Annotated in this window: 54 protein-coding genes (2 of these 54 cut by a window edge); 53 read left to right on the top strand and 1 reads right to left on the bottom strand. The window is 30.6% G+C overall.

The window, feature by feature from the left end; translation table 11 throughout:
• From rpsD to ctlX, 8 genes are all read left to right on the top strand, one after another.
• A protein-coding gene (gene rpsD, locus IRZ83_RS11025; protein ID WP_029272055.1) for a 30S ribosomal protein S4 crosses the window boundary here: on the top strand, nt 1-509 show its 3' portion. Its footprint begins 97 nt before the window's first position; only the last 509 of its 606 coding nucleotides appear in the window; the start codon falls outside the window, past its left edge; it ends in the stop codon at nt 507-509.
• A 21-nt stretch (nt 510-530) separates the two neighbouring features.
• Nucleotides 531-1,523: a DNA-directed RNA polymerase subunit alpha gene (locus IRZ83_RS11020; protein ID WP_026109818.1), complete on the top strand. Its 993-nt coding sequence runs from the start codon at nt 531-533 to the stop codon at nt 1,521-1,523.
• 36 nt (nt 1,524-1,559) lie between these two features.
• On the top strand, nt 1,560-2,051 hold the full coding sequence (rplQ, locus tag IRZ83_RS11015; protein WP_029272056.1) for a 50S ribosomal protein L17: 492 nt from the start codon (nt 1,560-1,562) through the stop codon (nt 2,049-2,051).
• 250 nt (nt 2,052-2,301) lie between these two features.
• Nucleotides 2,302-3,420, top strand: coding sequence for a glutamine-hydrolyzing carbamoyl-phosphate synthase small subunit (gene carA, locus IRZ83_RS11010; RefSeq protein WP_194568764.1), 1,119 nt, complete (start codon nt 2,302-2,304; stop codon nt 3,418-3,420).
• Between the two features lie 100 nt (nt 3,421-3,520).
• Nucleotides 3,521-4,813, top strand: a complete 1,293-nt coding sequence (gene eno / locus IRZ83_RS11005; RefSeq protein ID WP_029272058.1) for a phosphopyruvate hydratase — start codon at nt 3,521-3,523, stop codon at nt 4,811-4,813.
• A 155-nt stretch (nt 4,814-4,968) separates the two neighbouring features.
• Entirely contained in the window at nt 4,969-6,246 is a 1,278-nt protein-coding gene (locus IRZ83_RS11000) for a citrate synthase (protein ID WP_029272059.1), read from the top strand.
• A 66-nt stretch (nt 6,247-6,312) separates the two neighbouring features.
• Nucleotides 6,313-7,227: a dimethylarginine dimethylaminohydrolase family protein gene (locus IRZ83_RS10995; RefSeq protein WP_194568753.1), complete on the top strand. Its 915-nt coding sequence runs from the start codon at nt 6,313-6,315 to the stop codon at nt 7,225-7,227.
• A gap of 80 nt (nt 7,228-7,307) precedes the next feature.
• Nucleotides 7,308-8,243 carry a citrulline utilization hydrolase CtlX gene (ctlX, locus tag IRZ83_RS10990; RefSeq protein WP_194568751.1) on the top strand — a complete coding sequence of 312 codons (936 nt, stop codon included), beginning with the start codon at nt 7,308-7,310 and terminating at the stop codon, nt 8,241-8,243.
• 74 nt (nt 8,244-8,317) lie between these two features.
• Here the strand turns inward: ctlX and IRZ83_RS10985 are convergent, their stop codons facing one another.
• Nucleotides 8,318-8,947, bottom strand: a complete 630-nt coding sequence (locus IRZ83_RS10985; protein ID WP_194568750.1) for a MarC family NAAT transporter — start codon at nt 8,945-8,947, stop codon at nt 8,318-8,320.
• Nucleotides 8,948-9,098: 151 nt separating this feature from the next.
• Here IRZ83_RS10985 and IRZ83_RS10980 point away from each other — a divergent pair, with 151 nt between their 5' ends.
• From IRZ83_RS10980 to IRZ83_RS10760, 45 genes are all read left to right on the top strand, one after another.
• Nucleotides 9,099-9,464, top strand: a complete 366-nt coding sequence (locus IRZ83_RS10980; protein WP_194568748.1) for a CoA-binding protein — start codon at nt 9,099-9,101, stop codon at nt 9,462-9,464.
• 51 nt (nt 9,465-9,515) lie between these two features.
• Complete coding sequence (gene recR, locus IRZ83_RS10975; RefSeq protein WP_029272065.1) at nt 9,516-10,136, top strand: recombination mediator RecR; 621 nt, start codon at nt 9,516-9,518, stop codon at nt 10,134-10,136.
• 70 nt (nt 10,137-10,206) lie between these two features.
• Nucleotides 10,207-10,992, top strand: a complete 786-nt coding sequence (locus IRZ83_RS10970) for a polysaccharide biosynthesis/export family protein (protein ID WP_029272066.1) — start codon at nt 10,207-10,209, stop codon at nt 10,990-10,992.
• 15 nt (nt 10,993-11,007) lie between these two features.
• Nucleotides 11,008-13,455 carry a polysaccharide biosynthesis tyrosine autokinase gene (locus tag IRZ83_RS10965; RefSeq protein WP_194568746.1) on the top strand — a complete coding sequence of 816 codons (2,448 nt, stop codon included), beginning with the start codon at nt 11,008-11,010 and terminating at the stop codon, nt 13,453-13,455.
• An 8-nt stretch (nt 13,456-13,463) separates the two neighbouring features.
• Nucleotides 13,464-14,447: an SDR family oxidoreductase gene (locus IRZ83_RS10960; protein ID WP_194568744.1), complete on the top strand. Its 984-nt coding sequence runs from the start codon at nt 13,464-13,466 to the stop codon at nt 14,445-14,447.
• A gap of 28 nt (nt 14,448-14,475) precedes the next feature.
• Entirely contained in the window at nt 14,476-15,867 is a 1,392-nt protein-coding gene (locus IRZ83_RS10955; RefSeq protein ID WP_194568742.1) for a UDP-glucose 6-dehydrogenase, read from the top strand.
• 79 nt (nt 15,868-15,946) lie between these two features.
• On the top strand, nt 15,947-16,411 hold the full coding sequence (locus IRZ83_RS10950) for a UpxY family transcription antiterminator (RefSeq protein WP_194568740.1): 465 nt from the start codon (nt 15,947-15,949) through the stop codon (nt 16,409-16,411).
• A gap of 276 nt (nt 16,412-16,687) precedes the next feature.
• Complete coding sequence (locus IRZ83_RS10945; protein ID WP_194568738.1) at nt 16,688-18,001, top strand: nucleotide sugar dehydrogenase; 1,314 nt, start codon at nt 16,688-16,690, stop codon at nt 17,999-18,001.
• A gap of 32 nt (nt 18,002-18,033) precedes the next feature.
• Nucleotides 18,034-19,041, top strand: a complete 1,008-nt coding sequence (locus IRZ83_RS10940) for a mannose-1-phosphate guanylyltransferase (protein WP_194568729.1) — start codon at nt 18,034-18,036, stop codon at nt 19,039-19,041.
• An 11-nt stretch (nt 19,042-19,052) separates the two neighbouring features.
• Nucleotides 19,053-20,099: a dTDP-glucose 4,6-dehydratase gene (rfbB, locus tag IRZ83_RS10935; protein WP_194568727.1), complete on the top strand. Its 1,047-nt coding sequence runs from the start codon at nt 19,053-19,055 to the stop codon at nt 20,097-20,099.
• 50 nt (nt 20,100-20,149) lie between these two features.
• A complete protein-coding gene (locus IRZ83_RS10930) occupies nt 20,150-22,576 on the top strand; it encodes an SLBB domain-containing protein (protein WP_194568725.1) in 2,427 nt (808 codons plus the stop codon).
• A gap of 8 nt (nt 22,577-22,584) precedes the next feature.
• Nucleotides 22,585-23,649 (top strand): Wzz/FepE/Etk N-terminal domain-containing protein, encoded by a 1,065-nt coding sequence (locus tag IRZ83_RS10925; RefSeq protein ID WP_194568723.1) that lies wholly within the window; start codon nt 22,585-22,587, stop codon nt 23,647-23,649.
• A gap of 22 nt (nt 23,650-23,671) precedes the next feature.
• Nucleotides 23,672-24,700 (top strand): ferredoxin--NADP reductase, encoded by a 1,029-nt coding sequence (locus IRZ83_RS10920; RefSeq protein WP_194568721.1) that lies wholly within the window; start codon nt 23,672-23,674, stop codon nt 24,698-24,700.
• Nucleotides 24,701-24,729: 29 nt separating this feature from the next.
• Complete coding sequence (gene rfbF / locus IRZ83_RS10915; RefSeq protein WP_029272077.1) at nt 24,730-25,506, top strand: glucose-1-phosphate cytidylyltransferase; 777 nt, start codon at nt 24,730-24,732, stop codon at nt 25,504-25,506.
• Nucleotides 25,500-26,591 carry a CDP-glucose 4,6-dehydratase gene (rfbG, locus tag IRZ83_RS10910; RefSeq protein ID WP_228520681.1) on the top strand — a complete coding sequence of 364 codons (1,092 nt, stop codon included), beginning with the start codon at nt 25,500-25,502 and terminating at the stop codon, nt 26,589-26,591. Before rfbF ends, rfbG begins: the two co-directional genes overlap by 7 nt.
• A 3-nt stretch (nt 26,592-26,594) precedes the next feature.
• Nucleotides 26,595-27,635, top strand: a complete 1,041-nt coding sequence (locus IRZ83_RS10905) for an NAD-dependent epimerase/dehydratase family protein (protein WP_194568717.1) — start codon at nt 26,595-26,597, stop codon at nt 27,633-27,635.
• A gap of 18 nt (nt 27,636-27,653) precedes the next feature.
• Nucleotides 27,654-28,385, top strand: a complete 732-nt coding sequence (locus IRZ83_RS10900; RefSeq protein ID WP_194568715.1) for an HpcH/HpaI aldolase family protein — start codon at nt 27,654-27,656, stop codon at nt 28,383-28,385.
• The gene (locus IRZ83_RS10895) at nt 28,385-30,172 is read left to right on the top strand and encodes a thiamine pyrophosphate-binding protein (protein WP_194568713.1); all 1,788 of its coding nucleotides are present in this window, start codon (nt 28,385-28,387) and stop codon (nt 30,170-30,172) included. The genes IRZ83_RS10900 and IRZ83_RS10895 overlap by 1 nt, the downstream gene beginning before the upstream one ends.
• Before the next feature lie 3 nt (nt 30,173-30,175).
• Nucleotides 30,176-31,051, top strand: coding sequence for an acetaldehyde dehydrogenase (acetylating) (locus IRZ83_RS10890; RefSeq protein WP_029272082.1), 876 nt, complete (start codon nt 30,176-30,178; stop codon nt 31,049-31,051).
• Between the two features lie 6 nt (nt 31,052-31,057).
• Nucleotides 31,058-32,068, top strand: coding sequence for a 4-hydroxy-2-oxovalerate aldolase (dmpG, locus tag IRZ83_RS10885; RefSeq protein WP_194568711.1), 1,011 nt, complete (start codon nt 31,058-31,060; stop codon nt 32,066-32,068).
• Nucleotides 32,068-33,120 carry an NAD-dependent epimerase/dehydratase family protein gene (locus IRZ83_RS10880; protein WP_194568709.1) on the top strand — a complete coding sequence of 351 codons (1,053 nt, stop codon included), beginning with the start codon at nt 32,068-32,070 and terminating at the stop codon, nt 33,118-33,120. Before dmpG ends, IRZ83_RS10880 begins: the two co-directional genes overlap by 1 nt.
• Before the next feature lie 41 nt (nt 33,121-33,161).
• Nucleotides 33,162-34,466, top strand: a complete 1,305-nt coding sequence (gene rfbH, locus IRZ83_RS10875) for a lipopolysaccharide biosynthesis protein RfbH (RefSeq protein WP_194568708.1) — start codon at nt 33,162-33,164, stop codon at nt 34,464-34,466.
• A gap of 120 nt (nt 34,467-34,586) precedes the next feature.
• Nucleotides 34,587-35,714 carry an acyltransferase family protein gene (locus IRZ83_RS10870; protein WP_194568707.1) on the top strand — a complete coding sequence of 376 codons (1,128 nt, stop codon included), beginning with the start codon at nt 34,587-34,589 and terminating at the stop codon, nt 35,712-35,714.
• Between the two features lie 42 nt (nt 35,715-35,756).
• Nucleotides 35,757-36,776, top strand: a complete 1,020-nt coding sequence (locus IRZ83_RS10865) for a glycosyltransferase (RefSeq protein WP_194568706.1) — start codon at nt 35,757-35,759, stop codon at nt 36,774-36,776.
• A 90-nt stretch (nt 36,777-36,866) separates the two neighbouring features.
• Nucleotides 36,867-38,336 (top strand): oligosaccharide flippase family protein, encoded by a 1,470-nt coding sequence (locus IRZ83_RS10860; protein ID WP_194568705.1) that lies wholly within the window; start codon nt 36,867-36,869, stop codon nt 38,334-38,336.
• A 49-nt stretch (nt 38,337-38,385) separates the two neighbouring features.
• Nucleotides 38,386-39,009, top strand: coding sequence for an acyltransferase (locus tag IRZ83_RS19625; RefSeq protein ID WP_194568703.1), 624 nt, complete (start codon nt 38,386-38,388; stop codon nt 39,007-39,009).
• A 6-nt stretch (nt 39,010-39,015) separates the two neighbouring features.
• The gene (locus IRZ83_RS10850; RefSeq protein ID WP_194568701.1) at nt 39,016-39,933 is read left to right on the top strand and encodes an NAD-dependent epimerase/dehydratase family protein; all 918 of its coding nucleotides are present in this window, start codon (nt 39,016-39,018) and stop codon (nt 39,931-39,933) included.
• Nucleotides 39,926-41,074, top strand: a complete 1,149-nt coding sequence (locus tag IRZ83_RS10845) for a glycosyltransferase family 4 protein (RefSeq protein ID WP_194568699.1) — start codon at nt 39,926-39,928, stop codon at nt 41,072-41,074. Before IRZ83_RS10850 ends, IRZ83_RS10845 begins: the two co-directional genes overlap by 8 nt.
• Before the next feature lie 46 nt (nt 41,075-41,120).
• Nucleotides 41,121-41,954 (top strand): glycosyltransferase, encoded by an 834-nt coding sequence (locus IRZ83_RS10840; RefSeq protein WP_194568697.1) that lies wholly within the window; start codon nt 41,121-41,123, stop codon nt 41,952-41,954.
• Complete coding sequence (locus IRZ83_RS10835; protein ID WP_194568695.1) at nt 41,932-43,179, top strand: O-antigen ligase family protein; 1,248 nt, start codon at nt 41,932-41,934, stop codon at nt 43,177-43,179. Before IRZ83_RS10840 ends, IRZ83_RS10835 begins: the two co-directional genes overlap by 23 nt.
• Before the next feature lie 46 nt (nt 43,180-43,225).
• Nucleotides 43,226-43,933, top strand: coding sequence for a glycosyltransferase family 2 protein (locus IRZ83_RS10830; protein WP_194568693.1), 708 nt, complete (start codon nt 43,226-43,228; stop codon nt 43,931-43,933).
• A gap of 9 nt (nt 43,934-43,942) precedes the next feature.
• Entirely contained in the window at nt 43,943-44,689 is a 747-nt protein-coding gene (locus tag IRZ83_RS10825) for a glycosyltransferase family 2 protein (RefSeq protein ID WP_194568691.1), read from the top strand.
• Between the two features lie 36 nt (nt 44,690-44,725).
• On the top strand, nt 44,726-45,625 hold the full coding sequence (locus tag IRZ83_RS10820) for an NAD-dependent epimerase/dehydratase family protein (RefSeq protein ID WP_194568689.1): 900 nt from the start codon (nt 44,726-44,728) through the stop codon (nt 45,623-45,625).
• Nucleotides 45,626-45,635: 10 nt separating this feature from the next.
• On the top strand, nt 45,636-46,754 hold the full coding sequence (gmd, locus tag IRZ83_RS10815; RefSeq protein ID WP_194568687.1) for a GDP-mannose 4,6-dehydratase: 1,119 nt from the start codon (nt 45,636-45,638) through the stop codon (nt 46,752-46,754).
• A gap of 47 nt (nt 46,755-46,801) precedes the next feature.
• Complete coding sequence (locus IRZ83_RS10810) at nt 46,802-47,734, top strand: GDP-L-fucose synthase family protein (protein WP_194568685.1); 933 nt, start codon at nt 46,802-46,804, stop codon at nt 47,732-47,734.
• Nucleotides 47,735-47,777: 43 nt separating this feature from the next.
• Nucleotides 47,778-48,743 carry an MraY family glycosyltransferase gene (locus tag IRZ83_RS10805; protein WP_194568683.1) on the top strand — a complete coding sequence of 322 codons (966 nt, stop codon included), beginning with the start codon at nt 47,778-47,780 and terminating at the stop codon, nt 48,741-48,743.
• Nucleotides 48,740-49,165: a WxcM-like domain-containing protein gene (locus IRZ83_RS10800; protein WP_029272102.1), complete on the top strand. Its 426-nt coding sequence runs from the start codon at nt 48,740-48,742 to the stop codon at nt 49,163-49,165. Before IRZ83_RS10805 ends, IRZ83_RS10800 begins: the two co-directional genes overlap by 4 nt.
• Nucleotides 49,158-50,294, top strand: coding sequence for a DegT/DnrJ/EryC1/StrS family aminotransferase (locus IRZ83_RS10795; RefSeq protein WP_194568681.1), 1,137 nt, complete (start codon nt 49,158-49,160; stop codon nt 50,292-50,294). Before IRZ83_RS10800 ends, IRZ83_RS10795 begins: the two co-directional genes overlap by 8 nt.
• 12 nt (nt 50,295-50,306) lie before the next feature.
• Nucleotides 50,307-50,855: a dTDP-4-dehydrorhamnose 3,5-epimerase gene (gene rfbC / locus IRZ83_RS10790; protein WP_029272104.1), complete on the top strand. Its 549-nt coding sequence runs from the start codon at nt 50,307-50,309 to the stop codon at nt 50,853-50,855.
• Entirely contained in the window at nt 50,855-51,700 is an 846-nt protein-coding gene (gene rfbD / locus IRZ83_RS10785) for a dTDP-4-dehydrorhamnose reductase (protein WP_194568679.1), read from the top strand. The genes rfbC and rfbD overlap by 1 nt, the downstream gene beginning before the upstream one ends.
• Nucleotides 51,701-51,769: 69 nt before the next feature.
• Entirely contained in the window at nt 51,770-52,654 is an 885-nt protein-coding gene (gene rfbA / locus IRZ83_RS10780) for a glucose-1-phosphate thymidylyltransferase RfbA (RefSeq protein WP_029272106.1), read from the top strand.
• Nucleotides 52,655-52,738: 84 nt separating this feature from the next.
• On the top strand, nt 52,739-54,706 hold the full coding sequence (locus IRZ83_RS10775) for a polysaccharide biosynthesis protein (protein ID WP_194568677.1): 1,968 nt from the start codon (nt 52,739-52,741) through the stop codon (nt 54,704-54,706).
• A gap of 218 nt (nt 54,707-54,924) precedes the next feature.
• On the top strand, nt 54,925-55,770 hold the full coding sequence (locus tag IRZ83_RS10770) for an ABC transporter permease (RefSeq protein ID WP_194568675.1): 846 nt from the start codon (nt 54,925-54,927) through the stop codon (nt 55,768-55,770).
• 3 nt (nt 55,771-55,773) lie between these two features.
• Nucleotides 55,774-56,988, top strand: coding sequence for an ABC transporter ATP-binding protein (locus tag IRZ83_RS10765; protein WP_194568673.1), 1,215 nt, complete (start codon nt 55,774-55,776; stop codon nt 56,986-56,988).
• Nucleotides 56,989-57,003: 15 nt separating this feature from the next.
• Nucleotides 57,004-57,671 carry the 5' portion of a DegT/DnrJ/EryC1/StrS family aminotransferase gene (locus tag IRZ83_RS10760; RefSeq protein WP_194568671.1) on the top strand. The gene runs 406 nt beyond the window's last position, so the window shows 668 of its 1,074 coding nt (coding positions 1-668); it begins with the start codon at nt 57,004-57,006; the stop codon falls past the right edge of the window.

The raw sequence follows: 57,671 nt of genomic DNA, 5'->3' as shown, positions 1-57,671 counted from the left end.
CTGGACAACACGGGATGGCTAAAAAAAGAGGAAAAAAATCTGAGTATGCTGTTCAGTTAATGGAAAAGCAAAAAGCTAAATATTCTTATGGAATTTTAGAAAAACAATTCAGAAATTTATTCGAAAAAGCATCAGCAACTAAAGGAGTAACTGGTGAGGTTTTATTACAATTATGTGAAGCAAGATTAGATAATGTTGTTTTTAGAATGGGGATTGCTCCATCTAGAAGAGGTGCTCGTCAAATAGTATCTCACAGACACATTACTGTAAATGGAGAAGTTGTAAATATTCCTTCTTACCACCTTAAGCCTGGTGATAAAGTTGCAGTTCGTGAAAAATCTAAATCTTTAGAAGCTATCGAACGTTCTTTATCAAATTCAAGTCATGTTTATGAATGGATTACTTGGAACAATGATCTTAAAGAAGGAACTTTCGTTTCTGTACCTGCAAGACTTCAAATTCCAGAAAACATTAAAGAACAATTAATCGTAGAGTTGTACAACAAATAATAATTGACTTAGTCGAAATTTATGGCAATATTTAATTTTCAAAAGCCCGATAAAGTTATCATGATCGATTCAACCGATTTTGAAGGTAAATTCGAATTTAGACCTTTAGAACCTGGTTATGGATTGACAGTTGGTAATGCACTTAGAAGAGTTTTGCTTTCAGCATTAGAAGGTTATGCAATTACATCTGTTCGTATCGAAGGTGTAGATCATGAGTTTTCTACTATTTCAGGTGTTGTTGAAGATGTTACCGAAATTATCCTTAATCTAAAACAAGTACGTTTCAAACGTCAAATTGAAGATATCGATAATGAAGCAGTTACTATTTCTGTTTCTGGAAAAGATCAATTAACAGCAGGTGATTTTCAAAAATTTATATCAGGTTTCCAGGTTCTGAATCCAGACCTTGTTATCTGTAATTTAGATTCAAAAATCAAATTGAACTTCGATTTAACAATCGAAAAAGGTAGAGGATACGTTCCTGCTGAGGAGAACAAAAAACAGAATGCTGCAATTGGAACAATTTTTACAGACTCTATTTTTACTCCGGTAAAAAATGTAAAATATGCAATTGAAAACTTCCGTGTAGAACAAAAAACAGATTATGAAAAATTAGTTTTTGAAATTAAAACTGATGGTTCTATTAATCCAAAAGATGCTCTTACTGAGGCTGCTAAAGTTTTAATTCACCATTTCATGTTGTTTTCTGACGAAAGAATTACACTTGAGGCTGACGAAATTGCACAAACAGAATCGTATGATGAAGAGTCATTGCATATGAGACAATTGCTTAAAACTAAGCTTGTTGATATGGATTTATCTGTGAGAGCATTAAATTGCTTGAAAGCGGCTGAAGTTGATACACTTGGTGATTTAGTATCGTTCAATAAAAATGACCTAATGAAATTCCGTAATTTTGGTAAAAAATCTTTAACTGAACTTGATGAACTTGTTGCAGTTAAAAATTTAACTTTCGGAATGGACTTAGCTAAATACAAACTAGATAAAGAATAATTCAATCCCGCTTGCGGGGTTAAATTTAAAATAGCAATGAGACACGGAAAAAAATTCAATCACTTAAGCAGACAGACTGGACATAGAAAAGCTATGTTAGCTAATATGGCTTGTTCTCTTATTGAGCACAAACGTATTAACACTACTGTTGCTAAAGCTAAAGCGCTTAAACAATTCGTTGAGCCTTTAATCACAAAATCAAAAGAAGATACGACTCACAACCGTCGTATTGTTTTTGCTTACTTACGTAGCAAATATGCTGTAACTGACTTGTTCAGAGACGTAGCTGCTAAAGTTGGAGACCGTCCAGGTGGATACACTCGTATCATTAAAGTTGGAAATCGTTTGGGAGATAATGCTGATATGGCAATGATCGAACTTGTAGATTTCAATGAACTTTACAATGGTGGTAAAAAAGAAGTTAAAAAAGCAAAAAGCCGTCGTGGTGGTAAAGCTAAAAAAGCTGAGGAGACTACTCCAGAAGCTCCTGCTGCTGAATCAGAATCGACTACTGAAGCTTCTGAATAATTATGAAAGTAATGATTCTATAGAAATCAAGGATAAACTAATTTTTAGTTTATCCTTTTTTTTTGATTTTTTTTGAAAAAGAAAATTAAAATTTAACTTATTTGAATGTGTAGGTTTTATTTTTATCAATGAAATTTTTAAAAAATCTTGGAAGCACTCTTTTAAAGAAGTAAATTTGCACAATATCTAATTACAATTGAAACGGGCTTTGCCAGTTTTGAATGACGATCAAAAACAATACAATTAAATAATGAAATACACGACACGACAAAGCGCCATTTTATTACTAAGTGATGGAACTATCTTTCACGGAAAATCTATCGGAATTAGCGGTAAAACTTTCGGTGAAGTTTGTTTTAATACTGGAATGACCGGATACCAAGAGATTTTTACAGACCCTTCTTATTTCGGACAAATTATGGTTACTACTAATCCCCATATTGGTAATTATGGTGTAAATGATTTAGAAATTGAATCAGAAAGCGTTAAAATTGCTGGTTTGGTTTGTAAAAACTTTAGTTTTAATTATTCTAGAGAAGATGCTTCTGGAAGCTTAGAAGATTATTTCAAGAAACAAAACCTTATTTGTATTTCAGATGTTGATACAAGAGCACTTGTTAGCTACATTCGTGATAACGGGGCTATGAATGCTGTGATCTGTACAGATGGCACTTCAGTTGAAGATTTAAAGAAAGAACTGGCTAATGTGCCAAATATGGAAGGTTTAGAGTTGGCTTCAAAAGTCTCAACTACTGAGCCTTATTTTTTTGGTAGCGAAAATGCTGCTTATAAAATATCAGCTTTAGATCTTGGAATAAAGAAAAACATCTTAAGAAATCTTGCTAAGAGAGATTGCTATATTAAGGTTTTTCCATATGATTCTACTTATGAAGATTTGGAAGCTTTTAATCCTGACGGCTACTTCTTGTCAAATGGTCCTGGAGATCCAGACCCTCTTTACGGAGCGATAGAAGTTGCGAAAAGAATTATTGCAGATGACAGACCGTTATTTGGAATTTGTTTAGGACATCAAATTATTGCTTTGGCAAATGGGGTTCCAACCTACAAAATGTTTGGTGGGCACAGAGGAATTAATCATCCTGTAAAAAATCTTATAACAGGTAAAGGTGAAATTACTTCTCAAAATCATGGTTTTGCTGTGAAAAGAGAATCTTTAGAAGGACATCCGGAATTAGAGCTTACGCACATACATTTGAATGATGATACTGTTGCAGGTATGCGAATGAAGAATAAGAATTGTTTTTCAGTACAATACCATCCTGAAGCTAGTCCTGGACCTCACGATTCTTCTTATTTATTCGATCAATTTGTTGAGAACATTAAACTAGCTACTGCTAAAACGATATAGTTAATAAATAAAGGCGTTTAATAGCAAGAATGCATTTTTACTATTAAATATTTTTATAATTTCGAAAAAAAATATAATTTATTAATAAAAAACAAAAATAATGAGTATTATAATTAAAGTTCACGCAAGACAAATTCTTGATTCTAGAGGTAATCCTACTATTGAAGTTGATGTAGTAACTGAAAATGGAGTTTTAGGTAGAGCAGCTGTTCCATCTGGAGCATCAACTGGAGAGCACGAAGCTGTTGAATTACGTGATGGAGGTAAAGCTTATCTTGGAAAAGGAGTTTTGAACGCAGTGAATAATGTAAATACTGTTATTGCTGAAGAGTTAGTTGGAACTTCTGTTTTCGAACAAAACACTATCGATCAGTTAATGATTGATTTAGACGGAACTCCAAATAAATCTAAATTAGGAGCTAATGCAATTTTAGGAGTTTCTTTGGCTGCTGCAAAAGCTGCTGCTAATGAACTTGGATTGCCATTGTACAGATATGTTGGTGGAGTTTCTGCTAACACATTGCCTGTTCCGATGATGAATATCATCAATGGTGGTTCTCATTCTGATGCGCCTATTGCATTTCAAGAATTTATGATTTTCCCTGTAAAAGCGACTTCATTTACACACGCTATGCAAATGGGAACTGAAATTTTCCATAGTTTGAAAAAAGTATTACATGACAGAGGTTTAAGTACTGCAGTTGGTGATGAAGGAGGTTTTGCTCCAAACTTAGCTGGAGGTACTGAAGATGCTTTAGATACTATCAAATTAGCAGTTGAAAAAGCTGGATATACTTTCGGTGACGAAATTATGATTGCTCTTGACTGCGCTGCTTCTGAGTTTTATGTAAACGGTAAATACGATTATACTAAATTTGAAGGTGAAACTGGTAAAATCAGAACTTCTGAAGAGCAAGCTGATTATTTAGCTGAACTTGCTGCTAAATATCCAATTATTTCTATCGAAGACGGTATGTACGAAAATGACTGGGATGGATGGAAATACTTAACAGATAAAATTGGTGATAAAGTACAATTAGTAGGTGATGATTTATTTGTTACTAACGTTGAGCGTTTGTCTACTGGGATCGAAAAAGGAATTGCAAATTCAATTTTAGTTAAAGTAAACCAAATTGGAACTTTAACTGAAACTATTGCTGCTGTAAACATGGCTAAAAATGCTGGTTATACTTCAGTAATGTCTCACCGTTCTGGAGAAACTGAAGATACTACAATTGCTGATTTAGCTGTTGCTTTGAACTGTGGTCAAATTAAAACAGGTTCAGCTTCTCGTTCTGATCGTATGGCAAAATACAATCAATTATTAAGAATTGAAGAAGAATTAGGGAGTACTGCTTATTTCCCAGGATTAAACGCTTTCAAAATCAAATAATTGTAAGAGTTATATATTAAATTTAAACCATTCGTTTTTGCGGATGGTTTTTTTTTGGAGTTTTAACAAATTCATAGCAGGATTCTTTTTTTAATTAGTCTTAAATTCCTTAGATTTGATAAATTATTATTTTAAAGATTTATTTCCGATATATTATGTCAAAAATAGCTACATTAGAAGTAGATGGTCAAAAAATTGAACTTCCGGTTATTACGGGGAGCGAAAATGAATCAGCTATCGATATCAACAAATTACGTGATTTAACTGGGATTATTACAATTGATCCAGGATACAAAAATTCTGGTTCTTGCAAAAGTGAAATCACTTTCTTAGACGGAGAATTAGGAATTTTGCGTTACAGAGGGTACTCAATTGAAGATTTAGCTGAAAAAGCTAATTTTTTAGAAGTATCTTATCTTTTAATTTTTGGTGAATTACCAACAGCTCAAGAATTAGAGCAGTTTGAAAATGGTATTAAAAAACATACTTTGGTAAACGAAGAGATGAAAAATATCATTGACGGATTCCCAAAAACAGCACATCCAATGGGCGTTTTATCTGCTTTAACTAGTGCTTTAACAGCATTTAATCCTAAAGCAGTAAATGTTGATAATGAAAAAGAAATGTATGAAGCCATTTGCAAAACAATGGGTAAATTTCTTGTAATTGCAACTTGGACTTATAGAAAATCTATGGGTTATCCACTAAATTATTACGATAACACAACAGGTTACGTTGATAATTTTATGCAATTAATGTTTAAATTGCCTACAGGACCTTACGCAGCAAATCCTGTTGTTGTTGCAGCATTGGATAAATTATTTATTCTTCATGCAGATCATGAGCAAAACTGTTCTACTTCAACTGTAAGAATGGTGGGTTCATCTCATGCTGGTTTATTTGCTTCTATTTCTGCTGGAGTTTCTGCACTTTGGGGACCTCTTCATGGAGGCGCAAATCAGGCAGTACTTGAAATGTTGGAAGAAATCAATAAAGATGGTGGAGACACTGATAAATTTTTAGCGAAAGCAAAAGACAAAAATGATCCTTTCCGTTTAATGGGATTTGGTCATAGAGTTTATAAAAACTTTGATCCAAGAGCAAAGATCATCAAAAAAGCAGCTAAAGAAGTTTTAGAAACTTTAGGTGTTGAAGATCCAATTTTAGAAATTGCTAAAAAATTAGAAGCAGCAGCTCTTGAAGATGATTACTTCAAATCTAGAAACTTATATCCAAACGTTGACTTTTACTCTGGAATTATATACAGAGCTTTGGGAATTCCAACTGATATGTTTACAGTTATGTTTGCTATTGGTAGATTGCCAGGTTGGATTGCGCAATGGAAAGAAATGCGTGAAAACAAAGAGCCAATTGGCAGACCAAGACAAATTTACACTGGTCATCCGCTGAGAGAGTTTAAGTCTAACAAATAAAATAACTTTAAAAGCTTCACTTAACTGTGAAGCTTTTTTTATATTTGCCCAAAATATAATAAAGTTATGTTGCAATTAAATGTTAAGAACGAAACATCAAGATTACGTGCTGTAGTTTTGGGTTCTGCTGTTCATAATGGGCCAACACCATCTTTGGATGAAGCCTATGATCCTAAATCATTGGAACATATAAAAGCAGGAACTTATCCTCTTGAAAAAGACATGGTTCTTGAAATGGATGCTTTTAATGCTGTTTTTCAAAAATATGATGTAAAAGTTTATCGTCCGGAAATGATTGAAAATTACAATCAGATTTTTGCTAGAGATATTGGTTTTGTAATTGATGATGTATTTGTAAAATCTAATATACTGCCAGATAGAGAACGAGAATTGGATGCAATTCAATACGTAATAGATCAAATAAATCCACTGAAAGTAGTTCGTCCTCCAGAAGAAGTTCATATAGAAGGCGGCGATGTTATGCTTTGGAATGATCATATTTTTATTGGAACTTATAAAGGAAGTGATTATAAAGATTATATCACTGCAAGAACCAATATGCAGGGCGTTAATTATATTAAGGAATTATTTCCGAATAAAATTGTCAAAGAATTTGATTTAGTAAAATCTAAATTAGAAGCACGCGACAATGCACTTCACTTAGATTGTTGTTTTCAGCCAGTTGGCAAAAACAAAGGAATTATTTACAAAAGGGGTTTTCGCGAAGAAGCTGATTATTTGTATTTAGTAAATCTTTTTGGGAAAGAAAATTTATTTCATATCGAAAGAAACGAAATGTATCATATGTTTTCGAATGTATTTTCGATTGATGAAAATGTAGTAGTTTCAGAAAAGAACTTTACAAGATTAAATAACTGGCTTCGTTCAAATGGATTTATTGTTGAAGAAATTCCATACGCTGAAATCGCAAAACAAGAAGGGTTACTAAGATGTTCAACCTTACCGTTAATTAGAGATTAAATATTGTTTCAAGTTTAAGGTTTCAAGTCTTTTGCAACGTGAAGCCTGACCTGAAACTTGGAACAAATAAAACATAAAAAATGAAACAAACAACAAATGCAATCGTAATGATTCGGCCAGTTGCATTCAGAATGAATGAACAAACTGCCGTAAATAATTATTACCAAAAAGTATTAGACGGACTTTTACCAAGTACAGTAAATGCTAAAGCACAGCAAGAATTTGATGTTTTTGTTGAAAAACTAAGAGCGGTAGGAGTTGATGTTACAGTTATAGAGGATACGTTAGAAACGGATACTCCAGATAGTATTTTTCCAAATAATTGGGTTTCATTTCATGAAAATGGAGATGTAGCATTGTATCCAATGTTTGCTGAAAATCGTCGTCAAGAACGTCGTGAAGATATTTTAGATACCCTTGAAGAAAAAGGTTTTGAGATTTCTAATATCATGGATTACACATCGGCAGAAGAAGATGGTTTTTTTCTGGAAGGTACAGGAAGTCTGCTTTTAGACAGAGCAAATGCAAAAGCTTACTGTGCTTTGTCACCTCGCGCTGATGAAGAATTATTTATTGAGTTTTGTGAAGATTTTGATTATGCTCCCGTAATTTTTGAAGCTTTTCAAACTGTAGATGGAGAACGTAAGTTGATCTATCATACGAACGTAATGATGTGCTTAGGCGAAACATTTGCTGTTATTTGTGCTGATTGTATTGATGATAAAAAAGAGCGTAAAATGGTTCTTGAAAATCTAAAAGCCGACAAAAAAGAAATTATTTTGATTACTGAAGCGCAGGTAAATAATTTTGCAGGTAATATGTTAGAAGTTAGAGGCACAAATGATAAAAAATATATTGTTATGAGCGCTTCTGCTCATCAGAGCTTAACTCCAAAACAAATTGCTCAATTAGAAAATCATGCTGAAATTTTGAGTTCAAGCCTAGATACAATCGAAGCTTGTGGAGGCGGAAGCGCCAGATGCATGATGGCTGAAGTGTTTTTGCCGAGAAACTAAAGGTATTTTTAAATATAAAAAGAGGGATAGAACAAGATGTTTTATCCCTCTTTTTGGTTTTAAAAGAAAGCAATCTACATTAAATTTCCTTTTATAATATTAATGATAGAACTCACTATGTATTGAATTCCGATAGAAATTACGATAAAACCGACAATTCTAGAGATGGCAACAATTCCTGAAGCACCAAGTATTCTTGCTAAGTAATGTGCGCTTTTTAGAATAGCAAAAATAGCAACTGCAATGGCTAAAATAGCTAATGTCGAAATGATGATTTCTTCCATTCCGTGATGCTCTTGATAAAAAGCGATTAATAGCGAAATTGATCCAGGACCAGCTAACATTGGAATTGCTAATGGAGTTAGTGCGATATCATTTCGTTGTTGTGCTTCATTTTCAATCTTTTTATTGATTCCTCTTGTTTTGTTGAACTTTCCAGAAAGTAATGAAAAACCAGAATTTACGATTACGATTCCGCCAGCAATTCGCAGAGCATCAATACTAATTCCGAAAAAAGTTAAAACATACTGTCCAATAAAATAAGAAACAATCAAAATAATAAAAACGTTTATGGCAGTCCACAATGAAATTCTAGAACGTTCTTTTTGAGAATCATGTTGTGTTAGTCCAACAAAAATAGGAACGGTTCCGATTGGATTTAAAACTGAAAAAAGAGCAGCAAATAGGTAAATGAATAAATCCATATAATTGGGGTTAGTAAAGTAAAAATAGTCAATTTTTAATATTTCAAAGCAAATTCGTGTTAGGATATTGTTTTTATTACTGTTAATTCTAAATAAATTACCTTAATTAAGCTCATTCTTTTTGATTACTTTTGCATTATATTTTAAAATGATGAAAAATAAAAAAACTTTAGTTCTTGGTGCTACTACAAAACCAGAACGTTATGCTTTTAGAGCAATAAATATGTTGGTAGATAAAGGGCACTCTGTTTTGGCAATTGGTCAAAAAGCGGGTGAAGTGGCAGGTGTAAAAATTCACACTAAAGCCATTCCTGTTAAGAATATAGATACTGTTACTTTATATTTGAATCCTACTCGTCAGCGTGATTACTATAATTACATTATAGAAGCACAGCCCAAAAGAGTCGTTTTTAATCCAGGAACTGAAAATCCAGAATTATACCAATTGTTAGAATTGAATAATATCAAGGCTGAAGTTGCTTGTACATTGGTTTTATTGGCTACTAATCAATATTGATTTTAGTGGCTTCAAAGCCTTGTAAATCATTAAAAGTATTACTTTTGTCCCATGGAATTTTCATCAAAATTAATAGAAAAAGCAGTCAACGAAATGTCTCAATTGCCTGGAATTGGCAAAAGAACAGCTTTGCGATTGGTTCTCCATTTATTAAAACAGCCTAAAGAACAGACCGGTTTTTTATCGCAGGCATTATTAAATATGCGTGAGGATATTAAATTTTGCGAAAGCTGTAATAATATTTCAGATACAAAGGTTTGTGAAATTTGTGCAAATCAGGCAAGAAATCATCAGACTATTTGTGTAGTTGAGGATATTAGAGATGTAATGGCAATTGAAAATACAGGTCAATATAAAGGAATTTATCATGTTCTTGGAGGTAAAATTTCTCCAATTGAAGGTGTAGGTCCTAGTCAGTTAAATATTTCAAGTTTAGTTGAGAAAGTTAAATCTGGAAAAGTTATAGAGATTATTTTTGCGCTCAGTTCAACTATGGAGGGTGATACCACAAATTTCTATATTTACAAGCAAATTGCAGAAGCGGAAATTGTGATTTCTACCATAGCAAGAGGAATTTCTGTAGGAGATGAGTTGGAATATGCAGATGAAATTACACTCGGAAGAAGTATTTTGCATCGTGTTCCGTTTGAAAAAACTTTCAAAAACAATTAAATAAACCTAAATAAAGCATAGATTTTCTGAAGATTAAAGGAAAAACTATATTTGCGATAAATTTTCAATAATGACAAAAAAGAGCTTTTATTTATTACTATTGATCAGTACATTTTTTACATCTTGCATTCCAATAAAAGACTTGGTGTATTTGCAGGATAAAAATACTTCTGGAGAACAAAATACAATTGCTGCAGTTGAATCTAAGCCTTATAGATTGCAGGTAAATGATGTATTAAGTGTTTCTATAAAAGCGATTGATCCCAAATTAGTGTCTATTTTTAGCACTACTGGAGGAGGAGCTCCTCAATCAGAATCTGGTTTGTATTTTGATGGTTTTACAGTCGATGATCATGGTAACATCCGTATGCCAATTCTAGGAGAAATTAACGTTATAGGTTTTACCTTGGAAGAGGTAAGAATTAAAATTGAGAAAAAATTACTTGATGAATATTTTAAGAGCGAAGCCAATGTTTTTGTTACAGTTAAATTGGCTGGTTTTAGATATACTATAAATGGAGAGGTTGGAAGCACTGGAACAAAAACATTGTTTCAAGAGCATGTAAACATCATGGAAGCCATTGCAAATTCTGGAGATATTACTACTGTGGGAAATAGAAAAGCTGTAATGGTAATTCGCCAGACTCCTACAGGTGTACAAATGAATGAAATTGATCTTACAGATGTTAATGTAATGAAATCCCCATATTATTATTTACAGCCAAACGACTATATTTACGTAAAACCATTGAGACAGAAAACGTGGGGAACGGGACAAACAGGTATACAATCTATAGGTACCATTATTACGCTATTATCATTGGCAACGACTGTTTATCTGATTATCAAAAATTAAAACTAAATTCAAAAGATGTTAGATATAAAAGATTTTTCGATTTTTGAAAATCATTCAAATTTTGATTTTAAAGGGTTTTTATTAAAAATTCTCAGTTACTGGAAATTATTCTTAATTAGTTTAATAATAGCTTTTTCGATAGCATATCACGTAAATATTCGTAAAGAAAAAATTTATGGAATGCAGACGATGGTCTCTATTAAAGAAGAAAGAAATCCTTTTTTTACATCAAACACTAGTTTAGTTTTTAATTGGGGCGGAATTTCAGATCAAGTAAATGGAATTTCTACAGTATTACAATCTAGATCTCACAATGAGTTGGTTGTAAGTAAATTACAGTTCTATATTGATTATCTTACACAAGGAGAATATAATTTGGTGGACTCCTACGGAGCAGTGCCTTTTTATGTAGATATTGATAAATCAAAAGGCCAGCTTGCAAATACATTAATTCGTATCAAATTTTTAAGTGCAAACGAGTATGAAATTCGTATTCCATTTGAAAGTCCTTCGGTTTCATTAATTACTTATTCTAATAATACTTATTCTAACACTGCTGTTCAGCCTGTCGAATTTGTGAAAAGATTTAAAGTTGGCGAACAGGTTTCTTTGCCCTTTTTAAATTTGAAATTGCAAATAAATGACAATCCAGGTTTGTATACAGGAAATGAGTATTTTATAAGGTTTAATGATTTTGACGGTACTGTGGCTAGCTATAGAGGAATAAGCGTTAACTCTGATGATAAGGGAGGTTCGATATTAACGTTAGGTCTTCAGGGTGCCAATAAAGCCAGAATGGTAGAATATTTGAATGCAACTGTAAATATGTTGATCAAAATTCAGCTTGACGGTAAAAACCAATTTGCAACAAATACAATTGCATTTATTGACAGTACACTTGTTGCAATGGAATCAGAATTAAAACAGACCGGCAATGAGCTGAAATCTTTTACAAAAAATAAAAACATATACGAAATTGAAGGCGGAGGAGCTAAGGTTTCTGATAAAATAATGGACTTTGATCTGGAAAAAGATCAGGTTTCTAGAAAAATTGCTTATTATAATTCCCTAAAAGCCTATTTAAATAATAGTGTAGACTATTCACGATTGCCGGCTCCATCTGTTGCAGGAATTGAAGATCCAAATATAATTGCAAGTATTTCGAAACTTATTGCTCTTTCTACTCAAAGATCAGAAATGGCATATGCTGTAAAAAGTGATAAGATTTTTAAAGATTTTGATAATCAAATTCAGGCTGTCAAAAATGTTTTACAAGAAAATATTGCTTCGGCCAAAGCTTCATTGCTGTATGATTTGTCCATGGTAAACGCTAAGATTGGCCAGGCAGAAAGTACTGTTAAAAGACTTCCCGAAGAACAGCAGGAATTATTAAAAATTAAAAGAAAATACGATTTAAACGATAATATTTATACTGAATTTTTGCAAAAACGAAATGAAGCTGAGATTGTAAAAGCTTCTAACTTGTCAGATATTCATTTTATTGATCCCGCAAAAGATATTGGAGGAGGGCTTATTGGACCTAAGACTTCTGTAAATTATATATTGGCTTTGTTTCTTGGTTTTTTGATTCCATTATTATTTGTTTTTGGAATTTTCTTCATCAATAATTCAATTCAAAATGCAGATGATATCAGTAAGTTGACTCAAATACCTTTAATTGGCGTAATTGGCGTTAATAAAGGCGGGGTTAATTTAGCTGTTTTTGATAAGCCAAAGTCCGCGCTCTCTGAAGCTTTCAGAACCATTCGTTCTTCTCTACAGTTTTTATATAAAAAACAGCAGGTCAGCGGTTCGAAAACTTTAATGATAACTTCTTCAATTAGTGGAGAAGGAAAAACATTTTGTTCTATAAATATTGCGACAGTTTTTGCATTAAGTGAAAAGAAGACAGTAATTATTGGGTTAGATCTTAGAAAACCAAGATTGGCAGATGAATTTAATCTTATAAATCATAAAGGCGTTGTAAATTATTTAATTAAGCAAAATACTTTAGCTGAAATTACAAATTCAACACCAATTCCAAATCTTGATGTTATACTTTCTGGGCCAATACCTCCAAATCCATCTGAATTGATTTTAAGTGATGCAATGAAAGAATTAATAGATGAGTTAAAAGAGAAGTATGATTATATTATTTTAGATACACCTCCGGTTGGTCTAGTTTCTGATGCTTTAGAATTAGCACAATATGCAGATGTAACGCTCTATATTGTCAGACAGAATTATACTAAAAAAGAAATGATAACGTTGCTGAATACAAGAATTAAGCGAGGTGAACTAAGCAATGCGAGTATTGTCTTAAATGGTTACGAGAACAAGGCTAAATACGGATCTGCTTACGGATACGGATATGGTTATGGAGCATATGCAAACGGATATCATGAAGAAGATAAGAAAACAGGATTTTTAGAATCTATTCGTAATAAATTCAATAGAAAATAATTGAAGTAATGAAAACATCAACTCAAAAAACAGTTTTAATTACAGGTGGAGCTGGTTTTATTGGATCTAATTTATGTGAGTATTTTTTAAAAGCTGACTATAAAGTTATTTGTCTCGATAATTTTTCAACAGGTCATCGCCATAATTTGAAAGATTTTATAGAGAATATTAATTTTAAATTAATCGAAGGAGATATCCGAAATATTGCCGATTGTGTTTCAGCAGTTCAAGGAGTTGATTATGTTTTGCATCAAGCCGCTTTAGGATCTGTTCCAAGGTCTATAAATGATCCAATTACGACAAACGATGTTAATGTTTCTGGATTTTTAAACATGCTTACAGCTTCCCGTGATGCAAAAGTAAAACGTTTTATTTATGCGGCTAGTTCTTCAACTTATGGAGATTCAGTAGGATTGCCAAAAGTTGAAGATGTGATTGGAAAGCCATTATCACCATATGCCATTACAAAATATGTAAACGAATTATATGCTGAAATTTTCAGTAAAACATATGGTTTAGAAACTATTGGATTGCGTTATTTTAATGTTTTTGGAAGAAAACAAGATCCAAAAGGAGCGTATGCGGCCGTAATTCCGAAGTTTGTTATGCAATTGATGAATCATGAAAGTCCAGTTATAAATGGAGACGGAAATTATTCTCGCGATTTTACATATATTGATAATGTAATTCAAATGAATGAATTAGCAATGACAAGTCAAAATACAGAGGCGGTAAATACAGTTTACAATACAGCATTTGGCGATCGAAATACACTCAATGATTTGCTTGGATATTTAAAAAAATATTTGTCTGAATTTGATTCGGAAATTGCTAATGTGAAGATCATTTATGGCGAAAATCGTGCAGGTGATATTCCGCATTCATTGGCAAGTATTGACAAAGCGAAAACAATGTTGGGTTATAATCCTAAATATTCATTACAGGAAGGTTTGAAAGAAGCAGTAAGTTGGTATTGGGAAAATTTGAAATAAGTCGAAGATTAAGATAATAGAAAATTAAATGAAAATTACAAAAATTTGTTGCATTGGCGCAGGTTATGTTGGAGGTCCAACAATGGCAGTAATTGCACAAAAATGTCCACATATTCAAGTCACTGTTGTCGATTTGAACGAACAAAGAATTAAAGATTGGAATGATCCCAATACAGATAACATTCCGATTTACGAACCGGGTTTATCAGAGATCGTAGCAGAGGCAAGAGATAGAAATCTTTTCTTTTCAACAGAAGTTGAGAAAGCAATTGATGAAGCTCAAGTAATTTTTATATCAGTAAATACCCCAACCAAAACCTATGGAAAAGGAAAAGGTATGGCGGCTGATTTAAAATATATCGAATTATGTGCAAGGCAAATTGCAAAAGTTGCGAAGCAAAATAAAATAGTTGTTGAAAAATCAACTTTGCCAGTTCGAACTGCTGAAGCAATAAAAAGTATTTTAGATAATACAGGAAATGGAGTTCAGTTTCAAATTTTATCAAATCCTGAATTTTTAGCAGAAGGAACAGCGGTTACAGATTTACTGAATCCGGACCGAATTTTAATTGGTGGAGATACAACTCCTGAAGGGCAAAATGCAATTAATGCGTTGGTCGATGTTTATGCAAACTGGGTCGAAAAAGATAAAATTTTAACTACGAATGTTTGGTCGTCAGAATTGTCTAAGCTTACGGCTAATGCATTTTTGGCACAGCGTATTTCTTCTATAAATGCAATGTCAGAATTGTGTGAAAAAACCGGTGCAGATGTAACTGAAGTAGCAAGAGCAATCGGTATGGATAGCAGAATTGGTTCTAAGTTTCTTAAAGCTTCTGTTGGTTTTGGAGGTTCTTGTTTTCAGAAAGATATTTTAAACTTAGTCTATATTGCAAAATCATATGGATTAAATGAAGTTGCAGATTATTGGGAGCAAGTAATCATAATGAATGATCATCAAAAAAGAAGATTTTCTAATAAAATTGTTCAGACTTTATATAATACAGTTGCAGATAAGAAAATAACATTTTTAGGTTGGGCTTTCAAAAAAGACACAAACGACACACGTGAGTCTGCGGCTATTTATGTTGCAGATGATTTAATAAACGAACAGGCTAAAATCTCAGTTTACGATCCTAAGGTTTCAAGAAATAAAATGTTGAGTGATCTAGATTATTTGCAAACAAGATCAAACGAAGAGAATAGCAATTCATTAGCAATATTCGACAATGCTTATGAAGCTTGCAAAGGATCGCACGCTATTGCTGTTTTAACTGAATGGGATGAATTTACAACTTACGATTGGAAAAAAATCTATGATTCGATGCACAAGCCAGCATTTCTTTTTGACGGCCGAAATATTTTGAATGCAAAAGAAGTTGAAGCAATTGGATTTATTTATAAAGGAATAGGTTCTTAGTTGAAAATAATATTGAAATATATAATATGAAATGAATAGGGAAGAAGTTTAGAAATTTATTTCAATAAAGAGAAAAATTATGACTTGGTATGTTGTGTATACAAAGCCTAAATGGGAGAAAAAAGTTGCGGAGAAGCTTACGCAAAATGGGATTGAGTGCTACTGTCCATTAATAACTCAAGTGAAACAATGGTCAGATAGAAAGAAAAAGATTGAAGTACCGCTTTTCAATTCTTATGTTTTTGTACAATTACCAGATTCAGAACGAAATTCAGTATTTACGGTTCCGGGTGTTGTTCGATATTTATTTTGGCTTGGAAAGCCAGCCATTGTAAGAGATGAGGAAATAAATGTTATCAAAACAAGTCTGAAGAGTTCAAATATTAGTGATATATCAGTAAGATCAATTCAGGTTGGCGATAGAATAAAATTGGATTCAGGAGCATTCAATAACCAAGATGCAATTGTTCAGGAAATTTCTAATACACAGTATATTTTAGTACTGGAATCTTTAGGGTGTGTGTTAAAAATAAAATATAAGTAAAATTTAACTTTAAATTTTTAACTTATTTTTAAATGAAAAAGAAGATAAAATCTCTCTGATTTGAGGTTTTATCTTCTTTTTTTTTAGCTATTCTACTTTTTATATGCTGATAGATAGTAGTTTGATTATTTTTTGTTTTTTTTAACCAGTAGATTTTTGATGTTTACGGGAAACCGTATTGAATAAATTGACTTAATATGTTATATTTGCCGCAAATGATTTTAGAATACCTGTGTCAATTTTTTGTGACTCAGGAGGGCGAAGCCGTGAATTGTAATGAGTGAATTGAATAAAAAAGACTACAAATTGAATCAAAATATTAAAATAGCTGTTATAGGTTTAGGTTATGTTGGTCTTCCTTTGGCTAGGCTATTTGGTACAAAATATTCTGTTGTAGGTTTTGATATAAATGAGTCAAGAGTTAAATCTTTAAAATCGGGAACAGATTCTACACTAGAAGTTGATGATGCAACCTTGCAGAAGGTACTAATTAATAGTCCAAATGATGAAAAAGGATTGTATTGTACCACTTCTTTAAATGATATAGCAGATTGTAACTATTTTATAATAACAGTTCCAACCCCTGTTGATAAAAATAATCGTCCAGATTTGACTCCTTTATATAAATCGAGCGAATCAGTCGGAAAAGTTTTAAAAAAGGGTGATATCGTAATTTATGAATCTACCGTCTATCCAGGAGTTACAGAAGAACAATGCGTGCCAGTTTTAGAAAAAATTTCAGGATTGAAATTTAATGAAGATTTTTATGCAGGATATTCTCCTGAAAGAATAAATCCAGGTGATAAAGAGCATACTGTTGAGAAGATTTTGAAAGTAACTTCAGGTTCAACTCCTGAAATTGGATTAAAAGTTGATAAATTATATAAATCCGTTATTACAGCGGGAACTCATTTAGCTCCTTCGATAAAAGTTGCAGAAGCGGCAAAGGTTATAGAGAATTCTCAAAGAGATATTAATATTGCTTTTGTAAATGAACTGGCTAAAATATTCAATTTAATGAATATTGATACTCAGGAGGTATTGGCGGCAGCATCTACAAAATGGAATTTTCTTCCGTTTAAACCAGGTCTAGTAGGGGGACATTGTATAGGAGTTGATCCCTATTATTTAGCACAAAGAGCACAAGAATTTGGCTACCATCCTGAAATAATTTTAGCAGGACGACGTTTAAATGACAGTATGGGTGAATACATTGCTTCTCAAGTCGTTAAGTTGATGATAAAAAAAGGTATTTCTGTTAATGGAGCCGAGCTATTAATGCTTGGAATTACTTTTAAAGAAAATTGCCCAGACGTTAGAAATACTAAAATTGTTGATGTAGTAAAAGCATTAACAGAATACGGAATCTCGGTAACCATATATGATCCGCTAGCTAATGCAAATGATGTAAAAAAAGAGTATAATTTAGTAACAATTAACTCTGTTCCGAATAATAAATTTGACGCAATTGTTCTAGGAGTTGCTCATGCAGAATTTTTAGAATTAAATTTTTCTGAGTTACAAAAAACAAATAGTTTAATATACGATGTGAAAGGAGTTTTAGGTACTATATCTGATAATAGATTATAAATAACTAAAAGTTCTTTTTTTATATAAAAAAGATGAGTATAAATAAGTCAATTACACATGTAATTTTAACAGGAGGCGTAGGAAGTAGATTATGGCCTCTTTCTCGTAAAAGTCAGCCAAAACAATATTTAGAGATATTTGAAGGAAAATCATTATTTGAAATGACAGTTGATCGAAATAGTCATTTGGCAAATAAAGTTATGGTAGTTGGAAACGTTGATAATCATCATTTAAGTGGAAAAGTGATGGATAAAACGCAGACCTCATATATTAATGTTGTCGAAGCAACACCTCGAAACACCGCAGCAGCTATTGCATTTGCAGCATTTGCTTCTGAATCCGAGGATGTTTTACTTGTAACTCCATCAGATCATATTATTGATATAATGGAAAATTATAATAATGCAATAAGTGAAGCGGTTTCAAAAGCGCAAGAAGGTTTTATTGTAACATTTGGAGTTATTCCAACTAAGCCTGAAACTGGTTATGGATATATTGAATATAAAGGAGATAAAGTAATATCATTTCGTGAGAAACCAAACGAAACCACAGCAAAAGAATTTATTGCTAAAGGTAATTTCTTATGGAATAGTGGTATGTTTTGCTTTAAAGCAGGTGTACTTTTAGAAGAGTTGAAACAATTTCAACCAGATGTTTATCAAAAGTCTAAAGCTGTTTGGGAAGCGAGTAAAGATGGTTTTTTAGATTTAAATCTATCTTTAGAAATTCCTTCAATTAGTATTGATTATGCTGTGATGGAACGCAGTAAAAAAATTAAAGTTGTTCCTGCATCATTTTCATGGTCAGATCTAGGGTCATTTGAATCCGTTTATGATTATTTAGTTTTTAACGGTCATTCTGTAGATCAAAATGGTAATATGGTTATCGGAAGTGATAAACATACTACTTTTTTAGGATTAAAAAATACTATTTTTGTATATACAGATTCAGCCAATTTGATTCTACAAAAAGAAAACTCACAGGATGTAAAAGATATTTACAGTGAGTTAGAAAGAATAAATTCAGAATTATTAAATTAATGAAATTCAAAATGAAAAGAATTCTTATCACAGGTGGTGCTGGTTTTATTGGATCACATGTAGTCAGACGTTTTGTAAATAAATATCCAGATTACCAAATTTTTAATTTAGATGCACTGACTTATGCAGGAAATCTTGAAAATATTAAAGATATTGAGAATCATCCAAATTATCATTTTGTAAAGGGAGATATAGTTGATGAAGCTTTTATTAATGAACTTTTTCTAACATATAATTTTGATGGTATACTTCACCTAGCTGCAGAATCTCATGTTGATCGTTCAATTGAAGATCCTTTAGCTTTTGTGAAAACAAATGTTATTGGTACTATGAATTTGCTTAATGCAGCAAAAAACCAATGGAAAGATAATTTTGAAGGAAAAAGATTTTACCATATCAGTACAGATGAAGTTTATGGTTCATTAGGAACAGAAGGGCTTTTTACAGAAACAACTCCTTATGATCCGAATTCTCCGTATTCAGCTTCTAAAGCAAGTTCTGATCATTTTGTAAGAGCTTATGGTGAAACTTACGGATTACCTTATGTGTTAACTAATTGTTCTAATAATTATGGTTCATACCATTTTCCTGAAAAATTAATTCCACTTTTTATAAATAATATTATTAATAATAAGCCACTTCCTGTTTATGGAGATGGTAATTATACTCGTGACTGGTTATTTGTTGAAGATCATGCTATTGCTATAGATTTAGTTTTTCACGAAGGTAAAAATCATGACACTTATAATATTGGTGGTTTCAATGAATGGAAAAATATTGATTTGGTTAAATTATTGTGCCAAATTATGGATCAAAAATTAGGAAGAGTTGAGGGAACTTCTGGAAAATTAATTACATATGTAAAGGACAGACCAGGACATGATTTGCGTTATGCAATAGATGCTTCAAAAATTAATAAAGAGCTTGGATGGAAACCTTCTGTCACTTTTGAAGAAGGATTAGAAAGAACTATAAATTGGTATTTAAATAATGAAGAATGGCTTCAAAATGTAACATCAGGTTTATATAAAGATTATTACCAAAAACAATATTCATAAATAAAACAATTTTAATTAAGCCTTATTTAAGGCTAAAGTTATAAATCAACATGAAAAAAATCACGTACGTTCTTACCCTATTTTTAATTTTATTGTTGTCTTGTAATGCATATGCGCAAGATATACTTAAATCTAAAGATTTAAGTAGTGTAAAAGTAGATTATTTATCAGATGATGACTTAGCTAAAATTAACGCACAATTAAAAAGCAATAATACTACTATAGAACAAGTTGAACCAATGGCACTTTCTAAGGGAATGAGTCAAGTAGAATTTGATAAATTACGAATCAAATTAAATGAATTTTCCAAAAAAAATGCTAAAGGGAATGATCAAACACCAAAAATCCAAGAAGATAAAAATGGATCAGGAAGAAAACAAGAAAAGATAATTAATGAAAAGGTAAAAGACTCAACAAACGCATTAATTTTCGGATCGGAATTATTTGACAATCCAACATTGAATTTTGAACCAGACTTGAAGCTGGCTACTCCAATGAATTACATTTTAGGTCCAGGTGATGAATTACAAGTTAGTGTTTATGGAGTTCAAGAATATAATGCAAGTATACCAGTTAGTGTTGAAGGCAAAATAACGATTGATTACGTAGGACAGATTTCTGTTTCAGGAATGTCCATAGAAGCGGCAACTCAAAAAATAAAGGCATCAATTGCAAGGGTATACAGTACAGTTAGCTCTGGGCAGTCTCAAGTAAGTGTAAGCTTAAGTCGAATCCGTACAATTAAAGTTACTATTGTAGGAGGTAAACAGCCGGGTAATTATTCAATTTCGTCTTTGGCAACAGTTTACAATGCCCTGCATTTAGCAGGCGGCCCCGGTAAAAATGGAAGTTATAGAAATATTGAATTAATCAGGAATAACAAAGTTTATAGAAATGTTGATATCTATAAGTTTTTAGTTAAAGGAGATCAATCAGATAATGTCAGCTTAAAAGATAATGATGTAATTAGGATTCCAGCATATAGTCAAAGAGTGACAGTTGAAGGAGAAGTGAAACGTCCTGGTATTTTTGAAATGAAAAACGGAGAAACATTTGCCGATTTATTGAATTTTGCATCAGGATTTAATGAATTTGCATATACTGCTTCTGTGAATGTAGTACAAAAAACAGGAAAAGAATTTAAAGTTCATGATATTAATGAAAGTGAATACAATTCTTACTTACCGCAATCGGGAGATGTTTTTAGAGTTACTAAAATTTTGAATCGATTCGAAAATCGAATTAAAATTGAAGGAGCGGTTTTTCGTCCAGATTATTATTCATACAGTGAAGGAATGCGAATTTCTGACCTTATTACAAGAGCTGAAGGACTTAAAGAAGACGCATATACAAAAAGAGCAAGGATAATTCGATTAAAAACAGATTTAACTACAGAAATAGTAAATATAGATTTAAGCGCAGCTTTATCAGGAGATTTAAATGCGGATATTGAATTAAAAAGAGAAGATATTATAACAGTCTATTCTATTTTAGATTTTAGAGAAGAATATAAGGTAACAATTGATGGAGAAGTTAAAAACCCTGGCGAATATGAGTATTTTGAGAATTTAACTTTAAATGATTTGGTAGTACAAGTTGGAGGGTTAACAGGCTCTGCATCCAAAAGAGTTGAAATTGCCAGAATGGTAAAATCAGATGTCATAGACGACGCAGATCCAAAACGTATTGAGTTAATAGAACTTGAAATTACGGCAGATAATAACGAACAAATTAAAAACTTTGTTTTAAAGCCTTTCGATGTAATTAATATTCGTAAAATGGCAGTTTATGAGAAACCTCAAATGGTTATAGTAAGCGGTGCTGTAGGTTATCCAGGTAAATATGTTTTAGCAAACAAAAAAGAAACTGTTTATAATGTGGTTATGAGAGCTGGAGGTCTAACATCAATTGCTAATTTAGACGGAATGAAGATTAAAAGGCCTATTAAGCAGGATCAAATTGAAAAATTACAGAGCATTGATTTGAACCTTTCAAAAAATGATACGCTAAAAGATAAATTAACCAAAAAGTTAACTGAAGATTTAAAGTATGCTACTATTCCAGTTAACTGGGAAAAAATTGTAAAAGATAAGAATCACTATTCGAATGTTACATTATTTCCCGGCGATGAAATTGAAGTTGCAGTTTATAATGAAGGTGTGAAAGTTACAGGAAATGTTTTATTAACTTCTGAAATACCATATAGAAGTGGAAAAGGTTTTAAATACTATATAAATGCTGTTGGAGGTGTTGATAATAGAGGATGGAAAAGAAAAGCTTATATAATTTACCCCAATGGTAAAGCTTCAGTAACAGGATCATTTTTATTTTTTAGGTCTTATCCTAAAGTTACTCCAGATTCGCAGATAGTAGTTCCTGAAAAACCAGAAACTAAAAAAATGACTACTGGAGAATGGGTTGGTATTGGAAGTGTTCTAACGAGCTTGGCATTGTTAATTGTTACTGCTTTTAAATAAATATTTTAATGGATAAACCTATTGAAAACGATGAAATTTCGTTAAAAGAATTAATGCTAAAATTAAAAGAATGGTATTTTTATTTATTGTCACAGTGGAAAATCATTATTGTAGCATTTATAATTGGAGCAATACTTGGAGTAGCATATTCTTTTGTAAAAAAACCAATTTATAGTGCAACATTATCATTTGCTTTAGAAGATGAAAAAGGAGGTGGTATAGGTGGAGCTTTAGGTTTAGCAAGTTCATTTGGTCTAGATTTAGGAGGAAGTGGCGGAGGTATATTTACGGGCTCTAATTTAACTGAATTATTCAAGTCTAGAGCAATGGTTGAAAAAACATTACTTTCTCCTGTTAATATAGATGGAAAACAAGTTTCTTTGGCAGAAATGTATATTCAGGACTATGAATGGAGAAAAAAATGGGATAACAATCCAAAATTATCATCTATTCAATTTTTGCCAAATGCTAATCGAAAATTATTTACACGTACACAAGATAGTATTTTGGGTATCATGTATTTTGATTTGTCACGAGATAAATTATTTGTAGGTCAAAAAGATAAAAAGGTATCTATTTTTAATATTGAAATATCTGATATAAATGAACAATTTGCAAAATATTTTTGCGAAGCTTTGGCTAAACAGGTATCAGATTTTTACATTGATACAAAAAGTAAAAAAGCTAGAACTAATATGGCTATTTTAGAACGTCAGGTTGATTCTATACGAGGCGAGCTTAATGGATCAATTACTGGTGTAGCCGTTGCTAATGACAATACTTTTAACTTGAATCCAGCAATGAATGTTCGTCGTACACCTTCAGCTAGAAGACAGGTTGACGTTCAGGCTAATACAGCTATTTTGACGGAGTTAGTAAAGCAATCTGAATTAGCTAAAGTAACTTTAAGAAAAGAAACACCTTTAATTCAAATTATAGATAGACCTATATTGCCATTAGCCAAGGAACGTTTTGGAAAGACAAAAGGAATTTTGTTGGGTGGTTTTTTAGCAGGATTTTTAGCGTTGTTTTATTTGATTTTTAAGAGAATAATAACACTTTTTTTTCAGTAAACTACTTTTTTGAAATTCAATAATGAAAAACTATACTTTAAAGGTTCAAGATATACGAAAAGAAACTGTTGATACTGTAACTGTTTGTTTTAAACAGCCAGGACTAAAAAAAATTAAATATTTAGCTGGACAATATTTAACGCTTCAATTTAGAATTGATGGGAGAAGATATATTAGGCCTTATTCTTTCTCTTCAACCCCAATAATCGATTCCACACTCAACGTCACAATAAAAAGAGTACCAGATGGTATTGTTTCAAATTATATCAATGATTATGTAAAAGTTAATGATGTAATTGAGGTTCAGGAGCCACTCGGTGATTTTATTTTTGAAGTAAATGAATCAATATATTCTGTTGTATTTTGGGGAGTTGGAAGCGGTATTACACCTCTTTTTTCAATGATAAAAGAGTTGCTCAAAGTTCATCCTGAAATAAATATTTATTTGGTTTACGGTAATAAATCCAAAACATCAGTAATTTTTTATGAAGAATTAGAAAAACTTAAATCAATTTATTCAGAACGTTTTAAGATCTACTATTTCTATTCTAAAGAAGAATTTTTTGATAACGAATCACATAATTTTCATGGAAGGATAAATTCTGATTTTGTCAGTGATCTGATAAAAAAAATTGAACAACCTACAAGACATTATGTATGTGGCCCTATAGGTCTAAAAAACACAATTAGAGATTCTTTACTCTATCTGACAGGAAATTTGGACAACTTTTTTTCTGAAGATTTTGAAATTGTTAAAAATCCTGAAGATTTTAAAGATATAAATAATCAGGAAATTGTGTTGTCTTTTCAAGGGAGTAAAAATAAAATTACAATAAACAAAGGGAACTCAATATTAGAGGAAGCATTGGAAATAGGTATTGAATTGCCATACTCATGTCAAACAGGAAATTGCAGTACATGTAAAGCAACTCTTAAATCAGGGGAATTAAAAATGATCGGATTAAGCAAGCCTAGAACAGACTTAAATGAAAATGAATATTTATTATGCTGTAGTTACCCCATGACAAATAATGTTTGTGTTGAGTTATAAATAAAAATAATCATAGATAAAATATAATAATGAAAGTAGTAATTTTTGCAGGTGGTTTTGGAACACGTCTTATGGAAGAAACCGAAGCCAGACCAAAGCCGATGGTAGAGATTGGTGGAAAACCTATCTTGTGGCATATATTAAAAATGTATGAGCAACATGGTTACAATGAGTTTGTTATCTGTTTAGGATATAAAGCGACTTTTATTAAAGAATATTTTTATAATTATTATTTGCATAATTCTGATGTAACAATTGAATTAGCCAATAATAATATTAATGTCCATTATTCAGAGACTGAATCCTTCAAAGTTACGTTAATAGATACAGGTTTACATACAAATACTGCAGGAAGGTTGAAACGTATCCAGAAATACGTAAAAGATGAAACTTTTATGCTTACTTATGGTGATGGTGTTGCAGATGTAAATTTATCTGAATTGCTTAAATTTCATAAATCGCATGGCAGATTAGCAACTTTAACTAGTGTACAGGTCCCAGGGCGTTTTGGAAATTTAGAAATAGGAAACGAAGGTGAGGTTGATAGTTTTATCGAAAAACCGGCTGGTGATGGAATGTGGATTAATGGAGGTTTTTTTGTTTTAGAACCAGGGATTTTTAAATATCTTGAAAATGATGTTGAGGATATTCAATGGGAAAAGGAGCCTTTGGGAGCTATTGCTAAGGATCAACAATTAGCAGCATATAAACACAACGGATTTTGGAAATGTATGGATGCTTTAAGAGATAGAGTAGAATTAGAAGCAATGTGGAATTCTGGAAATGCAAAATGGAAAACATGGTAGTTTCATTATTTGAAAAATTAAAAACATCTTATGATGGGAAAAAAGTCTTTTTAACTGGTCATACCGGTTTTAAAGGTTCTTGGATGTTAAAAACTTTATCTCTATTAGGAGCAGAAGTAAAAGGGTATGCTTTAGAGCCGCAAACTAAGGATGATTTATTCCTTCTTATTGATGGACAGAAAATATGTGATTCTGTAATTGCAGATTTAAGAGATAAAAAACGCCTAGAGAAAGAGGTTTTAGATTTTCAGCCTGATTTTATTTTTCATCTTGCAGCACAGCCACTAGTTCGTTTGTCTTATGATATTCCAGCAGAAACTTTTGAAGTAAATGTTATTGGTACTGCTAATGTTTTAGATGCTGTTCGCTTATTAGAAAAAAAATGTGATGTAGTATTAATTACTACTGATAAAGTATACCATAATAATGAGTGGATTTATCCATACCGTGAAAATGATAGATTAGGAGGATATGATCCGTACAGTGCAAGTAAGGCATGTTCTGAACTTCTTATAGATTCATACAGAAATTCATTTTTTAATAGTAATACATATAATAATCACAAAAAATCAATTGCTGTTGGAAGAGCTGGAAATGTTATTGGAGGAGGAGATTGGTCAAAAGATCGTTTGATTCCTGACATAGCAAAAGCTTTTGCATCTGATAAGGCAGTAGTAATAAGAAATCCTAAATCAGTTAGGCCTTGGCAACATGTTTTAGAGCCTATTATTGGTTATTTATTATTAGGTTCTCTTTTGGCAGAAAATCCGCTTGAATTTAATCAGCCTTATAATTTTGGACCCCATATATCAGATGCATTGCCAGTTGAAGAAATGCTAAATCTAGCAATTCAAAGTTGGGGAAAAGGAGAATATAAAGTTGAGTTTGATGAAAACCAGCCTCATGAGGCGGGATTGCTAAAATTAGATATTAGTAAAGCAATTACTGAGTTGAATTGGGAGCCAAAATTAGATGCAGAAAAAGCAGTTAGCATGACGATCGATTGGTATAAAGCTTTTTTTGAAGATATTAGAAGCATTTCGAGTTTCACATCTGAACAAATCAATTATTTTTTAAATAAATAATAAATGCTGAATTATTTTGAAGATGATTTAAATTTAGTATTTGAAAATACTAAAAATCTTTGGTTAGAAAATAAAAATAAAACAATATTCCTTACAGGAGGTACCGGTTTTTTTGGAATCTGGCTATTAATGAGTTTTATTTTTATTAATAGGAAATTAAAATTAAATTCAAATATAATAGTTCTTACACGTGATAAAAATAAATTTCTAGATAAAAATAAGTGGATTGAGGATTATAATGAAATTAGTTTTTTAGAAGGTGATGTTCTTAATTTTGATTTTATAGAAAACCATATTGATTATATAATTCATGCAGCTACTGAGGCTAGTGTAAAGTTGAATGATGAGGAACCACTAGTTATGTTCGAAACGGTTGTAAACGGAACTAAAAGAGTTTTAGAATTTGCAGAGTTAAAAAATGTAAAATCATTTTTACTTACTAGTAGTGGAGCAGTATATGGAAGACAACCTTCAGATATTGAGAATATTTCAGAAAATTTCATAGGAGCCCCTATCACATCAGATGCAATGTCTATGTATGGCGAAGGGAAAAGAATGGCAGAACTCTTATGTGCAGCTCATTATAAATTATTTAATTTACCAGTTAAAATTGCAAGATGTTATGCTTTTATGGGGCCATTCTTAGAATTAAATTCTCATTTTGCAGCCGGTAATTTTATTAAAAATTTATTAGATAATGATGATATAGTTATCGAAGGAGATGGAACACCCTACCGGTCTTATATGTATTCTGCTGATTTGGCAGTATGGTTGTGGACAATATTATTTGGCGGAGAAAATAATAGTCCTTATAATGTTGGATCAAATAAAGGTATCACGATATCTGATCTTGCAAATCTTATCTCAAAACAAGACAATGCAAATCATATAAAAGTGATTACTAAAACACCAAGGTCTAATAAACCTCCACTAAGATATGTTCCTAATACTGATAAGGCTATAAAAAATTTAAATTTAGGGATTTATACAAACTTAGAAACTTGTATAAAAAAAACAATTGCATACAACAAACTTATTCGCTAATCAAATTATTTTTAAATTATGAATTATAATGAAAATAGTGAATCACATGGTATTTGGCGAATAATTCCGTCAATGACTTTAACCGATATTATTGCTCAGAGTAAATACGATTTTCAAATATTGGATTGTGAACATGGCGCTTATGATTTTCATACTTTGGAACAAGATATTAGAATTTGCCATTTGAATAAATCATTGGCATATGTGAGGGTAAGTGGATTGGATAAAGTTGAAGTTCAACGTTGCTTGGATTTAGGTGCTGATGGAATTGTTTTTCCTCAATTAAATAATTATGAGGATTTTAATTTGGCAACTAAAATGACCCAATATGCACCTAAGGGGATACGTGGATTCAACCCATTTGTTTCAGCAGGTAAGTATGGATACGAGAATATTTCTGAAAAAAAGATTAAGTGTATTGCAATTATAGAAACATTAAATGCGATCACGGAACTAGATCGAATCCTTAGTATTTTAGAATTAGATATTTTATATATAGGTGTTTACGATTTATCTGCACAATTGGATTGTATTGGCATTATGGATTCTCCTAAGTTATTGATGTTGATGGATGAAATTATTGAAAAATGTAGAAAAGCATCAAAACAAGTCGGACTAATGGTCAACAGTATTGAAGATCAAAAAAAATATAAGAATAAGGGAGTAAATGTATTTGTTCATAGTGTTGATAGTTATGTGCTTAAAACCACATTTAAAAATACATTAAATAATTTTAAAGGCGACAATTAATGGGTAGATTAATTAAAGTATCAGATTTAATAGTTAATTTTTTTGAAGAGAAAAGAGTAGAGCATGTTTTTTTACTATCGGGAGGGATGATGATGCATTTACTGGATTCAGTTAGTAAATCAAAAAAAATAAAATATGTTTGTAACCATCATGAACAAGCATGTTCTATATCTGCTGAAGCATACGCCAGGGTAAAAAACACTATAGGAGTATGTTATGCTACCAGCGGACCAGGGGCAACTAATACCGTAACTGGGATAGCAGGAGCTTGGTTAGATTCATCTCCAGTTATGTTTTTAACAGGACAGAGTCGAGCTTCACTTACATCAAGAGAAAGTGGAATTGATAACTTAAGAATGTTAGGCAATTTTGAAGTAGATATTTCTGAAATTACCAAACCTATTACTAAATATTCTTTCTTTTTGAACAATCCAAAAGAAGTTTTATTTCACTTAGAAAAAGCCTATTTTTTGGCTACAAATGGCCGTCCTGGACCTGTGTTGCTAGATATTCCTCTGGATGTTCAAGGAGCAATGGTTGATGAAGATGAATTATTACATTTTATTTCTCCTGAAGAAATGAAATATAACTTCGATCTAGATACTTTAAAAAATGATTTAAAAAATGCTAAACAACCGTTAATTATAGCGGGACATGGTATTAGAGCAGCTAATCAGGTTGAACAATTTAGAGCTCTAATTAGTCATTTACAAATACCTGTAGTTACCACTCAATTAGCTAATGATTTATTACCCTATATAGACAATTTATATGTCGGAAAAGTTGGTCTAAGAGGAGACAGAGCTGGAAATTTTGCTGTTCAAACTTCAGATCTAATAATTACTATAGGAACAAGCCTTCATATTACAACTACAGGATATGAATTAGAATCATTTGCGCCTAATGCAAAAAAAATTGTTGTAGATATTGATGATGCTGTTCTAGAAAAGAACAAAGGTATCAGCAATCTTCAAATTAAATCAGATGTATCTACTTTTATAAGTAAATTATACAATGAAGTGGAAACTTTGAAAGTTAATTTATGGTTAGAGAAGTTAACAAAATGGAAAAAGGAATTTCTAATAATTAATGAACCTCATGTTCGCTTAGATGATCAAATTAATACATATCATTTTATAGACTTGTTAAGTAATAATTTGAATGATGATGATATTGTAATTGCAGATTCTGGTTCTTTATATTATATAACGGGACAAGCTTTATTAAGTAAAATAGATCAAAGAATAATATTATCTGGAGCATTAGGAGCAATGGGATATGCTTTACCAGCATCTATTGGAGCTGCATTTGCTGCGCCAGCTAAAAACATTATTTGTTTGGTTGGTGATGGATCAATGCAGTTAAATGTTCAGGAATTACAAACAATTTCACACTACAACTTAAATTGCAAAATTATCATTATAAATAATAATGGTTATGCTTCAATAAGAAATAGTCAAGCTTCGTTTTTGGATGGTCATATTGCTGCAGCAAGTCAAGATACGGGAGTAACATTCCCCAATTGGGAAAAATTATCTGATGCTTACAATTTAGAATATATACGTAAAGATAAGTATAGTGAATTAGAAAAGCTATTTACTGATCTTAATAATAAAAAAGGACCGGTAATTGTAGAAATAATTGTTCCTGAAAATGTGACTATGATTCCTGCAGTGACGTCAGTGAAATTACCAAATGGTAGTTTTAAATCAAATATGTTACATGAAATGGTTCCTGAACTTAGTGAAGAGAAACTATTAGAGTTGGGAATATCAATTAATATTTAAAAAATGAAAAAATTAAGAGTAGCAATATTAGGGAGTGGAAATATAGGTACTGATTTATTAATAAAAATCCAGCGTTCTGAGTTTTTAGAATGTGTATTATTTATAGGTAGAAATCTGTCTTCACCAGGTATGGCTAAAGCTATTGCTATGGGGGTTAAGGTTTCTGATGAAAGTATAAATGCGATAGTAAAAAATTCAGATTTAGTTGATTTGGTTTTTGATGCAACATCTGCTAAAGATGCTAAAATTCATTGGGATATTTTAGATAAATTAGGTAAAATCGTTGTTGATATGACTCCTGCTAAATTAGGAGTATTTTGTATTCCTGCAGTAAATTTAGATGAAGTTATAGAACATAGAAATGTAAACATGATTACTTGTGGTGGTCAGGCTTCAATTCCTATTGCTCACGTGATAGGGAAGACTCAGAAGAATGTAGAATATATTGAAGTAGTTTCGAGTATTGCTTCAAGAAGCGCCGGGCCAGCAACTAGATTGAATTTAGATGAATATGTTGATACTACTGAAAATGGTATAAAACATTTTTCTAATGTTCCTAGAACAAAAGCAATTTTAAATTTGAATCCTGCTGATCCTTGTATCGATATGCAAACTACTATCTTTGCTCAGGTTGAGAATCCAAATATGGAATATTTGCAAAAAGAAATTGATATAATGATAAAAAAAATACAGGATTACGTACCAGGGTATAGCTTGTTAGTTCCACCTGTTTTTGAAAACGGAAGAATAGTAATTATGGTGAAGGCACAAGGATTAGGAGATTATTTGCCTAAATATGCTGGTAATTTAGATATTATCAATTGTGCAGCGATTGCTGTTGCTGAACAATATTCTAAAAGTTTTAATAATATCAAATAAATTTTCATGATTAAACAAATATTAATTAGCGATCCTACATTACGAGATGGAAATCATGCCTGCGCTCATCAGTTAAGTGCTGAACAAATTGCAATTTATTCTGAAGCTGCTGATAAAGCAGGAGTTCCTATTGTAGAAGTAGGTCATGGGAATGGATTAGGGGCATCTTCGTTACAAGTAGGATTAAGTAAAGAAGATGATAAAACCATTTTAGAGACGGCTAGAAAACATCTTAATAAAAGTAAATTAGGAATACATGTTATTCCAGGGTTTGCTACTATAAAACGAGATTTAATAAATGCTATAGATATTGGAGTTGATGTAATAAGGGTAGCTTCTCACTGTACTGAAGCTGATATTACACAACGTCATCTTGGTTATGTTAGAGAAAGAGGGAAAGAAGCATATGGCGTTTTAATGATGAGCCATATGGCTTCAGCATCTGTTTTGGTAGAGGAAGCACAGAAAATGGAGTTATATGGAGCAGAAGGAATTATTGTTATGGATTCAGCGGGAGCTTATTTGCCATCTGATGTCCAAGAAAAGATTTCAGCATTAGTTAATGGACTAAAAGTTCCAGTAGGTTTTCATGCACATAACAATCTCGGAATGGCTATCGCAAATTCTATCACAGCTATTGAGTCGGGAGCAAAAATTCTTGATGGAACTGCGAGAGGTTTTGGTGCTGGTGCTGGAAATGCACAATTAGAAGTTTTGGTTGCTGTTTTAGAAAAAATGGGATATGTAACCGGAATAGATTTATACAAAATTCTTGATGCATCTGATATAGCCGAGAAAAAAATCATGAGCACTGTTCCTACTATTAAATCAGATAGTATTGTTAGTGGTTTATCAGGAGTTTTTTCGGGTTTTGCAAAACATGTTACCAGAATTTCAAATGAATATGAAGTGGATCCAAGAGATGTCTATCGTGAGTTAGGTAAAAGAAAAATTGTTGGAGGTCAAGAAGATATTATTATTGAGGTAGTGATGGATTTAATTAGAAATCGAAAATAATGAGTTTAGCTAAAAATAAAATTGTATTTGAGGACTGTAAAACTTCATGTGTAGAAATTGAAAGTTTTTCAATTTTGGATAATCAATCAATACTAATCACTGGCGGAACAGGGTTTATTGGTAAGTGGATAGCGGAAATGGTGTCTTATATAAATTCTGCCAGCAATGTAAACATTAAATTATATTTGTTAGGTAGAGATATAGTTAAGTTTAAAGAAGACGTTCCTCATTTGGCAGAAAAAAGCTTTATAAATTTTATAGAGCAGGATGTAAGGTATTTGCATGATTTACCTAGTGATATAAATTATATTATTCATGCTGCAGGTTCTCCAGATAATAGAGAACATGTTTCTGATCCTTTAAAAACAATTGAAACATTTTATAAGGGCACTCAATCTTTATTGGATGCTGCTTCTAGAATTCAGGATTTAAAAAAAATAGTACACTTAAGTTCACACCAAGTTTATGGTAAAAATGAAACAGAACAATTAATAAGCGAAAATTCTTTTGGTTCTTTTGAAGCACTTAATATTGCTAATTGTTATGCTGAGTCTAAGAGAATAAGTGAAACTTTATGTTCTTACTACAAAAATAATTTAAGGCTGCCTATAGTAATTTTGAGACCATTTGCCTTTATAGGCCCATATCAAGACATAGAAAAACCGTGGGCAATTAATAGCTTTATTAGAGATGCAATTTTAGGTGGACCAATCAGAATTGTAGGAAATGGATTGACTGAAAGAAGTTATTTATATGCAAGTGATATGGCATATTGCATTTTAAAATCATTAATTGATGGTAAAATTGGCGAAATATATAATTTAGGCAGCAGTACTTCAATATCTTTAAATGAATTGGCTATAAAAATTCAAAATCAATCAGGATCCAAAATGGAAATTTTATCTAGATCATCTAAGGATTATTTAAGCGTTTCCAAACTGGTACCTAATACTGATAAAATTAAAAAAGAATTACATTTTAAAGAAATATTTACAATTGATGAAGCAATTAATAGAACAATTTTGTGGAATCAGTTAAAAAAAAATAATTAGAACTAAAAGTTAAAAATAAAAAGATTTAATCAATCATTGATATGTTACAAAATTTAAAAGAAGATTCTCTATTAAATAGCTTAAGAGAAATAGCAAAAAAGAAATCAACTCAAGTAATTGTTGCAGGACAAAACTACATTCCAGTTACAGGAAAAGTATTAGATGAGGAGGATATTTTAATGGGAGTTGATGCAGCTCTTGATGGTTGGTTAACAGCAGGACGCTTTGCAAATAAGTTTGAGGCAGATTTTGCTGCGTATTTTGGCGCGCACAGATCTCTTTTAGTAAATTCAGGATCTTCTGCTAACCTTGTAGCATTTTATGCCTTAACTTCTCCAAAATTAGGAGAAAGAGCAATAAAGCCTGGAGACGAAGTTATTACCGTAGCCGCAGGTTTCCCAACAACAATAAATCCAATTATTCAGTTTGGAGCTATTCCAGTATTTATTGATGTTGATATCGCAACACACAATGTGAAAGCAGATATGATTGAAGCAGCAGTTAGTCCTAAAACAAAGGCAATTATGATTGCGCATTCATTGGGTAATCCTTTTGATTTAGATGAAGTAATGCGTGTAGCTAAAAAATATAATCTTTGGGTGGTAGAGGATGATTGTGATTCTTTAGGTGCGACTTATAATGGAAAAAAAACGGGTACTTTTGGTGATATCTCTACTTTTTCTTTTTATCCTGCACACCATATAACAATGGGAGAAGGTGGTGCAGTATTAATTAATAACCCAATTTTATCAAAATTAGCTGAAAGTTTCCGTGATTGGGGTCGTGATTGTTATTGTGAACCAGGAAAAGATGATACATGTGGATGTCGTTTTGGACAACAATTAGGCACATTGCCATATGGATATGATCATAAGTATACATATTCTCATATCGGATTTAACTTGAAAGTCACTGATATGCAGGCTGCATTTGGAGTTTCACAAATTAAAAAAATAGATCAATTTGTACAACGCCGTAAGGAAAATTATGCTGCTTTGTATGAGCGTATGAAAGAATTTGAAGAGGTTTTTATATTGCCTGAGCCAACACCAAATTCAGAACCATCATGGTTTGGATTTTTATTAACTCTTCGTGAAGGTGATGCAAATGACCGCCATATGTTAGTACAGCATTTAGAAAAAAATAAAATTGGCACACGTTTATTATTTGGAGGCAATTTGTTAAGACAGCCTGCATATGCAAATATCGATCATCGTGTAGTAGGATCTTTAGAAAATACTGATACTATAATGAATCAATCGTTTTGGTTAGGTGTATGGCCTGGGTTAAACGAATCTCATTATGATTATATAGCAAATGTTATTCGAGATTATTTAAATGAATAAACTTAAAGCAAGAGTCTTTAGTTGTGAATTTAAAGTAAATATTAATAAAAATATTTTATTAATATTTACTTAGATACTATCATGAACTTTTTTAATATGCACGCCTAGTGCAACCCCACAATGATAAAAAAAATACACTTTGCAAATTTAAATACCTTACGTTTTATAGCGGCTTTTTTAGTAGTTATAGCACATACAGAGCAAATTAAAATGGCTAAAGGGTTGCCAAACATTTATGATATACCATTTATAGAAATAATGGGAAGCTTAAGTGTAGATTTGTTCTTTGTATTAAGTGGCTTCTTAATTACATCACTTCTGTTTATAGAGAAAGAAACTCCTTCTGGCATATCAATAAAAAAATTTATTATTAGAAGGTTGTTACGCATTTGGCCTCTTTATTTTATAATAATGATTTTAGGTTTTTTTATTATGCCTCAATTTCAAGATTTAAAAATTGGTTCTCCATTTGTTAATGTACATGATCATTTTGCCTCTAATATAATATTGTATGTATTATTTCTTCCACATATACAATCTATTATAATTGGTCCAATTTTATATTGTGTACAAGCATGGTCAATTGGGATAGAAGAACAATTTTATATATTTTGGCCTTTTGTAGTAAAGAAATTTAACCAAAGAAAAATAGTAGTATTTATTATTGCTTTTACAGTTGCATATTTGCTTATATGTGTTTTTCTCTCATTTGCAACTCATAATCAAACCCTAATCAATAAGTTTTCCTATAATACATTATTTAATACAAATATAATTTTTAGACATAGACTTAAATTTGATTGTTTATTGATAGGTGCACTATTTGCTATTGTTCATACTAAAATTAATGATGAGAGTTTTATTTTAAATAAATATTTTCAAATATTTATTTATTTATTAGAAGTTGTAATACTTATTTCTGGTAATGATTTTCATGGTTTTTTCTGGGAGATTCATGCAGTTTTGTATGGTTTTATTATTTTAAATCTCGTAAGGACTAAAACAAGTATATTTAATATTGATTACCCTATTTTCGACTATCTAGGAAAAATTTCATATGGTGTATATATGTACCATGTTTTGATTATAAATCTTGTATTAACTTTTCTATATAAGGTTGATTTACTGATAATAGCATATCCAATAATATTCATATTAGTAATTTTAATTTCTGGTCTTTCTTATAGATTTATTGAAGGATACTTTTTAACTAAGAAAAAAGATTTTTCAGTAATATCAACAGGTTAGACAAAGAAAAAAGATTAATAATTTTGAAGCCTAAATAAAATTATGGAATTAATTCCAATTATAAGTATTTGTATTCCAACTTACAATCGATGTGAAAAGGTCTACAAGTTGGTAAATGATATTTTACTTTATGAAGGAGAAGATATAGAAGTAGTTGTGCTAGACAACTGTTCTACAGATAACACAAAAAGCTTATTAAATAAAATTACAGACAAACGATTTTCTTTTTTTCAAAATCAAGAAAATATTGGAGGAATTCTTAATCCTTTAAAAGCTATTAGTTTAGGCTCAGGAAAATTTGCTGTGCTTTGTCTTGATAAAGATTATTTAGATTTTCGCAGTATAAAAAAAATAATAGAGAATGTCACAATAGATTCTGAAATAGTTTTTGGACGTTGTGATTTGAATATTCAAAATGAAAACTTGTTGGGCTCAAGTATTATCTACAAAAAGGGGTATGATTCTATTATAAATATGGCTTATTTATCAAGCCATCCTTCAGGGATGTTCTACAAAACGGCAGAATATAGGAATTTAGAACTTGTCAAAAATATATTTGCTGAACAAAAACCTTTTTCCTTTTATCCTGATTTAATTAATGCAGAAATGGCGATGATTGGAAAATCTCAGCTCCTAAAATTACCCTCATTTTTTACAGAAAGCAAAGATGAAGCCAGCAAAAGCCCTTCGTTTACTTATGATGTAAACAATGTTTATTTTTCTCCTGCTAAACGAATATTAGAATTTGATGCATATATTGAAAGCGTTGAAAAATTAAGAATATCATCATATGAGTTAGCCAAAATAATTTTTACAATATATGGACGAGGACTAATGTTTTCTACATTCATTTATAAAATTATGCTTGATGATGATGATGTTTGCATACATAACAAGATTGCAAAACGAAAAGTTACGCTTTTTGAACTTTGGAAATTAAATTTGCAGTTCTCAATGCATTTCTTTAAAAAGAAAATCAAATTAAATTTTTTACAAAAAGGAGTAATCATTTTGTTTTGGAATGTGAAATTTTTTGTAAAATCAATTTTTACATTAATATAAAGAATAGTTTATTATTGACTTTGTGTGTCAAAATAAGTAAAGCAAAAAATATTAGGATTCTATTTTTATAGAATTAATAGTTAATAATAAATGGAAGAAAATAAGGAATCGTATAAACAGATATTTAAATCCACTTCTATTGTTGGAGGTGCACAAATTATAAATATAATTATTGGTATTATAAGAAACAAAATAATAGCAATATTATTAGGGCCTGCAGGTGTAGGAGTAGCAGGTATTTTTCAAACAATTGTCGAATTAGTTAGAAATGGTACAGGATTAGGAATAAATTTTAGCGGTGTAAAAAATGTTGCAGAAAACAATACTGATTCACAACGTGTAGCCAGAACCATATTAGTACTAAGACGCTGGGAATTTGGTACAGGTTTAGTAGGTATGTTGGTTGTAATTGTTTTGTGTAATTTTTTTAGCAATTACTCTTTTGGTAATGATGGATATACATATAGTATAGCATTTATGTCAGTAACATTGCTGATAAGTGCTGTTTCAGCAGGTCAGCTTGCAATCCTACAAGGGCTAAGACGAATAAAAGAAATGGCTAAAGCGACTCTATTGGGGTCTATTTTAGGAACCCTAATTTCTTTGCCTATTTTTTGGTGGTTTGGGATAGCAGGAATTGTTCCTTCAATGATTTTAACTGCACTTGGCTCGCTTACGGTGTCATGGTATTATGCAAGAAAAGTAATTACAGAAAAAGTTCAATTGTCATTATCAGAGACTTTTTCTGAAGGTTTAGGAATGGCGAAATTAGGGTTTTTCATTGTTGTAAATGGTTTCGTTGCTACAATTTCATTATATGTTATTAGAGTTTTAATTAGAACTCATTTAGGGATGGATTCTGTTGGCTATTTTCAAGCTGTGTGGATCATTTCTACTATGTACATAAATATATTACTAAATTCTATGTTGGCAGACTACTTTCCTCGACTAAGTGCTATTAAAGACAATAAAGAAGCGAGTAATAAGTTGATAAATCAACAATTAGAGATGACACTGTTAGTTGGTACACCAATGCTTATGGGAATGATAGCGTTTGCAACATTAGCAATAAACATATTATACACTAATTCATTTCATTCAGCAGTATCAGTTTTAAAATGGCAAATGATGGCTTCATTTTTTACATTTATAAGCTATACTGTTGGGGTTCTTTATCTTTCGTTGAATAAAGGTTGGTATGCTATTATTATCGAAACTCTAAGGCAGATTATTTATATAAGTTTTGTTTTTTTTGGTTGGGAATATTTTGGTTTTAATGTTCTGGGAATAGGTTTTCTCATTGCTAATTTTGTATGTCTAGTTTTTGGCGTTTACTCTGCAAAACAGCTCAATTCATTTAAATTTTCTATTATAAATGTAAAATACATTTTAATTTTAGGCAGTTTTGTAGGACTAACATTGTTCTGTTCTTTATACCTTGAGGGTTTTATTCAATATATATTGAATGGAGTTCTTTTGATATTAGCTTCTGCTTTTTGTTTATATAATTTGAATAAGATGCTTGATATTAAAAATTGGTTTAAGGCACGATATAAATAATACGTTCAATAGTAATTATTAAGATTTAAAAAATAACGAATTTGTAAATATGTTATCAAAAGCATTAAGTTTTTTTAGAAAATATAGATTAAAAAGTAATTTAAAAAAATTAAGTAATCACTTAGAAATAGGGAATTCGCATTTTTTTGAAATGTTCTCCATTAATCTAAGTAATCCTATTAAAGATAAAAAATATATTAAAATTGGGGATGATACTATTTTAGATTGTTTAATATCCTTTGAATCTTCTGTGGGCGAGGTTATTATTGGAAACAATGTCTTTATTGGACGAAGTAACTTAATATGTCGCAGTAAAATTGAAATTGAAGATAATGTTTTTATGGCATGGGGAACGTTCGTATATGATCATAATTCACATTCTCTAGATTATAAAGAACGCCAAAATGACATTCTACAACAATTATCTGATTATAGAGAAGGTAAATTTTTTACTGAAAATAAAAACTGGGATGTGGTTGATTCTAAGCCAATTAAAATTTGTTCAAATGCTTGGATTGGAATGAACTGTATAATATTAAAAGGTGTCACAATTGGTGAAGGTGCAATTGTTGGTGCAGGAAGTGTAGTTACAAAAGATGTTTCTGCCTGGACAGTTGTTGGAGGAAATCCAGCAGTAGTTATTAAAAAACTTGAAGGCGAGCTAAAGAAATAAATATCAATGAAACAAATTTTAATAACCGGTGCCTACGGTTTTTTAGGTAGAAATGTAGCAAGAGAATTTAAAAAGTCTGGAAATTACGTTGCAGGAATAGGCCATGGTAAATGGGATAAAGATGAATATTCTAAATGGGGAATAGATGAATGGTATGAAACCACAATTACATTTGAAGCATTGCTTAACATTAATCATAAATTTGATATTATAGTTCACTGCGGAGGTAGTGGTTCAGTTGGATTTTCATGGGAAAACCCATATGAAGATTTTCAAAAAAGTGTACAAAGTACCTTATCTATATTAGAATATATTCGATTACAAAATAATAAATGTAAATTTATTTATCCGTCAAGTCCTGCAGTTCAGGGTAATTTAGATCATATCAGGATAAAAGAAGAAATGGTTTCAACTCCAGTTTCGCCATATGGTTTTCATAAGAAAATAGCTGAAGAAATATGCCTCTCTTATCATAATAATTTTAATATTGATATTGGAATAATCAGATATTTTTCTATTTACGGTGATGGTTTACAAAAACAACTATTATGGGATGCATGTAAAAAAATTGATAAATTAGAGCATGCAGTTTTTTTTGGCACCGGAAAAGAAACAAGAGATTGGATACATGTATCTGATGCAGCCTCTCTATTGTGTATGTTCTCTCTTAAGCTCGCTGGTTTTGAAGTTATAAATGGGGGTTCTGGAATTGAGACATCTATTTATGATATTATCTCGATGCTAAATAAATACATAGGAAAATCTACAGAGATTGAGTTTAATGGCAATACTAAAGAAGGTGATCCAATGCATTTTTGGGCTGATATCGAAAAATCTAAATCTTTGAACTGGGAGCCAACTATAAGTATAGAGGATGGTATAAAACAATATGTTCAATATTTTAAATCTCTAAATAATGATTAAAGTTGGGTTTTTATTAAATTTTACTGTTGAGTATAAGGGAGGTATTAATTATTTAAAAAATCTTTTTTTTGCTTTAAACAAACACCATTCAAATGAAACAGAAATAGTTTTATTTGTACCACAAAATATAGATAAATCTTATGAAGATTTATTTTCTCCATACACTAAAATCGTAAGAACTAGAATACTTCAACGCAAAAGTATAGCTTGGCTATTAAGCCGTATCTGCGAAAAATTTATTGGTTTCGATCCTTTTGTGTTTTATTTATTAAAAAAACACAAGATAAATTGTATTTCACATTCTAATTATGTTTATCCTTTTAGCAATATTAAAACTATAAATTGGATACCAGATTTTCAGTATCTACATTATCCTGATTTGTGGACATCGAAGCAATTATCTTATGTAAAAAAACTACATACAAAATGGATACTTAAAAGTGATGTAATAGTTGTTAGTAGCTATGCTGCAAAAAATGACTTATTGACTCAATATCATAATTTTGCAGATAAAGTAAAAGTACTGCATTTTGTTTCTCAACCTCAAAATGATGTAAAATCAATTGAAGCAAATTTCGACGCAGAGGAGTTAGGAATTAAGGGTAATTTTTTCTATTTGCCAAATCAATTTTGGAGTCATAAAAATCATATAATAGTTTTTAAAGCTATTAATTTGCTTAAGAAAAAAGGTCTAGATGTTCTTTTGGTAACAACAGGGTCACATAATGATTATAGAGATGGTGGTCAGCATTTTGGAAAACTTTTACAATACGTAAAAGATAATGATTTAGAAAAAAATATTTTATTTTTAGGATTAATACCCTATGATAAGGTGTTTTCTTTGATGAATAATTCCTTATCAATAATAAACCCATCATATTTTGAAGGATGGAGTTCAACTGTTGAAGAATCAAAAAGTATAAATAAAACTATAATTTTGTCAGATATACCGGTTCATAGAGAACAAGATCCAGTTAGAGGAATCTATTTTAATCCAGATGATGAAAATGAATTAGCTAATATATTAGAATCGGTGTTGAATAATAATTATAATTTTCAAGATTTAAGACTTGATAATCAACCAACTTTAGAAATGAGAACTAAGGAGTTTTCAGATCAATTTTATGAAATAATAAAGTAGTTGTAAAACGATAATATTTAAGCTTTTAAGTGATTTTAAAAAATAAATGGAAAGTAGTTTACCAAATAAATTTAATACCTGCATCGTTATAGTAACCTATAATCCAGATTCAAGCTTTGTAAATAATGTAGTTCGCCACCTAGAAATCGTAGATAAGGTTTTTATAGTTGACAATAATTCAGTTGTAGATATAAAATCTTTATTGCCTAATGAGTATTTAAATAAAATTGATGTTATTTTTTCAGAAAAAAATAAAGGAATTGCATGGGCATTGAACAAAGGAATTTCTGAAGCTATTAAATTATCTTACGAGTGGGTCATTACATTTGATCAAGATTCACTGCCAAATATAAAATTACTTGATTATTATTCGGAAGTTTTAAAAAAGGAAAAAAATATTGGATTGATAGGAACAAAGTTTTCAGATAAAACGGAAAATATTGATAAAATAACCTGGAAAAATAGTTTAACATTAATAACATCCGGAACATTACATCCCATAAAAATATTTGATTTTATTGGTTTTTACAATGAAAAATTGTTTATAGATAGTGTTGATTTTGATTTTGCTTTAAGAGTTAAAATAGCAGGATATAACGTTGTACGAATTGAAGCTCCATTATTGAGTCATAAATTAGGTACTCCCGTAAAAAAATATGGATTGGAATCTTCAAATCATAACTTAATCAGAAGATATTATTACTCACGAAATCATTTTTTTTTAACTAAAACATATTTTAAAAAATTTCCAGTTTGGATACTTAAAAAGAATTTCTTTTTCATAAAGTCAATTCTATTACTTGTTATAGTTGAAGATAATGTTTCTGCTAAATTGAAGAATATTTTTAAAGGAATTAATGATGGATATAAAGGTTTCTAGAAATTATTTAATTGCCTTTTGCGGTTTATCATTATTGTTTTTAATGATGACCTTTATTTCACAATACAATCCAATAAAAATGGCATTAATGCTTGCATTAGTAGTATTAATAAGAAAAGTGCCTTCAAATTTGTCAATTAAGGCCCGTGTTATATTTATACTGATTTTTATGTATGGTGTTTACGGCATTTATTTAGGATTTTTTTATCAAAATCCTCATCCTTTCTTATTTGTAACTATATATTGCATATACCCTTTTTTTTTCGCATTATTTTCACTTTTTTTGACAAAGACTGAATATTTTATAAAAATTGTTCAAGTGATTTTTTTTGCTCATCTTTTTATAGTTTTTTATGATTTAGTTTACGCATGGGGTGTGTTAGTTGGAGTTGATATTCCTAATATTTATACAGTAGAGATACCGTTTAGTATTTATAGTGATAGTTCCCGAATGAATTTTGTAAACTTAAATACTTTAACGTTTACAACACCAGTATTGTTTTTATTATTATTAGCAAAATATGAGATAGGTATTTCTAGAATAATACAATCTATAGTTTTATTTGCTACTTTTTTTTTGTTAATAATTTCTGGGAGAAGAAGTGTAATGCTTATGATGTTTGTTTTGCCTTTTATCCCTTTTGTTTTTTCAGGTTTTTTTTCGAAAAAAGTCAAAACAGCCTTAATAAGAAGTACTTTTATTTTTTTGGGTATACTATGTATCGTTTTTTTTAAAATAAAATCGGACAATCCAGAATTGATAGATGGATATTCAGAAGTTTTTATGAATGCATTTGATTCTGGAAAAGAGCCAATCAAGTTTGCGCAAAAGGAGATGCTTACACAAAAATTTATTGAAAAACCAATATTTGGACAAGGTTCTGGAGCAATGTTTTTTGAGCCAGCACCGGGTAGAATGATTTTTGCAGATCAATTTGAGCTCTCTTATCATTATAAACTAGCTAGTACAGGAATAATTGGTTTTATTCTTATAGTAGGAACATATTTGTGGGTTTTTTTTTATGGTCTTTATATTTCACGGAAAAATAACGACATGATATTTTTATCATTTTTAATTGGGTATTTTTTTATGCTAATTGCTGATGCTACAAATCCAGTTTTAGCTTCTTTTGATTTAATTTGGCCTATATATTTATGTTTAGCGAGAATTAATTACTGGGAAATAAGCAAAAGAGCTATTCAATATAATGTTGTTAATATATAACCGAATATTTAAGGAAGTTTTTACTTTTAAATTAGTTAATTTTTTTATGAAAAAAATATCAGTTTGTATGGCAACATACAACGGAGGAAAATATATAAAGCAACAGATAGATTCAATTTTGATTCAGCTTTCCGAGAATGATGAACTTATTATTTCAGATGATAATTCAACAGATAATACTATTGATGTAATCAAGGGGATTTCAGATTGCAGAATAAAATTATTTTTTAATAAGGAAAAAGGATATACAAGTAATTTTGAAAATGCGCTGAATCAAGTCACAGGTGATATTATATTTTTGAGTGATCAGGATGATATTTGGGTTTCTAATAAAGTAGAAATTTGTTTAGAAGAACTTAAAACATATGATTTCATTGTTTCAGACTGTAAAGTGATTAATAATAAGAATGAAATAATATCAGATTCTTATTTTGAATTAAGAAATATTAAAAAAACCAGTTTAGGAAATCTTATAAAATTTAGTTTTTTAGGTTGCTGTTTAGCTTTTCGATCAGATATATTAAAAAAAGCACTTCCTTTTCCTTCAGACAGAAAATTATGTACGCATGATAATTGGTTGTTTTTAGTAGGTGCTTTACTTTTCAGATACAAAGTATTAAATAATAAACTTATTCATTACAGAAGGCATACTGAGAACGTTTCAACATTAATTTCGAAAACTTCGGTATGGTTTAAAATTAAATATAGAATGTATTTAAGTTTTTTTTTAATCAAAAGATATATTGCTAATTAAAAATATAGAATGAAAATTTCAATTATAACTGTTGTTTATAACAACGAAAAAACAATTAAGGATGCTTTAGAGTCAGTTCTTGGACAAACCTATAAAAACATAGAATATGTAATTATAGATGGAAATTCTAAGGACAATACGGTATCAATTATTAGAGAGTACGAAAGCAGGCTAGGCTACTTTGTTTCAGAAAAAGATAACGGATTATATGATGCCATGAATAAAGGTATTCGATCAGCAACAGGAGATGTAATTGGAATATTGAATTCAGATGATTTATATCAGGATTTTGAAGTTATTACTGATGTTATGGAACAATTTAACAATGATTCTGATTTAGATGTATTGTATGGAAATCTTGTATATGTAAAAAGCAATGATACAGATGCAATTGTAAGAAATTGGAAATGCAAACCATATTATGATCGTTTTTTTGAAAATGGAAATGTTCCACCTCATCCGGCATTATTTGTAAAGAGATCAGTATATGACAAAGTAGGTTTGTTTAATTTAGATTATAAATTAGCGGCAGATTATGAATTAATGCTTAGGATGTTAAAAAAATATAATTTTAAAATTAAATATATTGATCGTTTAATTGTAAAGATGAGACTAGGCGGGGCCACGAATCAAAGTTTTACTAATATAATTAATCAAAATAAAGAGATTGTTAGAGCTTGGAAAAATAATTCCTTGAAAGCACCATTATATTTAATGCCAGTGAGGATATTTAAACGTTTAATTCAATTCATTTAATATAAGACTCGACTCAGTAGAGATAAAAAATATAACATGAAAATTTTAATAACTGGTTCAAGCGGTTTCTTAGGAAAATCAATTTTTGAAGAATTAGAAAATGAAGGCGAAGTTCTAGGATTATCTAGAAATTCTACAAATTATAAGTTTTCATTAGAAAAAGATATTCCAGTTTTTAATGATAATTTTGATGTTGTAATTCATTGTGCTGGAAAAGCACATAGTATTCCTAAAACTGAAATTCAAAAAAAAGAGTTTTACGAGGTGAATGTACAGGGGACTAAAAATTTATTAAAAGGATTAGAAAATTCAATTATACCTAAAAAATTTGTTTTTATAAGTTCTGTGTCAGTGTATGGACAAGAAATAGGTACTGCTATTAAAGAAAATCATCCTTTAGAAGCTACAGATCCATATGGAGCAAGCAAAATTGAGGCTGAAAAAATTATCACAAATTGGTGTAAAGAAAATAATGTTATTTGTACAATTTTACGCTTGCCATTGCTAGTTGGTAAAGAGGCTCCAGGTAACCTAGGTGCTATGATTAAAGCCATAACAAAAGGATACTATTTTAATATAGGAGGCGGTAAAGCTAAAAAAAGTATGGTATTAGCAAAAGATGTGGCTTCATTAATTACGATAGTTGCACCAATTGGAGGAATTTATAACCTTACTGATGGTCACCATCCAAATTTTCATGAGCTAAGTTTAGCTATTTCTATAAATAAAAATAAAAAAAAACCTTCAAATTTACCAATGAAAATAGCTTTTCTGCTTGGTAAATTTGGTGATATTCTTGGTGATAAAGCACCAATAAATTCGTTAAAAATTAAAAAAATGACTTCTGATTTGACTTTTGATGATTCTGAAGCAAGAGCTATGTTAGATTGGAAACCACAATCTGTGGTAGATTATATAAATAATAATAAAATATAAAACTATAAAAATGAAAATTGCACTTATAACAGGAATTACAGGACAAGATGGTTCATACTTGGCAGAATTACTATTAGAGAAAGGATATATGGTTCATGGTGTTAAAAGAAGAGCATCTTCTTTTAATACACAACGTATTGACCATATTTATCAGGATCAACATGAAACCAATGTAAATTTTAAGATGCATTATGGGGATTTGACTGATTCTACTAATATTATTCGAATCATACAAGAGGTGCAGCCAGATGAAATCTATAATTTAGGAGCGATGAGTCATGTAAAAGTTTCTTTTGATTCGCCAGAATATGTTGCCAATGTTGATGGTATAGGCACACTAAGAATATTAGAGGCTGTACGTATTTTAGGGCTAGAAAAGAAAACACGTATTTATCAAGCCTCTACATCTGAATTGTATGGAGGATTGGCTGAAAACAAAAATGAAAAAGGACTTTATGATGAGTATTCACCTTTTTACCCTCGTTCGCCTTATGGTGTAGCAAAAATTTATGGTTTTTGGATTACCAAAAATTACCGTGAAGCTTATGATATGTTTGCTTGTAATGGAATTTTATTTAATCACGAATCGCCTCGTCGAGGTGAAACTTTTGTGACACGAAAAATAACTATGGCTACAGCTGCAATTGCTTTAGGAGAACAAGATTGTTTATATTTAGGAAATTTAGATGCCCAACGTGACTGGGGACATGCCAAAGATTATGTAGAAGCTATGTGGCGTATTTTACAACAAGATGTTGCTGAAGATTATGTAATTGCGATGGGAGAAACTACTTATGTACGTGATTTTGTTAAAATGTCGTTTTCAGAAGTAGGAATAGATATAGAATTTAGAGGAGAAGGAGTCGATGAAAAAGGATATGTTGCTTCTTGCAGTAATCCTGCTTATCAAATTGAGTTAGGAAAACAGATAATTGCTGTTGATCCACAATATTTCCGCCCAACAGAAGTAGACCTGCTTATTGGAGATCCTACGAAATCGAAAACTAAATTGGGCTGGGTTCCTCAATATAATTTAGCTGGATTAGTAAAAGAAATGATGGCATCTGACATTCAAAATGTTCAGAAAGAAAAGATGTTGAGAGAAGTAAAATCGACTATTAAATATTAATTTAGATAAATCAGAATAATAATATTCTTGAATTAGAAATTAACATTATGAATTTAAATGATAAAATATATATAGCTGGACATCGCGGAATGGTAGGTTCAGCTATTTTACGTCAATTAAAAATTGAAGGATATACCAATTTTGTTTTAAAAACTTCTTCTGAGCTGGATTTAAGAAACCAACAAGCTGTTGCAGAATTTTTTGAAAAAGAGAAACCAGATTATGTTTTCTTAGCAGCTGCAAAAGTCGGTGGGATTATTGCCAACAATACTTATAGAGGGGACTTTATTTATGAAAACTTGATGATTCAGAATAATGTAATTCATCAAGCTTATCTAAATAAAGTAAAAAAATTAATGTTTCTAGGATCATCATGTATTTATCCCAAAATGGCTCCTCAGCCATTGAAAGAGGAGTACATGCTTACTGGAGAATTAGAACCAACAAATGAGCCATATGCAATTGCAAAAATTGCCGGTATCAAAATGTGTGATGCATATAGAGATCAATTTGGATGTAATTTTATTTCAGTTATGCCAACCAATTTGTATGGACCAAATGATAATTACGATTTAAAAAATTCTCACGTATTGCCAGCAATGCTTCGAAAATTCATCACGGCTAAACGTAATAGCGATGCTTCCGTAACTATTTGGGGAACAGGAAGTCCAAAGAGAGAATTTTTGCACGCTGATGACTTAGCTCAGGCATGTTTGTTTTTAATGGAAAACTATAATGATTCGGGTCTGGTTAATATTGGAATCGGAGATGATATTTCAATCTTAGATTTAGCAATATTAGTGAAAAAAGTTGTTGGTTTTGATGGTAAAATTCTAACAGATACAACAAAACCTGATGGAACTCCTCGTAAATTAATGGATGTTTCGAAATTAAGTAGTTTAGGCTGGAAAGCAAAAATAACTTTAGAAGATGGTATTCAAAAAGTTTACGATGAAATAAAAGATACAAATTGGGAGTAAGTAAATTGCACTTAATTTGTAAAATAAATTTTGTAAATAAATAATGGAATACACAATACTCGGAATTCTCTTGATGATTTTAATGCTACTCTATTTTAAAGTAGCAGATCGTTTTAATATTATTGATAAACCGAATCAAAGAAGTTCTCATACGGAGATTACATTAAGAGGCGGTGGAATCATTTTTTGGTTTGCTGCTTTGATGTATTTTCTACAGCATATTGAAAACAATTATTTCTTTTTTACTGGAATTACTTTAGTTAGTTTGGTTAGTTTTTGGGATGACATTCAAAGTTTGTCAAATAAAATCCGTATTTCAGTACACTTTTTAGCTATTACTTTGATATTTTGTGATTTGGGACTGTTTAGTTTAGTTCCAATTTGGGGAGTATTAATTGCGTATGTTTTAGCAACAGGATTGATTAATGCCTACAATTTTATGGATGGCATAAACGGAATAACTGGTCTTTACACTTTAGTCGTTCTTGGAGCTTTGCTACACGTAAACACCAAATTGCAATTATTTATTGACGGCAATTTTATAAAATACGGAATGATTGCAAGTCTTGTTTTTTTATTCTTTAATTATAGAAAAAAAGCCAAATGCTTTGCCGGAGATGTTGGAAGTATAGCTATTGCCTTTTGGATAATCTATTTGGTTTTAAAACTTATTTTAGTAACAAATTCTGTTATTTGGTTATTGTTTCTAGCTATTTATGGTGTTGATGCCGTTTGTACAATTATTCATCGATTATATTTAAAAGAAAATATTTTTGAAGCACATCGTCTGCATTTATATCAAGTTTTAAGTAATGAATATAAAATACAACATCGCTTGGTGTCTTTATATTACGCAATTGTTCAAAGTGCAGTATCAGCGTTAGTTATCTTTTTATATCAAAAGGTTAATGATATCGTACTATTTGTAATTGTTTTAACACCGTTACTTCTATTATATACCTTAAAGTTTTATTTGTTGAATAAAAGCAATTTAAAATTAAAAGCATGATTCCAAAAATAATTCAAGGAGGTAATTTTTCAGATCATCGCGGAACGATTTCTTACGTAAATGACTTTTCATTTAAAGACATAGAAAGATTTTACATCATCAGCAATTCTGATGAAAATCCAATTCGTGCCTGGCAAGGTCATAAATTAGATGCTAAAAATTTTTATTGTTTGAGCGGCTCTTTTAAAATTCATTTTGTAAAAGTTGATAATTGGGAAAATCCTTCAAAGGATTTAATTATTGAAACTGTTTTAGTATCTGAGTCAGATAGCAAAGTAGTTCATATACCAGCAGGTTATGCAAATGCAATAGAATCACTACAAAGTAATTCAAAATTAATTTCATTTTCAACATTGCCTTTATCAAATGTGAGCGAAGATGATGTTCGATATGAGTCTGGTTATTGGAGATTAAATGAGTAATAAAAGAATTTTTCTTTCGTTATCGCAGCAAAGTGGTTTTGAGCAAGAATACGTCCAGAAAGCTTTAGATACAAATTGGATAACTTCAGGAGGTCCTAATGTAGATGATTTTGAAAGTTCTTTAGAAAATTATTTTGCTGATAAATCATTTGTTACTGCTTTAAATTCTGGAACTTCGGCAATACATTTAGCTTTAATTTTATTAGGAATAAAAGAGAATGATGAAGTTATTTGCCAAAGCATGACTTTTTCAGCATCAGCGAATCCTATTTTATATCAGGGAGCAACTCCTATTTTTGTAGATAGCGAAGAAGATACTTGGAATATTTGTCCAGAATTTCTTGAAATTGCTATCCAGGATAGAATCAAAAAAGGCAAAAAGCCTAAAGCAATTATCACGGTTCATTTGTATGGTAACCCATATAAAGTGGATGAAATTCATGCCATTGCTGATCGATATGAAATTCCAATTATTGAAGATAGTGCAGAGGCTTTAGGAAGTTCTTATAAAGGAAAAAAATGTGGTACTTTCGGAACTTTTGGGGTTTTATCATTTAATGGGAATAAAATTATTACAACCTCAAGTGGAGGTGCATTACTCACAAACTCTAAAAAAGTAAAAGAAAAAGCTATTTTTTACGCTACTCAATCTAAAGATAATGCAATTCATTATCAACATAGTGAAATTGGTTATAATTATAGAATGAGTAATATTTGCGCTGGAGTTGGTTTAGGACAAATAAAAATTTTGGATCAAAACGTGAAAAGCAAAAGAGAAATTCATAAATTTTATAAAGATATTTTCAGCAAGATCGATGGTGTTGAACTTTTTGAAGTTCTAAATGAAGATTATTTTTCTAATTATTGGTTAAATACTATTTTAATTGAAACAAAAATTCAGAAAAATAAAGATGATTTAAGACTTGCACTTGAGAATGCAAATATTGAAAGCAGGCCTCTTTGGAAACCAATGCATTTACAACCAGTTTTTGAACACTATCCGTATTATGGCAATAATGTTGCAGAGAAATTATTCGAAAAAGGATTGTGTTTGCCATCTGGGTCAAACATTACAGAAGACGATAGAAATAGAATAAAAGAAGTAATTAATACTTTCTTTAATAATTAGAATAATATTAAGATGAAAATTGAAAAGACATTTATAAAAGATCTAGTGGTTGTTGAACCAACTGTTTTTGGAGATGAGAGAGGTTATTTTTTTGAATCATACAGCAAAACTAAATTTGAAGATTTGGGTATTAATATTGAATTTGTTCAAGATAATCAATCATTCTCTAAAAGAGGGACTTTAAGAGGATTGCATTATCAAAATCCTCCCTTTGCTCAAACGAAATTAGTCCGTGTTTTAGAAGGTGAAATTATAGATGTAGCAGTAGATTTAAGAAAAGATTCTCCTACTTACGGAAAATCTTTTAGTGTATTACTTTCAGCAGAGAATAAAAAACAACTTTTAGTACCACAAGGTTTTGCACATGGTTTTTCTGTTATAAGCGAAACGGCTTCAGTAATGTATAAATGCGATCAATTTTACAATAAAGCTTCTGAAGGAGGAATAAAATATGATGATCCGTCACTTAATATTGATTGGGGAATGAATTTAGAAGAGGCAATTGTTTCAGAAAAAGATCAAATACTTCCTTTTATTGACAATTGTAATAGTTTATTTTAATGGAAAGAATTCTTGTAACAGGGGCAAACGGTCAATTAGGATCTGAGTTACGTGTAATTGCCAAAAAATACTCGAATTACGAATGGGTATTTGCTGATAGAACTAAAATTACTTTGGATGATTTGGATTTGCTTCAAACTCAACTAGAAGAAATCAAGCCAAATATAATTTTTAATTGTGGAGCTTATACCGCAGTAGATAAAGCAGAAACAGAAAAAGAACTTGCTTTTAAAGTAAATCATTTGGCTGTTGAATTAATTGCAAAGTATGCTTTAGAAAATAATGCAAAATTAATTCACATCTCTACAGATTATGTGTTTGATGGGGAATCTTCGGTTGCATTGAGTGAGGAAGCAATAACTAATCCTATCAATGTTTACGGCGAAAGTAAAAGAGCTGGAGAAATTGCATGTTTAAAAGAAAATCCAAATTCAATAATTATTAGAACTTCTTGGGTTTATAGCAAATTTGGAAACAATTTTGTTAAAACCATGCAACAACTAATGCAGGAAAGAGATGAAATAAATGTTGTAAATGATCAAATTGGTTCTCCAACATATGCTGCTGACTTAGCTAAGGCAATGATTGATATTTTGGAATCCGCAGAATGGATTCCGGGCATTTATAATTATTCAAATGAAGGAGAAATAAGTTGGTATGAATTTGCATTAAGAATAAAAGAATTGGGTGGTTACAGTTGTAATGTTGGAGGAATTCCATCAGCATCTTATCCCACTCCTGCAAGACGTCCAGAATTTTCATTATTAGATAAGAAAAAAATTATGCGAATTTATAATTTAGAAATTCCAAATTATAAAGAGAGTTTAAAAAAAATGTTTAGATAAGTTAAAAAATGATTGCTGGTTTAAATTGAATGATTTCAAGTTATAAATCTAAAATCTAATACAAAACATATGAAAGGAATTATTTTAGCTGGAGGTTCTGGCACACGTTTACACCCTTTAACACTTGCAATGAGCAAGCAAATGATGCCAGTTTATGATAAACCGATGATTTATTATCCATTGTCTACTCTTATGATGGCTGGAATCAACGAAATATTAATTATTTCAACACCTCATGACTTGCCAAATTTTAAAAAATTATTGGGAGACGGTTCTTCCTTAGGCTGTAAATTTAGTTATGCTGAACAAGCGATTCCAAATGGTTTGGCTCAGGCTTTTGTAATAGGAGAAGAATTTATAGGTAACGATGATGTAGCCTTAATCTTGGGAGATAATATATTTTTTGGATCTAACATGCAAGAACTTTTAAAATCAAATACAAAACCAGAAGGTGGGGTTGTTTTTGCATATCATGTTTCAGATCCAGAGCGATATGGCGTTGTTGAATTTGATGAAAATTTTAAAGCGATTTCAATAGAAGAAAAACCAGAAGAACCAAAATCTAGTTACGCGGTTCCAGGATTATATTTTTATGATAATTCAGTTGTTGAAATTGCTAAAAATATTAAACCAAGTGCTCGTGGTGAATATGAGATTACAGACGTAAATAAAGTTTATTTAGAAAGAGAAGCGCTAAAAGTTGGTATTTTAAGTAGAGGAACAGCTTGGCTTGATACAGGAACTTTTAATAGTTTGATGCAGGCGGGTCAGTTCGTTCAAGTTCTTGAAGAAAGACAAGGTTTAAAAGTAGGATGTATTGAAGAGATTGCTTGGAGACAAGGATTTATAAATGATTCGCAGCTTGAAGAATTGGCATTACCTTTAGTAAAGTCAGGTTATGGAGCTTATTTAATAGAATTTCTAAAACAGAAAAGAAAAGGTGTTAAAATTTAATTTATCTTCATAAATAATTTTTTAAAACCATTAATTTGTATTTTTGTAATCCATACAAAGCTTGCAGAATTAAACTAAACAAAATTGAACACAGATAAACAAACCAAATTAGCCTCACTATTGCTTAATTCTTTCTCTCCTAGAAACCTAAGGGCGCACATCAACAACCTTAGTTATTTGCCTAGGTGGATAATTGTTGCAATAGATGTAATGGTATTAGTGTTTTCATTTACTTTTACTTATATGTTGTTTGAAGGTACAGCATTAGGGTATATTATTACTTCACATCATTTCTATTTTGTTGGCAGTTTATTGCTGATAAACATATTTTTCTTTTGGTTGTTTAGAACATATTCTGGGATTATTAGGCATTCATCATATATTGACGCAATAAAGCTTTTGTTTTCGCAAATGTCAGTTCTGGTGTTTTTCTTATTTTTTAATTTGGTTTTTGAATTATATGCAGGACACAAAGCTTTTCTAAATACAGCACTTTTTATCAATTTAGTTTTATCTTTTTGTGGTCTTTTTTTATATCGAGTAATAGTAAAGCAAACTTTTGAATTATATTTTTCAGAAAAAACTAATTCAAAACTTATTAGAACCGTAATTTATGGAACAGATGCAAATGCTATTTCCGTAGCAAATGCATTGAAATTTGAAACGCCTTCTCGATTTAAAATTGTTGGTTTTGTAGATAAGAATAATCAAAATGCATCTAAGCGAATGTTAGATTTGCCTATTTTGATTTTAAGAAAAAAATTACCAGCCTTAATGCGTTCTGTAGCTGCAGAAGGCGTAATTATTGCAGATAAAAGTTTGTCTAAAGAAGAACAATTGATTATTGTAGATCAGTGCTTAGAATTTAACTACAGAGTTTATACAGTTCCATTAATTTCAGATTGGGAAAATCAAAAAGAGATTTCTCAGAAAGTAAAGAATATTCAAATTGAAGATTTGTTAGAAAGAAAACCTATTGTTTTAGACAGTAAGTCAATTTCTAAACAGTTAAAGGAAAAAACAATTCTGATTACAGGTGCTGCCGGATCTATCGGAAGTGAGATAGTTAGACAAGTTTTAGGATTTAATCCAAAAATGGTCATTATTTTAGACCATGCAGAAACACCACTTCATAATTTATGCTTAGAAACTTTAGCAATGAATTCTGGAACAAAAATAGTAGCAGTAATTGCAGATGTTAGAAGTAAAAAAGCATTAGAAAAAGTATTTAAAAGTTACAATCCACACGTAGTTTTTCATGCAGCAGCATATAAGCATGTTCCTTTGATGGAAGAAAATCCTTCGCAAGCGATTTTAACCAATATTAAAGGAACTAAAAATTTAGCTGACCTTTCGTGCAAATACCATGTTAGAAAATTTGTAATGGTTTCTACAGATAAAGCTGTTAATCCTAGTAACGTGATGGGAGCCAGCAAGCGTATAGCAGAGAAATATGTACAATCTCTATTCTTAAAAAATCAAAAAGAGAATATTGAGGGAGTAACCAAATTTATTACAACTCGTTTCGGAAATGTTTTAGGTTCGAACGGATCTGTCGTTCCCTTATTTACAAAACAAATTGCAGAGGGAGGACCAGTAACTATAACCCATCAAGATATTATTCGTTATTTTATGACTATTCCAGAAGCTTGTCAGCTTGTTCTAGAAGCCGGAGCAATGGGTAATGGAGGAGAGATTTATATTTTTGATATGGGCAAACCAGTCAAAATAATTGACTTGGCAAAAAAAATGATTAAGTTAGCAGGTTTTATTCCAGATAAAGAAATCAAAATAAAAATTGTTGGATTAAGACCGGGTGAAAAGCTATATGAAGAATTATTAAATGATACTTCTAAAACGTTACCAACATATCATAATAAAATCATGATTGCACAGGAAATTCAAGATGAATATGAAAATCTTCATATAGAAATTGATGAACTGATTGGAATTGCAGATTTTTATGACAATGATGATATTGTTACTAAGATGAAAAAAATTGTTCCTGAATTTAAAAGTATGAATTCTGCTTTTGAAGTTTTAGATAAATAAACTTATAAACAGAACGATTTTTAAGTCAAATAATTAATTATAAAAGGTGTTTTTTTTAAAACGCCTTTTTGCTTTTTATATAATTTATTAACTACTAAAAATCTTGTTAATTCAATATATTTCTTTGTTTACAGATGTTGTGTGAGAAAAGACTTAAAAGTAAACATAATTGAGGCAAATAATATTAAAACAATTACAATTATCCTTCAAATATATAAATGGAATTAAAAACTACTGTCTATCAAAAAAGTAACAATAACAGTATTGTTAAACTTTTAAAAGAAAGTCTAAATGATATTATTAGCTCTCATTTTTTAGCAAAACAATTGGCTATTAGAGACATTAAAGCGCAATATCGTCAATCATATTTGGGTATAATATGGGCATTTATAACTCCTTTAACAACAGCTTTAATATGGGTAATTTTGAGTAATTCTGGAACAATAAAATTGACTGATACTGGAGTGCCTTATCCTGTTTATGTTTTTTCCGGGACATTATTGTGGTCTATTATTACCGATTCTATTAATGCGCCTATGAATAATACCAATGGAGCAAGAGGAATACTTTCTAAAATTAATTTTCCTAAAGAAGCTTTAATTCTTTCCGGTATATATAAACTGATTTCAAACAGCCTTATAAAAATAGCTTTACTCATATTTTTTCTGACTGTATATGATGTGGGTTTTCATTCTTCAATTTTGTTATTTCCTTTTGCATTTATAGGAATTATCTTTTTTGGAACTACAATAGGTTTGTTTATAACGCCATTAGGTATGCTTTATAATGATGTAGGAAAAATTATTAGTATGGGACTTGGATTTCTGATGTATGTTACTCCTGTTGTATTTGTAATTCCGAAACAAGGACCGTTGAAAACATTAATGGAAATTAATCCTTTAACGCCACTAATCTTAACATCCAGAAATTTATTGATGGGTCAAAATATAGATTTCCTGACTTATTATTTTGTAATAATCTTAATATCGATACCATTTTTTTTTCTAGGATTAGTTTTTTACAGAATCTCTATTCCAATAATTGTTGAACGTATGAGTGCTTAAGTCATGAATGATAAAGAAATATTGGTAAAAGTAGAGCATCTCTCTAAAAAATTCTGTAAAGATTTAAAAACAAGTTTATGGTATGGTGTTAAAGATTTATATCATAATGTAAAGGGAGCGAAAAATGATAAAATTTTGCGTCCTAAAGAATTTTGGGCAGTAAAAGATATTAATTTTGAATTAAGAAGAGGAGAATGTCTAGGATTAATAGGTCATAATGGTGCTGGGAAATCAACTTTGTTAAAGATATTAAATGGCTTAATTAATCCTGATGATGGAAAGGTTACTATTAATGGAAGAGTTGGTGCCTTAATTGAGCTTGGTGCAGGTTTTAATCCTATTTTGACGGGTAGGGAAAATATCTATAACAACGGAGCTGTATTGGGTTTCTCAAAAAAAGAAATTGATTCAAAAGTTGAAGAAATTATAAATTTTGCAGAAATAAGGGAGTTTATTGATATGTCTGTGCAAAATTACAGCAGTGGTATGAATGTAAGGTTAGGTTTTGCTATTGCAGCGCAAATGAAACCAGATGTATTGATTATTGATGAGGTTTTAGCGGTTGGAGATTTAGGTTTTGTATTAAAATGCTTTAAAACTATTGATACAATACTTCCTGATACAGCTATTATATTTGTTTCGCACAGTATGCCAATGGTTTCACGTATTTGTAACCAAATTATTTTAATGGAACATGGAACAGCGGAATACCAAGGTAATGATGTTGGGAAAGCTATTGATTTATACTATAATAGATTTGCTGCAAATGAATCAAACATTGTATTTGATGATGGTAGTCTAATATTGGAAAAAGTCGAATTTCTAAACGTTATTTATGAAAAAAACATTCCACAATTAAAGTGGGGTGAAGATCTTCAATTACATTTTAAATTTCATAATATAACCAATAACAGCCATGATTTTTTCATTATTATAAATGATAAGGAACAAAGATCTGTAGCTATATTGGAAAGAAATTTTGAATCTTTAAATGATAAATCGGAAATTATTGAATTCATAGTGACACATGAAAAATTGCAAGTATCTAAAGGATTATATTCAATAAGTTTAGGAATTAGAGATTATGTCACAAAAATACCAGTTTTAAGGATTAATAATTTGATAAATTTTCAAGTCATACATCAAGAAGAAATATGGGAACCTTTTTTGCTTAAATCTAAATTTGAAAGAGTAAATAATTACAAACCCAACAAATAATTTCGATAAAAAACAATGATAAATGTAACTAAAACTTTTTTGCCGCCGATGGAAGAATATAATCAATTTGTTCAACGTGCTTGGAATAATGAATGGTTGACTAATCGTGGCGAATTAGTAAAAGAGTTAGAAAATAAATTGAAAAGTTTTTTATCTGTATCAAATATTGTTATTACTAATAATGGGACTGTTCCTTTGCAAATTGCATTAAAATTGCTTGGCAATCAAGGCGAAATTATAACAACACCTTTTAGTTATGTAGCTACAACCGCGACAATCGTATGGGAAAACTGTAAACCTGTTTTTGTAGATATTCATCCTGAATATTTGACCATTGATGAAAGTAAAATTGAACAAGCAATAACTTCTAAAACAACGGCAATATTAGCGACACATGTTTTTGGAAATCCGTGTAATATAAGTTCAATTGAGCTAATTGCAAAAAAATATAATTTAAAAGTGATTTATGATGCAGCTCATTGTTTTGGAGTAAAATACAATGATAAATCTATTTTTGATTATGGTGATATTAGTACATGTAGTTTTCACGCCACGAAACTGTTTCACACTGGCGAAGGTGGAGCTATGTTTTCTAAGGATTTAGATTTGCAAAATAAATTATTTTATAGCCATAATTTTGGCCACAATGGACCAATAGCATTTCATGGATTAGGAATTAATGG

This window comes from Flavobacterium sp. JLP (assembly GCF_015350755.1).
GTDB lineage: Bacteria > Bacteroidota > Bacteroidia > Flavobacteriales > Flavobacteriaceae > Flavobacterium.
This window is presented reverse-complemented; position numbering and strand designations above follow the sequence as displayed.

What these genes read in the sequence shown, in the direction of transcription:
- IRZ83_RS10955 (WP_194568742.1), top strand. Translation starts at nt 14,476, where the DNA reads ATGAAAATTACAAAAATTTGTTGCATTGGCGCAGGTTATGTTGGAGGT.
- rfbC (WP_029272104.1), top strand. Translation starts at nt 50,307, where the DNA reads ATGAAAATTGAAAAGACATTTATAAAAGATCTAGTGGTTGTTGAACCA.
- IRZ83_RS10970 (WP_029272066.1), top strand. Translation starts at nt 10,207, where the DNA reads ATGACAAAAAAGAGCTTTTATTTATTACTATTGATCAGTACATTTTTT.
- IRZ83_RS10800 (WP_029272102.1), top strand. Translation starts at nt 48,740, where the DNA reads ATGATTCCAAAAATAATTCAAGGAGGTAATTTTTCAGATCATCGCGGA.
- rfbB (WP_194568727.1), top strand. Translation starts at nt 19,053, where the DNA reads ATGAAAAGAATTCTTATCACAGGTGGTGCTGGTTTTATTGGATCACAT.
- IRZ83_RS10770 (WP_194568675.1), top strand. Translation starts at nt 54,925, where the DNA reads ATGGAATTAAAAACTACTGTCTATCAAAAAAGTAACAATAACAGTATT.
- IRZ83_RS10980 (WP_194568748.1), top strand. Translation starts at nt 9,099, where the DNA reads ATGAAAAATAAAAAAACTTTAGTTCTTGGTGCTACTACAAAACCAGAA.
- rplQ (WP_029272056.1), top strand. Translation starts at nt 1,560, where the DNA reads ATGAGACACGGAAAAAAATTCAATCACTTAAGCAGACAGACTGGACAT.
- recR (WP_029272065.1), top strand. Translation starts at nt 9,516, where the DNA reads ATGGAATTTTCATCAAAATTAATAGAAAAAGCAGTCAACGAAATGTCT.
- IRZ83_RS10865 (WP_194568706.1), top strand. Translation starts at nt 35,757, where the DNA reads ATGGAATTAATTCCAATTATAAGTATTTGTATTCCAACTTACAATCGA.
- IRZ83_RS10905 (WP_194568717.1), top strand. Translation starts at nt 26,595, where the DNA reads ATGCTGAATTATTTTGAAGATGATTTAAATTTAGTATTTGAAAATACT.
- IRZ83_RS10810 (WP_194568685.1), top strand. Translation starts at nt 46,802, where the DNA reads ATGAATTTAAATGATAAAATATATATAGCTGGACATCGCGGAATGGTA.
- IRZ83_RS10890 (WP_029272082.1), top strand. Translation starts at nt 30,176, where the DNA reads ATGAAAAAATTAAGAGTAGCAATATTAGGGAGTGGAAATATAGGTACT.
- rfbA (WP_029272106.1), top strand. Translation starts at nt 51,770, where the DNA reads ATGAAAGGAATTATTTTAGCTGGAGGTTCTGGCACACGTTTACACCCT.
- IRZ83_RS10825 (WP_194568691.1), top strand. Translation starts at nt 43,943, where the DNA reads ATGAAAATTTCAATTATAACTGTTGTTTATAACAACGAAAAAACAATT.
- IRZ83_RS11020 (WP_026109818.1), top strand. Translation starts at nt 531, where the DNA reads ATGGCAATATTTAATTTTCAAAAGCCCGATAAAGTTATCATGATCGAT.
- carA (WP_194568764.1), top strand. Translation starts at nt 2,302, where the DNA reads ATGAAATACACGACACGACAAAGCGCCATTTTATTACTAAGTGATGGA.
- IRZ83_RS10795 (WP_194568681.1), top strand. Translation starts at nt 49,158, where the DNA reads ATGAGTAATAAAAGAATTTTTCTTTCGTTATCGCAGCAAAGTGGTTTT.
- IRZ83_RS10960 (WP_194568744.1), top strand. Translation starts at nt 13,464, where the DNA reads ATGAAAACATCAACTCAAAAAACAGTTTTAATTACAGGTGGAGCTGGT.
- IRZ83_RS10835 (WP_194568695.1), top strand. Translation starts at nt 41,932, where the DNA reads ATGATGGATATAAAGGTTTCTAGAAATTATTTAATTGCCTTTTGCGGT.
- dmpG (WP_194568711.1), top strand. Translation starts at nt 31,058, where the DNA reads ATGATTAAACAAATATTAATTAGCGATCCTACATTACGAGATGGAAAT.
- IRZ83_RS11000 (WP_029272059.1), top strand. Translation starts at nt 4,969, where the DNA reads ATGTCAAAAATAGCTACATTAGAAGTAGATGGTCAAAAAATTGAACTT.
- IRZ83_RS10845 (WP_194568699.1), top strand. Translation starts at nt 39,926, where the DNA reads ATGATTAAAGTTGGGTTTTTATTAAATTTTACTGTTGAGTATAAGGGA.
- IRZ83_RS10940 (WP_194568729.1), top strand. Translation starts at nt 18,034, where the DNA reads ATGAGTATAAATAAGTCAATTACACATGTAATTTTAACAGGAGGCGTA.
- IRZ83_RS10805 (WP_194568683.1), top strand. Translation starts at nt 47,778, where the DNA reads ATGGAATACACAATACTCGGAATTCTCTTGATGATTTTAATGCTACTC.
- IRZ83_RS10765 (WP_194568673.1), top strand. Translation starts at nt 55,774, where the DNA reads ATGAATGATAAAGAAATATTGGTAAAAGTAGAGCATCTCTCTAAAAAA.
- IRZ83_RS10880 (WP_194568709.1), top strand. Translation starts at nt 32,068, where the DNA reads ATGAGTTTAGCTAAAAATAAAATTGTATTTGAGGACTGTAAAACTTCA.
- IRZ83_RS10995 (WP_194568753.1), top strand. Translation starts at nt 6,313, where the DNA reads ATGTTGCAATTAAATGTTAAGAACGAAACATCAAGATTACGTGCTGTA.
- IRZ83_RS10870 (WP_194568707.1), top strand. Translation starts at nt 34,587, where the DNA reads ATGATAAAAAAAATACACTTTGCAAATTTAAATACCTTACGTTTTATA.
- IRZ83_RS10830 (WP_194568693.1), top strand. Translation starts at nt 43,226, where the DNA reads ATGAAAAAAATATCAGTTTGTATGGCAACATACAACGGAGGAAAATAT.
- eno (WP_029272058.1), top strand. Translation starts at nt 3,521, where the DNA reads ATGAGTATTATAATTAAAGTTCACGCAAGACAAATTCTTGATTCTAGA.
- IRZ83_RS10950 (WP_194568740.1), top strand. Translation starts at nt 15,947, where the DNA reads ATGACTTGGTATGTTGTGTATACAAAGCCTAAATGGGAGAAAAAAGTT.
- IRZ83_RS10965 (WP_194568746.1), top strand. Translation starts at nt 11,008, where the DNA reads ATGTTAGATATAAAAGATTTTTCGATTTTTGAAAATCATTCAAATTTT.
- IRZ83_RS10895 (WP_194568713.1), top strand. Translation starts at nt 28,385, where the DNA reads ATGGGTAGATTAATTAAAGTATCAGATTTAATAGTTAATTTTTTTGAA.
- IRZ83_RS10930 (WP_194568725.1), top strand. Translation starts at nt 20,150, where the DNA reads ATGAAAAAAATCACGTACGTTCTTACCCTATTTTTAATTTTATTGTTG.
- IRZ83_RS10920 (WP_194568721.1), top strand. Translation starts at nt 23,672, where the DNA reads ATGAAAAACTATACTTTAAAGGTTCAAGATATACGAAAAGAAACTGTT.
- IRZ83_RS10900 (WP_194568715.1), top strand. Translation starts at nt 27,654, where the DNA reads ATGAATTATAATGAAAATAGTGAATCACATGGTATTTGGCGAATAATT.
- rfbH (WP_194568708.1), top strand. Translation starts at nt 33,162, where the DNA reads ATGTTACAAAATTTAAAAGAAGATTCTCTATTAAATAGCTTAAGAGAA.
- rfbG (WP_228520681.1), top strand. Translation starts at nt 25,500, where the DNA reads ATGGTAGTTTCATTATTTGAAAAATTAAAAACATCTTATGATGGGAAA.
- IRZ83_RS10860 (WP_194568705.1), top strand. Translation starts at nt 36,867, where the DNA reads ATGGAAGAAAATAAGGAATCGTATAAACAGATATTTAAATCCACTTCT.
- IRZ83_RS10820 (WP_194568689.1), top strand. Translation starts at nt 44,726, where the DNA reads ATGAAAATTTTAATAACTGGTTCAAGCGGTTTCTTAGGAAAATCAATT.
- rfbF (WP_029272077.1), top strand. Translation starts at nt 24,730, where the DNA reads ATGAAAGTAGTAATTTTTGCAGGTGGTTTTGGAACACGTCTTATGGAA.
- ctlX (WP_194568751.1), top strand. Translation starts at nt 7,308, where the DNA reads ATGAAACAAACAACAAATGCAATCGTAATGATTCGGCCAGTTGCATTC.
- rfbD (WP_194568679.1), top strand. Translation starts at nt 50,855, where the DNA reads ATGGAAAGAATTCTTGTAACAGGGGCAAACGGTCAATTAGGATCTGAG.
- IRZ83_RS10945 (WP_194568738.1), top strand. Translation starts at nt 16,688, where the DNA reads ATGAGTGAATTGAATAAAAAAGACTACAAATTGAATCAAAATATTAAA.
- IRZ83_RS10985 (WP_194568750.1), bottom strand. Translation starts at nt 8,947, where the DNA reads ATGGATTTATTCATTTACCTATTTGCTGCTCTTTTTTCAGTTTTAAAT.
- IRZ83_RS10925 (WP_194568723.1), top strand. Translation starts at nt 22,585, where the DNA reads ATGGATAAACCTATTGAAAACGATGAAATTTCGTTAAAAGAATTAATG.
- gmd (WP_194568687.1), top strand. Translation starts at nt 45,636, where the DNA reads ATGAAAATTGCACTTATAACAGGAATTACAGGACAAGATGGTTCATAC.
- IRZ83_RS10850 (WP_194568701.1), top strand. Translation starts at nt 39,016, where the DNA reads ATGAAACAAATTTTAATAACCGGTGCCTACGGTTTTTTAGGTAGAAAT.
- IRZ83_RS10840 (WP_194568697.1), top strand. Translation starts at nt 41,121, where the DNA reads ATGGAAAGTAGTTTACCAAATAAATTTAATACCTGCATCGTTATAGTA.
- IRZ83_RS19625 (WP_194568703.1), top strand. Translation starts at nt 38,386, where the DNA reads ATGTTATCAAAAGCATTAAGTTTTTTTAGAAAATATAGATTAAAAAGT.